Annotated in this window: 53 protein-coding genes, 1 tRNA gene and 1 pseudogene (1 of these 55 only partly in view); 25 read left to right on the top strand and 30 right to left on the bottom strand. The window is 65.7% G+C overall.

What is annotated here, in order from left to right:
- The 4 genes from RM96_RS05500 to RM96_RS05490 all read left to right on the top strand — a co-directional run.
- Positions 1-544, top strand: the 3' portion of a protein-coding gene (locus tag RM96_RS05500; protein WP_039008560.1) for a hypothetical protein. The gene continues 8 nt to the left of window position 1, outside the view; only the last 544 of its 552 coding nucleotides appear in the window; its start codon lies off the left edge, out of view; it ends in the stop codon at positions 542-544.
- Between the two features lie 210 nt (positions 545-754).
- Positions 755-3,460 carry an aconitate hydratase AcnA gene (gene acnA, locus RM96_RS05495; protein WP_039008558.1) on the top strand — a complete coding sequence of 902 codons (2,706 nt, stop codon included), beginning with the start codon at positions 755-757 and terminating at the stop codon, positions 3,458-3,460.
- A 247-nt stretch (positions 3,461-3,707) separates the two neighbouring features.
- On the top strand, positions 3,708-3,848 hold the full coding sequence (locus tag RM96_RS39270) for a hypothetical protein (protein WP_193752398.1): 141 nt from the start codon (positions 3,708-3,710) through the stop codon (positions 3,846-3,848).
- A 105-nt stretch (positions 3,849-3,953) separates the two neighbouring features.
- On the top strand, positions 3,954-5,156 hold the full coding sequence (locus RM96_RS05490; protein ID WP_039008556.1) for a DUF2863 family protein: 1,203 nt from the start codon (positions 3,954-3,956) through the stop codon (positions 5,154-5,156).
- A 63-nt stretch (positions 5,157-5,219) separates the two neighbouring features.
- Here RM96_RS05490 and RM96_RS05485 read toward each other — a convergent pair whose 3' ends face one another.
- Complete coding sequence (locus RM96_RS05485) at positions 5,220-5,894, bottom strand: methyltransferase domain-containing protein (protein ID WP_193752397.1); 675 nt, start codon at positions 5,892-5,894, stop codon at positions 5,220-5,222.
- Between the two features lie 208 nt (positions 5,895-6,102).
- On the opposite strand from RM96_RS05485, the gene RM96_RS05480 reads away from it, so the two are divergent.
- The gene (locus tag RM96_RS05480; protein WP_039008554.1) at positions 6,103-7,719 is read left to right on the top strand and encodes an ABC transporter substrate-binding protein; all 1,617 of its coding nucleotides are present in this window, start codon (positions 6,103-6,105) and stop codon (positions 7,717-7,719) included.
- Between the two features lie 40 nt (positions 7,720-7,759).
- On the opposite strand, the gene RM96_RS05475 is transcribed toward RM96_RS05480, so the two are convergent.
- The 3 genes from RM96_RS05475 to RM96_RS05465 all read right to left on the bottom strand — a co-directional run bounded on the left by RM96_RS05475 (position 7,760) and on the right by RM96_RS05465 (position 10,627).
- Positions 7,760-8,632, bottom strand: coding sequence for a spermidine synthase (locus RM96_RS05475; protein ID WP_052279344.1), 873 nt, complete (start codon positions 8,630-8,632; stop codon positions 7,760-7,762).
- Positions 8,633-8,661: 29 nt separating this feature from the next.
- Entirely contained in the window at positions 8,662-9,414 is a 753-nt protein-coding gene (locus RM96_RS05470) for a tetratricopeptide repeat protein (RefSeq protein WP_039008550.1), read from the bottom strand.
- Positions 9,415-9,490: 76 nt separating this feature from the next.
- The gene (locus RM96_RS05465; RefSeq protein WP_039008548.1) at positions 9,491-10,627 is read right to left on the bottom strand and encodes a PLP-dependent cysteine synthase family protein; all 1,137 of its coding nucleotides are present in this window, start codon (positions 10,625-10,627) and stop codon (positions 9,491-9,493) included.
- A 171-nt stretch (positions 10,628-10,798) separates the two neighbouring features.
- On the opposite strand from RM96_RS05465, the gene RM96_RS05460 reads away from it, so the two are divergent.
- The gene (locus RM96_RS05460; protein ID WP_039008547.1) at positions 10,799-11,167 is read left to right on the top strand and encodes an ArsR/SmtB family transcription factor; all 369 of its coding nucleotides are present in this window, start codon (positions 10,799-10,801) and stop codon (positions 11,165-11,167) included.
- Between the two features lie 11 nt (positions 11,168-11,178).
- Positions 11,179-12,261 carry an SRPBCC domain-containing protein gene (locus RM96_RS05455; RefSeq protein ID WP_039008545.1) on the top strand — a complete coding sequence of 361 codons (1,083 nt, stop codon included), beginning with the start codon at positions 11,179-11,181 and terminating at the stop codon, positions 12,259-12,261.
- Here the strand turns inward: RM96_RS05455 and RM96_RS05450 are convergent.
- Both RM96_RS05450 and RM96_RS05445 read right to left on the bottom strand, forming a co-directional pair.
- Positions 12,212-13,012 carry an alpha/beta fold hydrolase gene (locus RM96_RS05450; protein WP_238587106.1) on the bottom strand — a complete coding sequence of 267 codons (801 nt, stop codon included), beginning with the start codon at positions 13,010-13,012 and terminating at the stop codon, positions 12,212-12,214. The genes RM96_RS05455 and RM96_RS05450 overlap by 50 nt on opposite strands.
- Positions 13,009-14,074, bottom strand: a pseudogene (locus RM96_RS05445) (MFS transporter). Before RM96_RS05445 ends, RM96_RS05450 begins: the two are co-directional and overlap by 4 nt.
- A gap of 590 nt (positions 14,075-14,664) precedes the next feature.
- Here RM96_RS05445 and RM96_RS05440 point away from each other — a divergent pair.
- Entirely contained in the window at positions 14,665-15,345 is a 681-nt protein-coding gene (locus RM96_RS05440) for a methyl-accepting chemotaxis protein (RefSeq protein WP_039008543.1), read from the top strand.
- 13 nt (positions 15,346-15,358) lie between these two features.
- Positions 15,359-16,153 (top strand): type IV pili methyl-accepting chemotaxis transducer N-terminal domain-containing protein, encoded by a 795-nt coding sequence (locus RM96_RS05435; protein WP_039008541.1) that lies wholly within the window; start codon positions 15,359-15,361, stop codon positions 16,151-16,153.
- 18 nt (positions 16,154-16,171) lie between these two features.
- Here RM96_RS05435 and RM96_RS05430 read toward each other — a convergent pair whose 3' ends face one another.
- From RM96_RS05430 to RM96_RS05420, 3 genes are all read right to left on the bottom strand, one after another.
- Entirely contained in the window at positions 16,172-16,684 is a 513-nt protein-coding gene (locus tag RM96_RS05430; RefSeq protein ID WP_039008539.1) for a DNA-deoxyinosine glycosylase, read from the bottom strand.
- A gap of 73 nt (positions 16,685-16,757) precedes the next feature.
- Positions 16,758-18,677, bottom strand: coding sequence for a molecular chaperone HtpG (gene htpG / locus RM96_RS05425; RefSeq protein WP_039008537.1), 1,920 nt, complete (start codon positions 18,675-18,677; stop codon positions 16,758-16,760).
- A gap of 115 nt (positions 18,678-18,792) precedes the next feature.
- Positions 18,793-20,319: an aminotransferase-like domain-containing protein gene (locus RM96_RS05420; protein ID WP_039008532.1), complete on the bottom strand. Its 1,527-nt coding sequence runs from the start codon at positions 20,317-20,319 to the stop codon at positions 18,793-18,795.
- A gap of 84 nt (positions 20,320-20,403) precedes the next feature.
- On the opposite strand from RM96_RS05420, the gene RM96_RS05415 reads away from it, so the two are divergent.
- The 8 genes from RM96_RS05415 to RM96_RS05380 are packed head-to-tail and all read left to right on the top strand — an operon-like array spanning position 20,404 to position 26,218.
- Positions 20,404-21,078: a VOC family protein gene (locus RM96_RS05415; RefSeq protein ID WP_039008530.1), complete on the top strand. Its 675-nt coding sequence runs from the start codon at positions 20,404-20,406 to the stop codon at positions 21,076-21,078.
- Positions 21,079-21,113: 35 nt separating this feature from the next.
- On the top strand, positions 21,114-21,827 hold the full coding sequence (locus tag RM96_RS05410; protein WP_039008528.1) for an alanyl-tRNA editing protein: 714 nt from the start codon (positions 21,114-21,116) through the stop codon (positions 21,825-21,827).
- 5 nt (positions 21,828-21,832) lie between these two features.
- The gene (locus RM96_RS05405) at positions 21,833-22,471 is read left to right on the top strand and encodes a LysE family translocator (protein WP_039008527.1); all 639 of its coding nucleotides are present in this window, start codon (positions 21,833-21,835) and stop codon (positions 22,469-22,471) included.
- Between the two features lie 28 nt (positions 22,472-22,499).
- Positions 22,500-23,492, top strand: coding sequence for a DMT family transporter (locus tag RM96_RS05400; RefSeq protein WP_039008525.1), 993 nt, complete (start codon positions 22,500-22,502; stop codon positions 23,490-23,492).
- A gap of 11 nt (positions 23,493-23,503) precedes the next feature.
- Positions 23,504-23,959, top strand: a complete 456-nt coding sequence (locus RM96_RS05395) for a RidA family protein (RefSeq protein WP_039008523.1) — start codon at positions 23,504-23,506, stop codon at positions 23,957-23,959.
- Between the two features lie 15 nt (positions 23,960-23,974).
- On the top strand, positions 23,975-24,304 hold the full coding sequence (locus RM96_RS05390) for a DHCW motif cupin fold protein (protein WP_039008521.1): 330 nt from the start codon (positions 23,975-23,977) through the stop codon (positions 24,302-24,304).
- 48 nt (positions 24,305-24,352) lie between these two features.
- Positions 24,353-25,543, top strand: coding sequence for an aminotransferase-like domain-containing protein (locus RM96_RS05385; RefSeq protein ID WP_039008519.1), 1,191 nt, complete (start codon positions 24,353-24,355; stop codon positions 25,541-25,543).
- A gap of 27 nt (positions 25,544-25,570) precedes the next feature.
- Positions 25,571-26,218 carry a glutathione S-transferase family protein gene (locus tag RM96_RS05380; protein ID WP_039008517.1) on the top strand — a complete coding sequence of 216 codons (648 nt, stop codon included), beginning with the start codon at positions 25,571-25,573 and terminating at the stop codon, positions 26,216-26,218.
- Between the two features lie 12 nt (positions 26,219-26,230).
- Here RM96_RS05380 and RM96_RS05375 read toward each other — a convergent pair whose 3' ends face one another.
- Positions 26,231-26,887 carry a LysE family translocator gene (locus RM96_RS05375; protein WP_039008515.1) on the bottom strand — a complete coding sequence of 219 codons (657 nt, stop codon included), beginning with the start codon at positions 26,885-26,887 and terminating at the stop codon, positions 26,231-26,233.
- Between the two features lie 372 nt (positions 26,888-27,259).
- Here RM96_RS05375 and RM96_RS05370 point away from each other — a divergent pair, with 372 nt between their 5' ends.
- Positions 27,260-28,936: an L-lactate permease gene (locus tag RM96_RS05370; RefSeq protein WP_039008513.1), complete on the top strand. Its 1,677-nt coding sequence runs from the start codon at positions 27,260-27,262 to the stop codon at positions 28,934-28,936.
- Between the two features lie 185 nt (positions 28,937-29,121).
- On the opposite strand, the gene RM96_RS05365 is transcribed toward RM96_RS05370, so the two are convergent.
- Positions 29,122-29,625, bottom strand: a complete 504-nt coding sequence (locus tag RM96_RS05365; protein ID WP_039008511.1) for a nuclear transport factor 2 family protein — start codon at positions 29,623-29,625, stop codon at positions 29,122-29,124.
- A 298-nt stretch (positions 29,626-29,923) separates the two neighbouring features.
- On the opposite strand from RM96_RS05365, the gene RM96_RS05360 reads away from it, so the two are divergent.
- Complete coding sequence (locus tag RM96_RS05360; protein WP_039008510.1) at positions 29,924-31,753, top strand: ABC transporter ATP-binding protein; 1,830 nt, start codon at positions 29,924-29,926, stop codon at positions 31,751-31,753.
- Positions 31,754-31,757: 4 nt separating this feature from the next.
- On the opposite strand, the gene RM96_RS05355 is transcribed toward RM96_RS05360, so the two are convergent.
- The 5 genes from RM96_RS05355 to RM96_RS05335 all read right to left on the bottom strand — a co-directional run bounded on the left by RM96_RS05355 (position 31,758) and on the right by RM96_RS05335 (position 38,391).
- Entirely contained in the window at positions 31,758-32,288 is a 531-nt protein-coding gene (locus RM96_RS05355; RefSeq protein WP_082016430.1) for a chromate transporter, read from the bottom strand.
- A complete protein-coding gene (locus RM96_RS05350) occupies positions 32,285-32,857 on the bottom strand; it encodes a chromate transporter (RefSeq protein WP_039008507.1) in 573 nt (190 codons plus the stop codon). Before RM96_RS05350 ends, RM96_RS05355 begins: the two co-directional genes overlap by 4 nt.
- 147 nt (positions 32,858-33,004) lie before the next feature.
- Complete coding sequence (parC, locus tag RM96_RS05345) at positions 33,005-35,347, bottom strand: DNA topoisomerase IV subunit A (protein ID WP_039008505.1); 2,343 nt, start codon at positions 35,345-35,347, stop codon at positions 33,005-33,007.
- Between the two features lie 70 nt (positions 35,348-35,417).
- Positions 35,418-36,221, bottom strand: coding sequence for a lytic transglycosylase domain-containing protein (locus RM96_RS05340; protein WP_039008503.1), 804 nt, complete (start codon positions 36,219-36,221; stop codon positions 35,418-35,420).
- Between the two features lie 178 nt (positions 36,222-36,399).
- Positions 36,400-38,391, bottom strand: a complete 1,992-nt coding sequence (locus RM96_RS05335) for a DNA topoisomerase IV subunit B (RefSeq protein ID WP_039008501.1) — start codon at positions 38,389-38,391, stop codon at positions 36,400-36,402.
- Positions 38,392-38,712: 321 nt separating this feature from the next.
- Here RM96_RS05335 and RM96_RS05330 point away from each other — a divergent pair, with 321 nt between their 5' ends.
- Both RM96_RS05330 and RM96_RS39265 read left to right on the top strand, forming a co-directional pair.
- Positions 38,713-39,924: an MFS transporter gene (locus RM96_RS05330; protein WP_039008498.1), complete on the top strand. Its 1,212-nt coding sequence runs from the start codon at positions 38,713-38,715 to the stop codon at positions 39,922-39,924.
- Complete coding sequence (locus RM96_RS39265; RefSeq protein WP_193752401.1) at positions 39,921-40,064, top strand: hypothetical protein; 144 nt, start codon at positions 39,921-39,923, stop codon at positions 40,062-40,064. The genes RM96_RS05330 and RM96_RS39265 overlap by 4 nt, the downstream gene beginning before the upstream one ends.
- A gap of 21 nt (positions 40,065-40,085) precedes the next feature.
- On the opposite strand, the gene RM96_RS05325 is transcribed toward RM96_RS39265, so the two are convergent.
- Positions 40,086-42,014 carry an ATP-binding cassette domain-containing protein gene (locus RM96_RS05325; RefSeq protein WP_039008496.1) on the bottom strand — a complete coding sequence of 643 codons (1,929 nt, stop codon included), beginning with the start codon at positions 42,012-42,014 and terminating at the stop codon, positions 40,086-40,088.
- 493 nt (positions 42,015-42,507) lie between these two features.
- Between RM96_RS05325 and RM96_RS05320 the strand changes: the two genes are divergently transcribed.
- Positions 42,508-43,443: an amino acid ABC transporter substrate-binding protein gene (locus tag RM96_RS05320; RefSeq protein WP_039008494.1), complete on the top strand. Its 936-nt coding sequence runs from the start codon at positions 42,508-42,510 to the stop codon at positions 43,441-43,443.
- Positions 43,444-43,646: 203 nt separating this feature from the next.
- On the opposite strand, the gene RM96_RS05315 is transcribed toward RM96_RS05320, so the two are convergent.
- Positions 43,647-44,114, bottom strand: a complete 468-nt coding sequence (locus RM96_RS05315) for a hypothetical protein (RefSeq protein WP_063925971.1) — start codon at positions 44,112-44,114, stop codon at positions 43,647-43,649.
- A gap of 288 nt (positions 44,115-44,402) precedes the next feature.
- Here RM96_RS05315 and RM96_RS05310 point away from each other — a divergent pair, with 288 nt between their 5' ends.
- The gene (locus RM96_RS05310; RefSeq protein ID WP_039008491.1) at positions 44,403-44,735 is read left to right on the top strand and encodes a DMT family transporter; all 333 of its coding nucleotides are present in this window, start codon (positions 44,403-44,405) and stop codon (positions 44,733-44,735) included.
- 21 nt (positions 44,736-44,756) lie between these two features.
- On the opposite strand, the gene RM96_RS05305 is transcribed toward RM96_RS05310, so the two are convergent.
- From RM96_RS05305 to RM96_RS05270, 10 genes are all read right to left on the bottom strand, one after another.
- Positions 44,757-44,996 carry a hypothetical protein gene (locus RM96_RS05305; RefSeq protein WP_039008490.1) on the bottom strand — a complete coding sequence of 80 codons (240 nt, stop codon included), beginning with the start codon at positions 44,994-44,996 and terminating at the stop codon, positions 44,757-44,759.
- Between the two features lie 134 nt (positions 44,997-45,130).
- Positions 45,131-45,346: a hypothetical protein gene (locus tag RM96_RS05300; RefSeq protein WP_082016429.1), complete on the bottom strand. Its 216-nt coding sequence runs from the start codon at positions 45,344-45,346 to the stop codon at positions 45,131-45,133.
- A gap of 200 nt (positions 45,347-45,546) precedes the next feature.
- A complete protein-coding gene (locus tag RM96_RS05295) occupies positions 45,547-45,750 on the bottom strand; it encodes a hypothetical protein (protein WP_039008486.1) in 204 nt (67 codons plus the stop codon).
- A gap of 87 nt (positions 45,751-45,837) precedes the next feature.
- The gene (locus tag RM96_RS05290; protein WP_039008482.1) at positions 45,838-46,563 is read right to left on the bottom strand and encodes a polysaccharide deacetylase family protein; all 726 of its coding nucleotides are present in this window, start codon (positions 46,561-46,563) and stop codon (positions 45,838-45,840) included.
- Positions 46,545-47,738, bottom strand: coding sequence for a glycosyltransferase family 4 protein (locus RM96_RS05285; RefSeq protein ID WP_193752396.1), 1,194 nt, complete (start codon positions 47,736-47,738; stop codon positions 46,545-46,547). Before RM96_RS05285 ends, RM96_RS05290 begins: the two co-directional genes overlap by 19 nt.
- A gap of 834 nt (positions 47,739-48,572) precedes the next feature.
- Entirely contained in the window at positions 48,573-48,893 is a 321-nt protein-coding gene (locus RM96_RS05280; protein ID WP_238587103.1) for a hypothetical protein, read from the bottom strand.
- Positions 48,894-49,138: 245 nt separating this feature from the next.
- Positions 49,139-49,333 (bottom strand): DUF6538 domain-containing protein, encoded by a 195-nt coding sequence (locus RM96_RS40800; protein WP_443112238.1) that lies wholly within the window; start codon positions 49,331-49,333, stop codon positions 49,139-49,141.
- A gap of 104 nt (positions 49,334-49,437) precedes the next feature.
- Positions 49,438-49,512 (bottom strand) — tRNA-Arg (locus RM96_RS05275).
- 104 nt (positions 49,513-49,616) lie between these two features.
- Positions 49,617-49,805 (bottom strand): hypothetical protein, encoded by a 189-nt coding sequence (locus RM96_RS36785; protein ID WP_082016428.1) that lies wholly within the window; start codon positions 49,803-49,805, stop codon positions 49,617-49,619.
- 36 nt (positions 49,806-49,841) lie between these two features.
- Positions 49,842-50,321 (bottom strand): lecithin retinol acyltransferase family protein, encoded by a 480-nt coding sequence (locus RM96_RS05270; protein WP_039008480.1) that lies wholly within the window; start codon positions 50,319-50,321, stop codon positions 49,842-49,844.
- Between the two features lie 463 nt (positions 50,322-50,784).
- Here RM96_RS05270 and RM96_RS05265 point away from each other — a divergent pair, with 463 nt between their 5' ends.
- Together RM96_RS05265 and RM96_RS05260 are read left to right on the top strand one after the other, a co-directional pair.
- Positions 50,785-51,078, top strand: coding sequence for a hypothetical protein (locus RM96_RS05265; protein WP_039008478.1), 294 nt, complete (start codon positions 50,785-50,787; stop codon positions 51,076-51,078).
- 63 nt (positions 51,079-51,141) lie between these two features.
- Positions 51,142-51,930: a PP2C family protein-serine/threonine phosphatase gene (locus RM96_RS05260; RefSeq protein ID WP_039008476.1), complete on the top strand. Its 789-nt coding sequence runs from the start codon at positions 51,142-51,144 to the stop codon at positions 51,928-51,930.
- A gap of 9 nt (positions 51,931-51,939) precedes the next feature.
- Here RM96_RS05260 and RM96_RS05255 read toward each other — a convergent pair whose 3' ends face one another.
- Positions 51,940-53,256, bottom strand: coding sequence for a sigma-54 interaction domain-containing protein (locus RM96_RS05255; RefSeq protein ID WP_039008474.1), 1,317 nt, complete (start codon positions 53,254-53,256; stop codon positions 51,940-51,942).
- Positions 53,257-53,260: 4 nt separating this feature from the next.
- Positions 53,261-56,293 (bottom strand): peptidase domain-containing ABC transporter, encoded by a 3,033-nt coding sequence (locus RM96_RS05250; RefSeq protein ID WP_082016432.1) that lies wholly within the window; start codon positions 56,291-56,293, stop codon positions 53,261-53,263.
- Between the last annotated feature and the right edge of the window lie 14 nt (positions 56,294-56,307).

Here is a 56,307-nt window from a genome sequence, read left to right as displayed (position 1 = left end):
ACTTATTCTCGCTGCCTGCATCGGCGCATTCACCCTGACCACCGCCGGCACGGTCATGGCCCAGGAACCGGCCAAGAAGACCACCACCAAGAAGGCGCCCGCCAAGAAGAGCAAGGCAGCCCCGGCCGCAGCCGCCGCAGCGACCGTCCCGAATGGCGAAAAGTGGCAGTGCGAACTCGGCAACACCCTGTATATCGCCGGCAACATGCAGCGCGATGAGGTCCTGACCGTGCACTGGCAGGGCCGCGACTACAAGCTGCCGCGCCAGACCACGGTCACCGGTGCCGACCGCTACTACGACGCACGCTCTGGCCTGGACCTGGTCGTGATCCCGAGCAAGGCCATGCTGTTCAACCATAACCTCGGCCAGCGCCTGGCCGACGAGTGCCAGAACGCCGACATGCAGGCTGGCGGCTCCGCCCCGACCCAGGCCGGCGGCCTGCGCGCCCCGGCCACCACGCCGCTGCTGGCCGCACCGCAGCAGCAGCAGCAGCAGCAGCAGCAACCGGATGCCGCCCAGCAATCGGCAGCACCCAAGCAGTAAATACCATCTCCGGCCGGTCAGCTGACCGGCCGGAAAGCATTACGCGAGCAAGCTTCCAGCAGTGTGACTGCTGGCGGCCTGCTCGCGCGGCGGTTAGAGTATCAGTGCGCAGCCGAGATCGGACCGCGGTGATCGCCGTGGCTGCGTACCGGGGTCTGGAACAAGGTCCGAGTCAACGCCATCGCATCTTCCTTCGATCGGAGTACGGCAATGCCCCATCAATTCAATAAGACGCTAAAAGAATTCAAGATCGGCTCTTCCGGCAAGGGCCAGTATTTCTCCCTGCCCAAGCTGGGCGAGGAACTGGACATTGCGATCGGGCGCCTGCCGGTGTCGATCCGCGTGGTGCTGGAATCGGTGCTGCGCAACTGCGACGGCAAGAAGGTGACCGAAGAACACGTCAGGCAGCTGGCCAACTGGAAGCCGAACGCCGAACGCGTCGACGAGATCCCCTTCGTGGTCGCCCGCGTGGTCCTGCAGGACTTCACCGGCGTGCCGCTGCTGGCTGACCTTGCCGCCATGCGCAACGTCGCCGAGAAGATGGGCAAGAACCCCAAGAAGATCGAGCCGCTGGTGCCTGTGGACCTGGTGGTCGACCACTCGGTGCAGGTCGACCACTTCCGCGAAAAGAAGGCGCTGGACCTCAACATGCAACTGGAATTCCAGCGCAACAACGAGCGCTACCAGTTCATGAAGTGGGGCATGCAGGCATTCGATACCTTCGGCGTGGTGCAGCCCGGCTTCGGCATCGTGCACCAGGTCAATCTCGAATACCTGGCCCGTGGCGTGCACAAGAAGGACGGCGTCTACTACCCGGATACCCTGGTGGGCACCGATTCGCACACCACGATGATCAACGGCATCGGCGTGGTGGGCTGGGGCGTCGGCGGCATCGAAGCCGAGGCCGGCATGTTGGGCCAGCCGGTCTACTTCCTGACCCCGGACGTGGTTGGCGTGGAGCTGAAGGGCCGCCTGCGCGAAGGCGTGACCGCCACCGACCTGGTGCTGACCATCACCGAAATGCTGCGCAAGGAAAAGGTCGTCGGCAAGTTCGTCGAATTCTTCGGCGAAGGCACCGCCAGCCTGGCCCTCCCCGACCGCGCCACCATCGGCAACATGGCGCCGGAATATGGCGCCACCATGGGCTTCTTCCCGGTGGACGAGAAGACCATCGACTACTTCAAGGGCACCGGCCGTACCGAAGAGGAAATCGCCGCATTCGAGGGCTATTTCCGCGCCCAGAAGATGTTTGGCATTCCCAAGGCCGGCGAGATCGACTACAGCAAGGTGGTGACGCTGGATCTGGGCACGGTCGCCCCGTCCCTGGCCGGCCCGAAGCGTCCGCAGGACCGCATCGAGATCGGCAACGTCAAGAGCACTTTCGCCTCGCTGTTCAGCAAGCCGGTGGCCGAGAACGGCTTCAACAAGGAAGCCGCCGACCTGGACCGTGCCTACACCACCACCGACGGCATCGAGGTGAAGAATGGCGATGTGCTGATCGCCGCGATCACCTCCTGCACCAACACCTCCAACCCGAGCGTGCTGCTGGCCGCCGGCCTGCTGGCCAAGAAAGCAGTGGAAGCCGGCCTGACGGTGGCGCCGCACATCAAGACCTCGCTGGCGCCGGGCAGCCGCGTGGTGACCGAGTACCTGAAGGCCGCCGGCCTGCTGCCGTACCTGGAAAAGCTGGGCTTCGGCGTGACGGCCTATGGCTGTACCACCTGCATCGGCAATGCCGGCGACCTGACGCCGCAACTGAACGACGCCATCACCAGCAACGACCTGGTGGCTGCCGCCGTGCTGTCCGGCAATCGCAATTTCGAGGCCCGCATCCACCCGAACATCCGCGCCAACTTCCTGGCCTCGCCGCCGCTGGTGGTGGCCTATGCCATCGCCGGCAACGTGACCCGCGACCTGATGACCGAGCCGGTCGGCAAGGGCAAGAACGGCAAGGAGATCTGGCTGGGCGACATCTGGCCGACCTCGGAAGAAATCCACGCGCTGATGAAGTACGCGATGGACGCCAAGACCTTCAAGGGCAACTACGAGCAGGTCAAGAAGCCGAGCAAGCTGTGGGCGGCCATCAAGGGCACCAAGGGCCAGGTCTACGACTGGCCGAAGTCGACGTATATCGCGGAACCGCCCTTCTTCCAGGATTTCAGCATGCAGCCGGCCGCCACCAGCGGCAGCGTGCGCGACGCACGTGCGCTGGGCATCTTCGGCGATTCCGTGACGACCGACCACATCTCGCCGGCCGGCTCGATCAAGGACACCTCGCCGGCTGGCAAGTACCTGCTGTCGCACGGCGTGCTCAAGGCCGACTTCAACAGCTACGGTTCGCGCCGCGGCAACCATGAGGTCATGATGCGCGGCACCTTCGCCAACGTGCGCATCAAGAACCTGATGATCCCGCCCAAGGCGGACGGCTCGCGCGTGGAAGGCGGCGTCACGCTGCTCCAGCCCACCGGCGACGAAATGTCGATCTATGACGCCGCCATGAAGTACATCGCCGAGGGCACGCCCACGGTGGTGTTCGGCGGCGAAGAGTATGGCACCGGCTCGTCGCGCGACTGGGCGGCCAAGGGCACGCAGCTGCTGGGCGTGAAGGCCGTGATCGCCCGCAGCTTCGAGCGCATCCACCGCTCCAACCTGGTTGGCATGGGCGTGCTGCCGCTGCAGTTCAAGGGCAGCGACAGCGCCGAGACGCTCGGCATCACCGGCAACGAGACCTTCGACATCGAAGGCATCGAGGGCGAGCTCAAGCCGCAGCAGGACGTGGTGCTGGTGATCAAGCGCGCCAATGGCGACGTGCAGCGCGTGCCGGTGCTGCTGCGCATCGACACCCCGATCGAAGTCGATTACTACAACCACGGCGGCATCCTGCCGTTCGTGCTGCGCCAGTTGCTGGCCGCCTGAGTGCCATGACGCTGTCCCGCTGAGGGGCAGCTGCCAAGGCTGCGCCGCCTGCCATGCCCCGGACCTTCGCGGGGCTACGGCAGGCGGCGTTTTTCATGGGCGCGCGAATTGTGGCCCCCAGCCGACTTTTCACTCAAGTCTTCCGTGTAAGTTCCACGCAAGCCTGCACTGCCAAACTGGGCTTCAGAGAAAAAGCGGTCAACGCACGGGAGGCCTGCAGGCCCCCGGAACCCAGACAGGAGACACCATGGCAAAGATCATCATCGCATTCGTTGTCGTTGCAGGCGCGGCACTCTATCTGCTGACCAAGGGCGGCGGCGAGGTCTCCATCGCGGGCGAGCAGCACGGCATCGAGACCCACGCCCCTGCCGATCCGGCCCAGAAATAACGATTCCGGGACCAGACAAATCAGCCGCCCGGCACCGGGCGGCGATTCTTGTCAACGCAGCGAGTAGAATACCGTTTTACGAAAAAATACGGACGGTTTCTCTATATGGCAGGTTTTCGCCCCAAGGCTTCTCCACGTCTTTCGCCCGACGCCGAGCGACTGGTGGCCGATGCGCTCGCCCTCGACGCCTCGGGCAGCCGCATGGAGGACGGGTATTGGGAACGGCGCCTTTCCCAGCGCCTGGGCCGCCTGTTGAAGAACGGCAGCCAGACCGCGCTGGACGCGGCACTCGAACACCTGTTTAAACACAACGCCGACGCCTCCGACGTCCTGGCCGAGCAGGCCGAGACGCTGGCCGAATCCGCGACCGTCGACATCGACGGCGTGCGCTATGACGCATTGCTGGTCGCCGCGCCGATCCTGGCGCACACCCGCTACGCCATTCCCTCCGGTGCGCTCAAGCCCGATCTGGTGCAGAACCTGGCGGTACATCTGCAGGCGCACGTGCTGGCGACCAACACCAAGGTGGCGCTGTCGCCCTACCTGTACAGCATCGACCAGCTGCCGCGCACGCATAGCGACACATTTGCGCTGACGCACAAGCTGGCTTCGGCCGCGCTGGGCGGCACGGTGCCCAAGGTCGACCTGCGCGACCTGCCCGAGACCGCACCGATCCTGGCCGATCCACGCTACCTGCTGGCCGTCGTCGTGGCGCCGCACGAAGGCGCGCTGTTCCGCTGGCAGGAAGATGCCAAGGAGCACCACGCCGAGCGCTCGGTCTGCCTGGAGCAATGGCGCAGCCAGGTCCAGCCTTCGGTCGCCCTGCTGCTGCCAGGCTGCGAATTCGAACTGCTGTTGCCGGACGCCTTCTTCCTGTCGTGCCGCGAGTCGGACAAGAGCATCCGCCCGCTCACAGTGCGCGCCGCCGTTAACTACCTGTCCGGCACGCTGGACGTGCCGGCCGGCCAGCTGGCCGCGGTGGTGGCAGCTTTCGGCGAAGAAGTCGTCGAGGAATACCGCGTGGGCTTCACCATGCGCGGCGAGAAGGATGTGATCTATGGCATCGTCTGGCCCGTCTACGGCCGCGAGGCTGGCGAGATCGACGCCGAGGAAAAGGGCAACCCGCTCGAGCAGATCTGCGAGGAACTGCGCAACGCCGGCGTGGAAGACATCTTCCGCCACGCCGCGCTGTTCGATCCGGAGTACTGCGAGGACTGCGGCACGCCGCTGTACGCGGACCGCAACGGCGAGATCGTCCACGCCGAACTGCCGGAAGATGCACCGACGCAGCAGCCGCTGTTCCACTGAACAGCCCATTCCCAGTCTGAAGCGGCCCGCCCAGCGCGGGCCGTTTTCTTTATCAGGCCCCGACTACCCGGGGCTGCGTTCGCTGACGCAGCGCCACAAGCCATGGCCCGACGCCGCGTACTTGCGCTCGAACGGCGTCATCGCCTGCGTTGGGTGCCAGGCTTCGGTCTGCGCCGGACGGCCGACCAGCGTCAGCGCCTGGGCAAACTCGTCGATATAGACCTGCCAGTTGCTGCGGCACTCCAGATAATCGCCACACGCGGCCAGCGCCGGAAAGACGGCATGGCCCTGCCAGCGCCTGCCGAAGTGGCCGATCTTGGGCCAGGGATTGGGATAGAGCACGTAGTGCCGGCGCACAGGCACGGCTTCAGCCTGCAGCAGACGCCAGACATCCACCAGATCGGCGCGGGCCCAGCAGAAATTGGGGGGCATTTCCGACTCCCACCAGTCCTTGCCTGCCGTCAGGCGCTTCTCCGACTGATCGACGCCGATCACGAAATGGCCGGGGAAGGCGGTCGCCAGGCGCAACGTGCTTTCCCCAACGCCGCAGCCGGCATCGAGGATCAGCGGCGCGCCGCCAGCTTGCTGCCAGCGCTCCAGTGCCGTGGCAAGCGCACGGCGGCTGGGCTCGCCGATCGGCTTGCGGAACGGCTCGGCAAGGTGGCGCGCCACGCGCGCGGCCAGGTGATCGTGGACATCGGACTGGGCCGAGACGATGGTGCGGGAATTGGCAAACATGGCCGCAATTCTACCGGCCCTGCCCCACCGGGCGGATGCCGATGGACAAGGCGGGGCCTGCCCTGCAAGCATAGCCGGATGACTGCGGCATCGCATGCGGTGCATGGATGTCGCTTTAGCGGCACAATGCGGGGCAAACCCGCCTGAGAACCTGTCCGTCGCCGCACGCCGAGCGCCGGCAACGGACCCGTACGAGGAGCCCTTCCCGATGAAAGCCAGCCGACGTTTCCACGTTTCCCTGCCAAGGCGCAGCCTGCTGCGGGCCGGCACCGCCCTGGTGCTGGGCGGTGCCGCACTGACCTTGCTGCCCGCGGGCGCAGCGCAGGCCGAAGACCTGCGCATCGGCTTGTCGGCGGACGTGACCTCGATGGATCCGCAGTGGAACAACTCGGGCCCCAATAACGCCATCGCGCTGCATATCTTCGAGTCGCTGGTGTTCATGGACAAGAACGCCCGCTACATTCCCGGGCTGGCGCTGTCGTGGAAGCCCGTCAACGCGATCACCTGGGAAATCAAGCTGCGCCCGAACGTGAAATGGCATGACGGCTCGCCGTTCACCAGCGAAGACGTCAAGGCGTCGCTGGAGCGCCCCGAGAAGCTCGTCAACAGCCCGGGCTCGTTCACCAGCTACACCAAACCCATCGCGCGCATCGACACGCCCGACCCGCTCACGGTGCGCCTGACCATGAGCGTGCCCAACTACGCCAACCTCGCCAACGACCTGAACAGCGTGCCGATCATGCCGAAGAAGATCGCGGCGACGCTGACGCAGGCGGATTTCGATTCGGGCAAGGCCATGATCGGCACCGGCCCCTTCAAGTTCGTACGCTTTGCGCGCGGGCAGGAAATCGTGATGGAGCGCAATCCGAACTACTGGGGCCCGAAGCCCGAGTGGGACCGCGCCATCTTCCGCATCATCACCGACAACGGCGCGCGATCGGCGGCACTGCTGGCCGGCGACGTGGACGTGATCGAAAGCGTGCCGTCGGCCGACGTCGCCAAACTGAAGCAGAACCCGCAGTTCAGGATCGAGCAGCAGGTGTCGTGGCGCACCATCTTCTGGCAGATGGACCAGTCGCGCGACAACCCGCCGTACGTGACCGACAAGGCCGGCAAGCCGCTCGGCAAGAACCCGTTCAAGGATGTCCGCGTGCGCGCCGCCATCAGCAAGGCGCTGAACCGCGACGCCATCGTCAGCCGCATCATGGAAGGGCTGGCGGTGCCGGCATCGTCGATCGTGTCTCCGCAGATCTTCGGGCACCCTGGCACCAAGCCGGAGGCCTACGATCCCGAAGGCGCGAAGAAGCTGCTGGCCGCCGCCGGCTATCCCGACGGCTTCGGCCTGACCCTGCATGCCACCAACAACCGCTACCTGAACGACGCCGCCGTCGCGCAGGCGACGGCCAGCATGCTGACCCGTATCGGCATCCAGACCAAAGTGGAAACGCTGCCGGTAGCCGTTTACTTCACGCGTGCGCGCCAAGGGGACTTCTCGTTCGAAATGCTGGGCTGGGGCTCGGCCGCGGCGGACGTGGCCCTGCGCTCGATCACGGGCACGCCGAATCCGAAGACCGGCTATGGCACCTGGAACTGGGGCAAGTACAGCAACAAGGAGCTCGACGCCCTGATCGAGAAGTCACTGACCACCGTCAGCAGCGACAAAGCACGTGAAGAGAACGCCCGCGTCGCGGCCAGGTTCGCGCTGGCCGACCATGCGATCGTCCCGTCGCACAGCCAGTTGGCGATGTGGGCGATGAAGAAGGGACTGAAGTACGAAGCGCGCACCGACGAGTGGTCGCTGGCGCAGTTCTTCCACAAGCAGTAAGCAGGCGTCGCCCCTCTGCCGTCGGGCAGAGGGGCAACAATCAGATCACCAGGCGCTCTTCCTGCCGCGCATTCGCCGCGCGCAGCTTCTGAACCCAGTCCAGCGCCGGCAGTCCAGTGGTGGTTTCCAGCACCTTCGCGCGCGCTTCCAGCGTTTCCCACGCCACATCGATGGCCGGCCCGTTGAAGGCCATGGCGATGATGTTGCCGTCGTGCACCTCGGGGAACACCAGCACCCGGTTGTCGAACGCGTCGCAGATGCGCGCGATATTCTTCGGGAAGCTGTCGTGGTCGCCGAACAGGTTGATCGTCATCACGCCCGGCGCCTTCAACGTGCGTCGGCAGGCCCTGTAGAAGGCGGTGGTGTCGAGCACCGGGCCGCGCGCGGTGGCGTCGTACAGGTCCACCTGCAGCGCGTCCACCGATGCCGTGCTGGCGGCATCCATCACATAGTCCCAGGCATCCTGCTCGCGCACGCTCAGGCGCGCGTCGTCATTGCGCAGGCCGAACATGCTGCGGCCGGCCACGATCACCGCCGGATTCAGCTCGACAGCCGTCACGCGCGCGCGCGCAAAATTGCGGTGGCAGAACTTGGTCAGCGCGGCGGCGCCCAGCCCGAGCTGCGCCACATGGAAATCGTCCGCAGCCGGCGACAGGAACAGCAGCCACGCCATCATCTGCTGGGCGTATTCCAGCTCGATGGCATCCGGCTTGCGCAGCCGCATCGCACCCTGCACCCACTCGGTACCAAAATGCAGGTAGCGCACGCCGTCCAGCTCGGAGAATGTGACGGGCGCAAAGCGCGGCGTCATGCGCTTTTCCTCGCGGGCCGGCGCCTCGCCACGGTTGCGGGTACCACGTGCAGGACGGCGCGAGGCCACGGCTTCAATCGATTTGCGTTTAAGAAGAGTCATGTTGTCCAGAATTGCACACAAGGTGCGGATCATTGGCCGAGCGCAGCTTGCGCGCGTTGCAGCCACTCGCGATTGTATTCGCGGGCGTGGCGCGGCCAGTGTTTGGCATCGTGCACGATGTCGCCGTAGAGGGCGCGGGCACGTTGCCGGTCGGATTCGTCAGGCTGTGCCGCCAGCCAGTCGGCAAACAGGCAACGCGGTGCGGCGTCGCTGGCACAGGTCAGGGCCTGCTCGAATGCGGCACGCGTGCCTGCCGCGCCGGTCGCGGCCAGTGCGCGCGCGTACAGCAGGGCCGGATCGGGTTGCTGGCGAGCCATGGGACTGGCGGCGAAGAGCTTTTCGAGCGTTGCCTGGGCTGCCGCGGCATTGCCGACGGCGAACTGCGCACGGGCGAGGCCCTGCAGCAACGCCGGATCGGAAGCAAAGGGCCCGTTGGCGGCCGCCTCATAGTGCTGGAGCGCCTCGGCCGGCTGGCCGGCTTCCAGCAGCGCGGCGCCCAGGCGCATACGATGGTCGACCGTCGGCGCGCGGTCGAAGGCGGCACGCGCCTCCCTCACCGCCCGGTTGGGATCCACCAGTTGCGTGATGGCACGCGTGGCCGCGCGCGCACCGCGCGACTCGCGCAGCGCCGGCAGGTAGACCGCGAAGAAGTACACCACGCTGCCAAGGCCGGGGAACAGGAACAGGATCAGCAGCCAGTACATGTTCTGGTGGCTGCGCACCGCGTGCACGGCAAAGTACAGCGCGACAATGATGTGGATACTGATACCAAAAAGACGCATAGGCAGGTCGCTCAGGGTGGATACGAGCAGCCGCTCCAGAGCGGCCGCAGGCCGAGATTGTGACACGGCACGAAGCTCAGGCCGCCGCACCGACCCCGGCGCCGGCCGCTTCGAGCCCAGCCATCGCCTGCTGCGTGAACACCGGATCGCCGTTCACCGCACGGACGATGATCGCATCGGGGTCCTCGACGGGAATGCCCTGCGCCCGGTACCAGGCGTCGTCGTAATAGGTATTGCCATAGCGATCGCCGCTGTCGCATAGCAGGCCGACGATGGCACCCTGCTCGCCCGCTGCCTTCATCTGTTCGGCCAGATACAGCATGCCGACGAAATTGGTCCCGGTCGAGCCGCCCACGCGGTGCCCCAGGCGCCAGGCCAGGTAGCGCATGGCGGCAAAGGACAAGGCATCGGGCACCTTCAGCATGGCATCGATGCAAGTCGGGATGAACGAGCGCTCGACACGCGGGCGGCCGATGCCCTCGATTCTCGAGCCGACGTCGAGGCTCAGGCCGCGGTCCGGATGTCCCGCCAATGCGCTTTTGAAATAGTCGAAGAACACCGAGTTCTCGGGGTCGGCGCAAAGCACGCGCGTCTTGTGCCGGCGGTAAGCAACATAGCGGCCCAGCGTGGCAATCGTACCCCCGGTGCCACCACTCGACACCAGCCAGGCCGGCACCGGGTACTCTTCCTCGGCCATCTGCCGGAAGATCGACTCGGCGATATTGTTGTTGGCCCGCCAGTCCGTCGCGCGCTCGGCATAAGTGAACTGATCCATGAAGTGGCCGCCGGCTTCTTCGGCAATGCGATGCGATTCCGTGTAGATCTCCGACGGATTGCCGACCAGCTGGCAATGGCCGCCATAGAACTCGATAGCTTCGATCTTCGCCCTCGAGGTGCCGGCCGGAATCACGGCCACAAAGGGCAGACCCAGCAGGCGCGCGAAATACGCCTCCGAGATGGCCGTCGAACCGCTCGAGGCTTCCACCACCGTGCTCTTCTCGTTCAGCCAGCCATTGCAGAGCGCATAGAGAAACAGCGACCGCGCCAGCCGGTGCTTGAGACTGCCGGTCGGATGGCTCGATTCATCCTTGAAGTAGAAGCGGATATCCGGGTAACCGGGCAGGTCCAGCGGGATCAGGTGGGTATCGGCGGAGCGGTTGAAGTCGGCTTCGATCTTGCGAATCGCTTCGTGGGTCCAGTCGGAAAATGGCATTGAGGTTCTCCCATGGGGGACTGCCGGGGCTTCGGGACAGGCCGTCAGGATGCCAGAAGCGCGCGTCACATATCCAGATGCGAATCAATGCCGGTGCCGGCTTTTCCTCAACCGGCGTGTGTGGCTTTTTCTTTACTTGACTTTCATTTAACCGATTGGTTAAATGAACGCATGCCAGCCACACCCGACACACTCTCCAATGTCTTCGCCGCCCTGGCCGACCCCACCCGGCGGGCGATCCTGGCGCGGCTGTCGGAGGGCGAGGCCCCGGTGAGCGAGCTGGCTCGCCCGTTCGAGATGTCGGCCCCGGCCATCTCGAAGCACCTGCGCGTGCTGGCGGACGCCGGACTGATCGAACGCGAGGTCAACGCGCGCTGGCGCATCTGCCATCTGCGCGCCGACGCCCTGCGCGATGCACACGACTGGCTGGACGCCTACCGGCGCCATTGGGAAGGCAACCTCGACCGGCTCGTCGAATTCGTCGAACGAACCCACACGGCAGCTTCCGCCAGGGGCCCGGACGACGCAACCAAGGAGTGAGGGACACCATCATGGATCAAGCCGCCACCTTCGAACTGGAAATGACCCGCCTTATCCGCGCGCCACGCGAGCGGGTCTTCGACGCCTTCACCAGCCAGGCCGCGCTGGCCGCGTGGCATTGCCCGCGCGGCATGAGCGTGTTGGAGGCAAGTGCCGATGCGCGCGTCGGCGGCAGCTACCGCATCGTGATGGGCGGACGCGACGGCTCGCGGCACATTGTCGGCGGCGAGTACCAGGCCATCGACCGCGCCAATTTCCTCGCCTACACCTGGGCCTGGGAGTCGGGCTCCCTGCCGCCCGATCTAAAGACGCTGATCGAGGTCACGCTGACCGAGCAGGAGGACGGCACCCACCTGCACATGCGCCACAGCGGCTTCCCGAACGCGCAGGCGCGCGACTCGCACATGGGCGGCTGGCAATCCGTGTTCAACCGCCTCAGCGACTATCTGGACCCGAAGGGCAGCGCCGGCACCGTCACCGTCTTCGGCGACCCGCGCAGCAGCTACTGCCGCACCGTGCGCATGGCGCTGGAAGAGAAAGGCGTGGCCTACACGCTGGATCCCGTGCCCCCGCATTCGCCGGAAGTGCTCGAGCACAACCCGTTCGGCCGCATACCGGTATTCAGCGACGGCCCGATCACCTTCTACGAAACCCGCGCCATCCTGGGCTATATCGAAGAGGCCTTCGAGGGACCGAGCCTGCTGCCGCAATGGGGCGTGACCGCCCGCGCGCGCGGCGAACAATGGATCAGCCTGATCAACTGCCACGGCTACGATGCGATGGTCCGCCGCTACGTGCTGCAGTACGTGTTCCCCAAGGGCAAGGACGGCCAGCCTGACCGCGCCGTCATCGACGCCGCCGTGCCGGAGATCGACAAGCACCTCGCCGTATTTGAAGCGGCCTATGGCGACCGCGACTACCTGGCGGGCAGCACGCTCTCGATGGCCGACCTCTTCCTCGCGCCGATCGTGATGTACGTCGGCATGTTCCCCGAGGGGGCGGCGCTGCTGGAGAAGTATCCCAATGTGCGGCGCGGGCAATCCGTCATGCGCGAGCGGCCGAGCTATGCGGCCACGCAGCCGCAGTTGGGCTGAGAGCGCATTCAGGCCCGGCGCGGCCCGTCAGCCATGCCGCCATAGCCGCCGCCACCGCTTGCGGCGCTTCCATGGTGGTCATATGCCCGGCATCCTCGATCACTTCGAGCCGCGCCGCCGGGATCCGCTCACGCATGGCCACGTGATGCGCCAGCGGGTTCCAGCGATCCTGGCGCCCGCACAGCAACAGCGTCGGGCAGGCAATGGCCGGCAGCAGCTGTGTCGCGTCCGGACGCCCGAGCAACGCGCGCACCTGCGCGGCGAACTGTGCGGGATTGCTGCGGTCGATCATGTCAAGGATCTCATCGAACAGCGGCGAGCCAACCCGATCGGGATGCACCATGCCTGTGGCCCAGTTGCGTCCGATCGACCGCATGCCCGCGCTGCGCGCCTGCGCCAGCAGTGCGCAGCGCGCTTCGCGCTCGCTGTCGCCTTCCGGGCCTGGCGGCAGGGGCTGGAAGCCGGTGTCGAGCAATGCCAGCCGCTCCACGCGCTGCGGCGCCTGGCGCACGACTTCCAGCGCGACGCGGCCGCCCATCGAATGGCCGGCCAGCGCAAAGCGCGCTTCCGGCACACTGGCCAGCAGGTGCGACGCCATCGCCTCAATGCTGTCGAGCATGCCCCACGACGCAATGCGGCAGTCCGCCAGCGTCGTCAGCCGCCACCCTGGGCCGGCCCACGCCGCTTGGTCGCACAACAGTCCGGGCAGCAGCATCAGGACGGGACGCGGCTCATCCATATTGGCTCTCAGGCTGCCACGCCACCGGCCTCGGCGGCATGGCCGATCGGGCGCCACGTCAGCGCCACCGCCAGCGCGCCCAGCCCGGCGACCAGCAGTGCCGCGTAGGGCAGCACGTAGGAGCCGGGCACCATGTCCATCAGCAGGCCGATCAGCACTGGCGAAATGGCCGCCGCGACCTGGCCGCCGAAGTTGATGATGCCGGCGGCCGAGCCCACCGATTCGTCCGGAATATGCTTGAGCGGGATGGCGAAGACTGTGCCGTACACCACCGTATAGCCGACCAGCGCCAGCGTCCACAGCGTGAGCATCGCCGGCAGCGATTCCGCATAGGCCATCAGTGCGATGAAGGCCACCATGGCGGTAGCGCCTGCCGCCATGAACAGCCGCTCGCGGCCATGGCCTACCTTGTCGAGCAGCCACCCCACCACGAGCAGGCTGATGAAAGCCACCACGTAAGGCACCGCCGAGGCGATGCCGGCGTGCAGGATGTCGATGTGGCGCACCCTGATGAGGAAGGACGGCATCCACGACACCAGCGCCACATACACGATGTTGGCAAAGAAGAAGACCAGCATGGTCCTGCGCAGCACCGGCGAGCGCAGCAGCTCGCTGAATGCGGCCTTGCCCGGTTGCTTCTGGCGCGACGGCGGACGCTTGACGGCAAACCACAGCACCACGGCCACGAGGATCCCGAACAAGCCGAAGACATGGTAGGCAAAGCGCCAGCCGTGGCTGTGGATCAGCGCGGCGATGGCGCCCGAGCCGACCGCGCTGCCGAGGAACGAAGCCCCGATCACCAGCGACTTGGCTCGCGCCCGCTCAGGCTTCGGGAAGGCCTCGGCAATGGCCACCGAACTGGCCGGCGCGAAGCCGCCCTCGCCGATGCCGAACAGCACGCGAACCACGAACAGCATGACAAACCAGGATGACGCGCGCACCGAAGCGGTCGCCCAGCCAGCCAGCGGCAAGCTGCATGAGCGCGTAGCTCACGTAGAAGGCACTCAGCAGCAGGCCCGCCGAACGCGCGTCGAGGCTGAACTCATTCTGGATGGGGACGATCGACACGCTCATCGCCATGCGGTCGGCATTGCCGATTGCAGCAGCACGAGCCAGACGCTGCGCCTGGTAGCTGAGCAGGCGGTTGATCAGGGACGCAGGCGTACGACAAGCTGGCTCAGCTCCTGCCCTCGCCTTCCCAGCAGCTTCCAGAACTGATTGATGTTTTGGTTAGTTTGACATCTTGAGTCGCTAACTTCCTTCTTGCCAAGTCAAGAATCCGCCTGCCGATGGCCAGGCCCAGCCTCACCGGCTACCGCCCTTGCCGACCCTCCCTAACGCACGCATCGAGATGACGCATCTGGCACGAAATCAGTGCGCGGGCCGGTCCCGCCGCGCCATTTCGCTGCGCCGGCAACCTGACGCAACCCCAGTGAGCTATGGCATAGAGCTTGCGTAGAGGACACACAGGCCAACGGCGGCCTTGAAACAAACTGGCAAGTCGCGATGACACGCTCCGTAAAGGAGCATCCCGGGCAACGGCGCCCCGAAGCGAAATGACCACGACCCGGACAACCGGCTCGCAGGCATCTCGCTTCGGGGCGCTTTTTCTTTGCCGGTCAGCGCGGTGCACGTCTGCGTCCACACTACCTGCAAGGCATGGCATGAACGCTTTTTCTACTCCGTCACCCGAGGCCGAAGTGTCCGCCGAAACCATCGGTGCATTGATCAACCTTTCCGGAAGGCAGCGCATGCTGTCGCAACGGATCGTCCTCCAGCTGCTACTCGCTTCGCGGGGGGACACTGCCGCGCTCGATATCGCACGCAAGTGCCTGTCAATGTTCGAGTCGGCGCATTCGGATCTCGTGACGGGCAACGAGCGTTTCCCCGGCGCATTCTCCGGCGCCTTGCAGCAGCTGTACTTTGGCAGTGCGCGCGCTGACTCGCGTATCCGTGAATTCATCGCCCAGGCCAGAACAGCGACAGACGCGCCACTGGCCGACACCAGCCGGCAAGCCTCATCCCTCGATGTGCTTGTGGCGCAGGCCACGCCAATACTTGAACTGCTGCAGACCGTCACGCAGGCCTACCAGGAGGAAATGCACCGTTGCGAGGTCGCTGCGCGCAAACGCCAGACCGACCTCGCCGAGCGCCTCAGCGGCATTTCGATGCAGGCGAACATCGTGGCAATGAATGCGCGCATCTCGGCGGCACGGGCGGGAGAGTACGGCAGGGAGTTCGCGGTGATCACGCAGGTGCTTGCGGACATCATCAAGGAAATGGATCAGCTGATCCGCCACGTCGTCGGCTCGAGCGACGCGTCCAAAGGACCAACCAGAGTTTGATGCGGAGACGCCCTTGAAACGTTACCTCTGTTCCTTCTGCCTGATTGCCTGCAGCATCCTGGCGCTGGCTTTGGCCGGGACCGCTTGCGCCGAAACGCTGACGATCAACGCGGCGATCAACAAGGCGGGCCGCCAGCGGATGCTGTCTCAGCGCATGGCCAAGGCTTACTGCCAGGCCGGTCTCGGTGTTGAAGTCGAACATTCGAAGAAGATCCTCGAGCAGTCCGTGGCGCTCTTCGACAAGCAGCTCATGGAGCTGAAGGCGTTCGCGCCCACGCCAGAGATCAAGGACACCTACGCCAGGCTCGAGCAGACATGGATTCCCTATAAGCAGTTGCTGTCCGGCGGTAATTCGAATCTCGATAACGCGAAAACCATCGCAAGAATGAGCGATGACGTGCTGAAGCTTGCGCAACAGGGAACCCTCCTGCTCGAAAAGCATTCCGGGACCACCACGGGCAAGCTGATCAACGTTGCCGGCCGCCAGCGGATGCTCTCGCAGAGAATCGCCAAGATCAGCATGTTCCGCGCCTGGGGCATCACCTCCCCCGAGATGGCGCAGGATCTGGACACGGCTACCAGGGAGTTCGCAGCCGCGCAGGCACTTCTCACCTCGGCGCCGCAGAACTCAGAGGCCATCCGTCGCGAACTGCAGCTTGCCGGCTCTCAGTGGCTGTTCTTTGAAGAGGCAGTCAATCAGACCGGGGTCAGTCGCGCGGAACAGTTGAGAAACATCGCCACGACCAGCGAGCGTATTCTTCAGGTGATGGATGACGTCACCGGCATGTATGAAGGGATGCCCAAATGACGTGGGCGCGTGAATGAGTTATGCCAGCCGCGACTTTGCAGGCAGCCACCCTTGCAATGCCTGCCAGGCACGCAGCTTTTCCGGGTAGGGCAAGGTGTGAGCGGGACTACTGGAAGGAAGCTTGATGATTCGGTGATGGTCGTCATGCTGCCCAAGGACCTTCAAACCGATACGCGCAGCAGTGCCGCCATTGAAGGCGATTGCAGCGAGCCTGGGCAGTGATTCGATCAGCCCGATCAGGTCATTGCCGGCGTGATCCCGAATGTTGCTGTCCAGGCTGCCCTCACGCTTCGCTTCCGCGACCACGTCCCACAGGCCGACGTGATGCGCCAGAAGCGTTTGCAGCCGCGCGGGATAGTCCATGTGGACCAGGTCTTCACCCAGAACATCGCCGGTCAGGCGCCAGAACTGATTCTGCCGATGCGCGTAATACTGGCTTTGCTTCAGTGACGCCTCGCCCGGCAGGCTGCCGAGAATAAGGATGCGCGTGCCGGCGTCAACGACAGGCGGAAAGCACCGCTTCAGCGTCATCGGTCACGCGCTCCGCTGCAACACATTGAGATGGGAATCCCCCGCCGCCTGCGCGGCGAGGGCAACCGGGACGTCAGGCCAGCAGCTTGTTCACGCGCTGCACGTACGCCGCCGGATCGTCCAGCATGCCGCCTTCTGCCAGCAGCGCCTGGTCAAACAGCACCTGCACGCGATCGCCGAACGCATCCCCTTCCGGCAGGTCGCGTAGCTTCTTCACCAGCGCGTGGTCCGGATTCAGCTCCAGGATCGGCTGCGCGTCCGGCGCCTTCTGGCCTGCCTGCTTCAGCATGCGCTGCAGGTAGCCGCTCATGTCGCCTTCGTCCGAAACCAGGCACGAGGCGGAGTCGGTCAGGCGCAGCGTCACGCGCACGTCCTTGGCCTTGCCGTCGAGCACGGCCTTGGCGCGGGCGACCACGTCCTTCCAGTCGTTCTCGGCCTTTTCCTGTTCGGCCATCTCGGCTTCGTCGGCGAGCTTGCCGAGGTCCAGGTCGCCACGCGCGACGGACACCAGTTCCTTGCCGTCGAACTCGCGCACGAAGGACAGCATCCACTCGTCCACGCGGTCGGTCAGCAGCAGGACTTCAATGCCCTTCTTGCGGAACACTTCCAGGTGCGGGCTGTTCTTCGCGGCAGCCCAGGTGTCGGCGGTCACGTAGTAGATCTTGTCCTGGCCTTCCTTCATGCGGCTGACGTACTGCGCCAGCGCCACGCTCTGCTCGGCGGTGTCGTTGTGCGTCGAGGCAAAGCGCAGCAGCTTCGCGATGCGCTCCTGGTTGGCCTGGTCTTCACCCATGCCTTCCTTGAGCACCTGGCCGAACTGCTGCCAGAAGGTGGTGTATTTGGCGCGTTCGGCTTCATTTTCGTCACCCTCGGCGCTGTCCGCCAGCGTCTCGAGCATCGACAGCACACGCTTGGTGCAGCCTTCGCGGATCGCCTTGACGTCGCGGCTTTCCTGCAGCAGTTCACGTGACACGTTCAGCGGCAGGTCGGCCGAATCGACCACGCCCTTGACGAAGCGCAGGTAGGCGGGCAGCAGCTGGTCGGCATCGTCCATGATAAAGACGCGCTTCACATACAGCTTGAGGCCGGCCTTGTGGTTGCGGTCCCACAGGTCGAACGGTGCGCGCGCCGGGATGTACAGCAGCTGCGTGTACTCGCTGCGGCCTTCCACGCGGTTGTGGGTCCAGGACAGCGGCGCCTCGTTGTCGTGCGCGTGTGCGATGTGGTGGTAGAAGGCGGTGTACTGCTCGTCGGTGATGTCCGACTTGGCGCGCGTCCACAGGGCGCTGGCCTGGTTGACGCTTTCCCACTCGTCGGTGCGCTTGTAGGCGCTGGCCTCGGCATCCCAGATCTCCTTGGGCATGCGGATCGGCAGCGAGATATGGTCGGAGTACTTCTGGATGATGCCCTTCAGGCGCCAGGCCGAGAGGAAATCGTCCTCGCCCTCGCGCAGGTGCAGCGTGATGGTGGTACCGCGCTCGGCGCGCGAGATGGCGTCGATGCTGAACTCGCCGTCGCCGGCGCTTTCCCAGCGCACGGCCTCTTCGGCGCCCAGGCCGGCACGGCGGGTTTCCACCGTCACCTTGTCGGCCACGATAAAGGACGAGTAGAACCCCACGCCAAACTGGCCGATCAGCGCGGCGTCCTTCTGCTGGTCGCCGGAGAGCTGCTGGAAGAATTCCTTCGTGCCCGAACGGGCGATGGTACCGAGGTTGCGGATCGCCTCGTCACGGCTCATGCCGATACCGTTGTCGGTGATCTTCAGCGTGCGCGCCTTGGCATCGGCTTCGATGCGGATCGCCAGGTCGGCGTCGTTTTCCAGCAGAGACGGATTCGCGATCGCCTCGAAGCGCAGCTTGTCAGTGGCGTCCGAAGCATTCGAGACCAGCTCGCGCAGGAAGATTTCCTTGTTGCTGTAGAGCGAGTGGATCATCAGGTGCAGCAGTTGCTTCACTTCCGCCTGGAAGCTCATCGTTTCGTGCGGTGCGGTCATGGTTCTCCTCTTGGAACTGGCGAATCTGGAATAAGTAAGGGGGCACTTGGCCGTGCAGCTGAAAATAGGGCCGGCCGGGCCCCTTTTCAAGGCCCGGTGCTGTCGGGACGGCTCGTCACAGCCGGTCGAGCTGGCGGGCCAGGAAGGCCAGCATGTCGGGATCGCCGCTGCTGGCGACATTAAATCGCATCCAGCCGGACGGCATCTGTGACGGCGAGAACAGGCTGCCGGGGGCAAACAGATAGCCCTCCTCATGCCCCGCCGTGGCAATGGCGTTGGTGTCGCGGCCGCTGTCGGCCCACAGGTACATCCCGGCGTGCTGGCCGGGAAAGAGCCGCAGGCCGAGCCGATCGAGCGACTGCCGGGTCTCGTCGCGGGCACGGTCCAGCCGGGTGCGCACCCGCTCCACATGCTTGCGGTAATGGCCCTCGGTCAGCACCTTGTACAGCACGCGCTCGTTGATCTCCGGCGTGGCGAGCCCCGCCAGCAACTTGCTGTCGGTCAGCGTGGAGGCCAGTTCCGGATGCGCGGCGATAAAGCCGACGCGCAGGTTGGCGGCCAGCGTCTTGGAGAAACTGCCGAGGTAGATCACGCGGCGCAGCTGGTCCAGGCTGGCGAGCCGGGTCGCGGCATGGCCCGGCGGGCACAGGTCGCAGTAGATGTCGTCCTCGACGATCAGGAAGTCGTACTGCTCGGCGAGCCGCAGCAACTGGAAGGCCTTGGCCGCCGACAGCGAGGTGCCGGTCGGGTTGTGCAGCACCGAATTGATGACAAAAAGCTTAGGCCGGCGCGCCTGCACGATGCGCTCAAGCGCCTCCAGGTCCGGCCCCTCCGCCGTGTATGGGACGCCGATCACCTGGGCGCCCTGCGCGGCAAAGCGGCCGAACATCACGAACCAGGCCGGATCGCCGACCAGCACGGCGTCGCCGGGATGCAGGTAGAGCCGGGCGATCAGGTCCAGCGCCTGCGTGATGCCCGAGGTCAGCACGATCTGGTCGGGCGTGGCGCCGATTTCCAGTTCCTCCAGCCGCGTGCGCAACTGCTGCCGCAGCGGCAGGAAGCCCTGCGGCGTGCCGCTGGCCAGGAAGTGATTGCCCGGCTGGCGGCCCAGCCCGCGCAAGGCGCTGGCGATCAGCTCCCCGTCGAGCCATTCGTTGGGCAGGAAACCGAGGCCGGGCGCCTTGTGGGTCTCGGCGGTGTGGAACATGCTGCGCAGCAGCCAGGTCACGTCGATATTGCGCGCGGCCACCCCTGCCGGGGAGACCGGCGCCGCGGCGGTTTGCCCCGTCCGCTCTCGCACATAGAAGCCTGAGCCACGGCGCGATTCCAGGTAGCCCAGCGCCACCAGCCGCTCGTAGGCCTCGACCACGGTGAAGCGCGAGATGCCCTTCTCCTGCGCCAGCTGGCGGATCGACGGCATGCGCATGCCGGCGCGGAAGACCCGTTCGTCGATCCGCATCCGCGCCCATTCGGTCAACTGCTCCACCAGCGTCATCTGGGCCGACGGCACCGGGTCGGGCAGGCGCTCGGTGCTGGGCACGACCAGCCGGAGCGAGCGCCCGGATGCGCCTTGCGCGCCGCCTCCGCTATCCTTGCGCTCTGGGCCGGCGGATGAATCGTTAGTGGTCTGGCTGCCGTCCATGTGGTGCTCCTGCAACTGTACTGAATACGATCTGAGCAACTGTACCGGTACTGTACCGACAACCTTGACTACCATCAAGCCAAGATGAAGCTAACCCTCGATCACCTCATCGTTGCAGCCGCTGCTCTCGATGCCGGAACCGAATACGTCGCCAGCCAGCTCGGCGTGGCGCCGCAAGGCGGCGGCGCGCACCCGGGCATGGGCACCCACAACCGGGTGCTCGGCATGTTCGGCGGCGTCTACCTGGAAGTGATCGCGATCGACCCGGATGCCGCGCCCACGCGCGCACGCTGGTTCGGGCTGGACACCGACGCCGTGCAGGCCCGCCTGCGCGACGGCCCCTTCCTGCTGCACTGGGCTGCCCGCGTGGAGCGCCCCGCTGATCTTTCGCTGTGGCGCGAGCAGTATCCGCAGCACGTCGTGCCGGTCGTCCCGATGAATCGCGGCGACCTGCGCTGGCGCATCACGGTGCCCGAGGACGGCAGCCTGCCCGCCTGGCAGGGGGAAGCCGGCACGGCCGGCGAAGGCCTGCTGCCCAGCCTGATCCAGTGGGACGTGGCCCGCTACCCGGGCGTGAGCCTGCCGCGGCAGGACCTGGCCCTGCGCCGGCTCACCGGCCAGCATCCGCGCGCCGAACTGCTGCGCCAGGGGCTGGCGTGGCTGGGCGGCGAGCCCCTGCTAACGCTCGAACAGACCGACGGCCCGCCACTGCTGGCTGCCGAGATCGAAACCCCGCAGGGCATCCGCACCCTGCGCTAGCTGCACCAGAACAACAAGACCAAGGAGACCCACCGATGTCCGCCACCCGCAAGCGATTCGACGACGACCCCTATCTCGACCACTGCACGGCCACCGTGATCGCCGTGGACGCCAACGGCATCGAGCTGGACGAAACAGTTTGCTATGCGCGCAGCGGCGGACAGGCCGGCGACACCGCCACGCTGACACTCGCCGATGGCCGCACGGTAGCCGTGGCAGACACCGTCTACGCCGATGACCGCACCCGCATCCTGCATGTGCCCGCAGCCGACAGCGAGCTGCCGCGTGTGGGCGACCGCGTGACGGTGAAGATCGACTGGGAGCGCCGCCACCGCCTGATGCGCCTGCACACCTGCCTTCACCTGCTGGGCTCGCTGATTCCGGTGCCGGTGACCGGCTGCGGCATCTCGCCCGATTCGGCGCGCATCGATTTCGACCTGCCCGAATCGACGCTGGACAAGGCCGTGCTCACTGAACAGCTGAATGCGCTGATCCGCGCCAACACCGCCGTGCGCATCGAGCTGATCACGCCGCAGGAGCTGGCCGCGCAGCCTGAGCTGGTGCGCACCATCGGCGCCGCACCGCCGGCGGGCACCACCAGCATCCGCATCGTCGAGATCCCCGGCGTGGACCGCCAGCCCTGTGGCGGCACCCATGTGGCGAACACCAGCGAGATCGGCGCCGTGCTGGTGACCAAGGTCGAAAAGAAGAGCCGCACCAACCGCCGCGTGGTCGTCAATTTCGCCTGACGGCCATGGATGCCAATTTCCTGACCGGCCTGTCGGCCGCACAATTCTTCGCCCTGCTGACGCTGCTCGCAGTGGGCTCGTTCACGCCCGGCCCCAACACCACGATTGCCGCGGTGACCGGCGCCAACTTCGGCCTGCGCGCAACGCTGCCGCACTGCATAGGCGTGGCGTTCGGCTTTGCCAGCATCCTGGCGCTGTGCGCGATCGGCGTGGGCGCGCTGATCCTGAGCAATCCCGCGCTTGCCACCATCGTGCACATGGCAGGCGTTGCCTACCTGCTGTGGCTGGCGGCAAAGCTGGCGCGCAGCACAGTGCTGGCCGAGAAGCAGGTGCTGCGCCCGCTCAGCGTGTGGCAGTCGGCCGCGCTGCAGTACGCCAACATCAAGGCATGGATGATGGCGCTGGCCACCGCCGCCTCGTACATGGCCGGCGCGCCGTCGCCTGCGCAGCGCGTGCTGCTGGTCTGCACCGTGTTCGGCATCTTCGGTTTCGTCAGCAACAGCCTGTACGGCGTGCTAGGCGCCTCGCTGCGGCAATGGCTGATGCAGGGCAACCGGGTGCGCTGGTTCAACCGTGCCATGGGCCTGGCCCTGGCGCTGACCGCCGCGTGGATCGCCATCGGCGTACGACCAGGCACGCACTGACACCCCGCCAATCATCGCGAGCGCCCCCATGTCCTCAACTTCTGCCTCCCAGCATCACGTGCCCCCCTCCGGCGGCATGCTGCTGGGCTTTATCGGCGTGGCAATCTTCAGCCAGACGCTGCCGTTCACCCGCATGGCCGTCGCCGAGCTGGACGCCACCTTCGTGGCACTGGCGCGCGCTGTCGTCGCGGCGGTGCTGGCACTGGCCCTGCTCGGCTTCCGTGGCGCGCTGTCCGCCGGGCGACGCCCGCGCGGCCGGCAGTGGCCACTGCTGGCGGTGACTGCACTGGGCGTGGTGGTGGGCTTTCCTCTGTTCTCTTCGCAGGCCATGCGCGAGGTGCCGGCCAGCCACGGCGCCATCGTGATCGGCCTGCTGCCGCTTGCCACCGCGGTCTTTGCCGCGTGGTTCGGGCGTGAGCGGCCATCGGCGGCATTCTGGCTGTCTGCGCTGGCCGGCAGCGCGCTGGTGGTCGGCTTTGCCGTGTGGCAAGGCGCTGGCGGCCTGCAGCATGCCGACTGGTATCTGTTCGCTGCCGTCGTGCTTGGCGCACTCGGCTACGCCGAAGGCGGCAAGCTGTCGCGCGAGCTGGGCGGACTGGAAACCATCAGCTGGGCGCTGGTGATTTCGCTGCCGGTGCTGCTTCCGGTGGTGGGCTGGCTGGTCCTGCGCGACCTGCCGGCGATTGCCGCCGCCTCGCCGCGCGCATGGCTCGGGATGGCCTATGTTTCGGTCTTTTCGATGTTCATCGGCTTCCTGTTCTGGTACGCCGGGCTCGCAAAAGGCGGCGTGGCGCGCGTGGGGCAGATACAATTGCTGCAGCCGTTCCTCACGCTGGCGGGCGGCGCCCTGATGCTGGCCGAGCCGCTCGACGCACCCACCATCGCCTTTGCGGTGGCCGTAATTGCCGTGGTGGCCCTCGGCCGCCGCGCCGCCGTGCAAAATAGCGCACCCGCCGGTGCTGACCGTACCGGACCCGCCGCCACGGAAACAAATTCCATCCTCCCAGGACGTATCCACTGACAGGAGCTCACATGTCCGTCTATGACACCCTCGCACGCCTCGGCGTGGAACTGCCCGCCGCCAACGCGCCTGCCGCCGCCTACGTCATGGCCGCGCAGACCGGCAACACCGTATTCCTTTCCGGCCATATCGCCCGCAAGGACGGCAAGGTCTGGGCCGGCAAGCTGGGCAAGGACATCGACACCGAGACCGGCAAGGCCGCCGCGCGCGCCATTGCCGTCGACCTGCTGGCCACGCTGCACGGACATGTCGGCGACCTGAACCGCGTCACCCGCATCGTCAAGGTGATGAGCCTGGTCAATTCCACGCCGGAATTCACCGAGCAGCACCTGGTCACCAACGGCGCGTCGGAATTCCTGGTCGAAGTGTTCGGCGACAAGGGCAGGCACGCCCGCAGCGCGTTCGGCGTGGCCCAGGTCCCGATGGGTGCCTGTGTCGAGATCGAAATGATCGTGGAAGTGAAGTAAGCCAGACAGCAGCTGATGCGCATCGACAACCTGCCCTTCGGCACCACCGACTGGTCCGCCATCGAACCCACTCGCCACCCCGGCGAACGGGGCGAGGCGCTCTGGCGCACCCGCCAGTTCGGCGATATCCGGGTGCGCATGGTCGAGTATTCGGCCGGCTACCTGGCCGACCACTGGTGCAGCAAAGGGCATATCCTGTTCGTGCTGGACGGCGAATTGCATACCGAGCTGGAAGACGGCCGGCAGTTCGTGCTCCGGGCAGGCACCAGTTACCAGGTTGCCGACCATGCGGAAGCGCACCGCTCTTTCTCGCCGACGGGTGCGAGACTATTTATCGTTGACTGAGTCGACCACCGTAATCCGATTCATCCCCCAGACCAAAAGAGAAACATCATGAAATGGGCCATCTCCCGCCGGGCGCAGCAACTGACCAGCTCGGCCATCCGCGAAATCCTGAAGGTCACCGAGCGTCCGGAAGTCATTTCGTTCGCCGGCGGCCTGCCCTCGCCGGCTTCGTTCCCGGTAGCGGCCATGGAAGCGGCGGCGGCCCGTGTATTCGCCGATAACCCGCAGGCGGCGCTGCAATACGCCGCGACCGAGGGCTTCCTGCCGCTGCGCGAATTCGTGGCAAAGCGCCACAAGGTGGGCGTCGAGCGCGTGCTGATCACCACCGGCTCGCAGCAGGCGCTGGACCTGATCGCCAAGGTGCTGATCGATCCGGGCAGCAAGGTGCTGGTCGAAACCCCGAGCTACCTGGGCGCGCTGCAGGCCTTCTCGCTGTTCGAACCCGAATTCACCTCGGTGCCCACCGATGAAAAGGGCCTGGTGCCCGAAGCGCTGACCGCCGAACTGACCGCCGGCGCGCGCTTCCTGTACGCCCTGCCCAACTTCCAGAACCCGACCGGCCGCCGCCTGCCGCTTGAGCGCCGCCAGGCTCTGGTGGCCCGCGCGAAGGAACTGGGCGTGCTGCTGATCGAAGACGACCCCTACGGCGAACTGAGCTACACCGGCGACCAGCTGCCGAGCCTGCTGTCGATGAACCCGGACGGCGTGATCTACATGGGCTCGTTCTCCAAGATCCTGGCACCGGGCCTGCGCCTGGGCTATGTGATCGCCCCGCCCGAGCTGCACTTCAAGCTGTGCCAGGCCAAGCAGGCGTCGGACCTGCACACGCCCAGCTTCACCCAGCGCCTGGCCTACGAGACCGTGCGCGACGGCCTGCTGGACACGCACATCCCAACCATCCGCGCGCTCTACAGCAAGCAGTGCAACGTCATGCTGGACGCGCTCAAGCGCCATATGCCGGCAGGCGTGACCTGGAACCAGCCCGAAGGCGGCATGTTCATCTGGATGGAGCTGCCGCAGGGCCTGGACAGCATGGCGATCCTGGAAGAAGCGGTGAAGCGCAACGTGGCCTACGTGCCGGGCGCGCCGTTCTACGCCGGCAACCCGCAGCGCAACACGCTGCGCCTGGCCTTCGTCACGGTGCCGCCGGAGCGCATCGAACAGGGCGTGGCGATCCTGGGTGAGCTGTTCCGCGAGGCGATCGCATCGGCGGCCGCGCACGCGCGCGCGGCGGCCTGAGGCAGGGGACGGAACCGGAGAATCGTCATGCTGCGTATCTGGGGTCGGCTGTCATCGATCAATGTGCAGAAGGTGGTCTGGTGCGCGCGCGAGCTGCACCTGGACCATGAACGGATCGACATCGGCGTGAGCCAGGGCGATCTCGATACCGAGGCCTATGTCCGGCTCAACCCCAATCGCCAGATCCCGGTGATCGAGGATTTCCGCGGCACCGACGTGGGCGGCGAGCCCTTCGTGCTGTGGGAATCCAACGCCATCGTGCGCTACCTGTGCGCGCGCTATGGCGAAGGCACGCTGTGGCCGGAGGATGTGAAAACCCGCGCCTCGGCCGACCGCTGGATGGACTGGCAGACCACCTCGTTCAGCCCGGCCATGGTCACCGCGTTCCTGAACCTGGTGCGCGTGCCGGCGGCGCAGCGCGACGACGCCGCCATCGCGGCTTCGTGCGCGCGCACCGAGCCGCTGGCGGCCATGCTCGACAAGGCACTGGCCGGCCGCGAGTTCATCGGCGGCGACCGCTTCAGCATGGCCGACATCTCGCTGGCCTGCGCCGCGCATCGCTGGATGGGGATGCCCAAGGTAAAGCACGAGCCGCGTCCCGAGCTGGAACGCTGGCTCGCAGCCATGCGCGCCCGCCCCGCCGCTACCGGCATTCTCGAACTGCCGCTACGCTGAAGCGCTGACTTCCTACTTGGCGGCGCGGGAACCCGACGTCGCAGTAAACACACCTAACCCGATGAAGGCCACCGCCGTCAGGTAGCGGCCCATCGCCCGTGCGCGCCCGGCGCGCCGCAGCCTTGGCATCACCGCGGCGGCGGCCGTCACGTAGCAGACATCAGTGGTAGCAGCGATCAGCACGAAGGCCGCGCCCAGCGCCAGGCTCTGCACCAGTGCCGATCCGCCCGGGCTCATGAACTGCGGCAGGAAGGCCGCGAAGAAAATCGCGGTCTTGGGATTGAGCAGCGCCACCACGAAGCCGTCGCACATCACCTGGCGCAGGCTGCGCGCCGGCGGCGCGACGGGCTCGCCGTTTTCGGCCACCGCAGGTTTGGCCCGCAGCGTGCGCAGCCCCAGCCAGATCAGGTAGACCGCCCCGGCGTACTTGACCACCGTGAACGCCAGCGCCGACACCGAAAACAGCACCGCCAGGCCCAGCGATGCACCGATCGCATTGCCCAGGTTGCCCAGCGCCACCGCTCCGACCGAGGCGAGCCCGGCGCGCCTGCCCTGCGCCAGCGTACGCGTGACGATATAGACCACCGCAGGTCCGGGGGTAACCGCGAGCGCCACACTGGCCAGCATGAAGGCGGCCAGCAAGGGCCAGGCAGGAAGGATCTCAGGCATGGGAATGCTCCGATGGTCGGGGTAGGTGATGGGGGTCGCGCAGGATGACAACGCAGTGCCCCTCATTCTGCCAGCCGGTGCAGACGGCAACGCGAAATGCCGATTGGCTGGCATACATTTAAAAGAGGCGCCGTTTAGAGTACGCTCCGGGCAGGACGTGCGCCAGCCTGCCCACGGGCAAACCCTGTTCCCTGAATCCGGCTCATGGGTCCGATGACCGGATTTAAGGCGGCGCGGCGAGAACCCATCCTTACAATCCTTGTTTTCGCGCGCGCGTGCGGCTTAAGGCACAAGCGGCGCGGATCGCATGACGGCCGTCCAGGGTACGCAGAATGCCCGGGTTGCCGGAGCCAACCTGAGGAGGATTCAATCGTGTGGAGTCAAGTCTATGACCCGCTAAGCAATATGGCGCTGTCCACTATTGCCGCGGGGGTGCCCGTCGCCGTGCTGCTGGTCGCACTGGCGTTCTTTCATATGCAGGCCCATCTGGCAGCCGGCCTGGCGCTGGTGGTGGGTGTGGTGGTGGCTTCCGCGGTGTTTGGCATGCCCGCGGCCATGGCCGGCAAGGCGGCCGGGCTTGGCATCATTTCCGGCCTGTTCCCGATCGGCTGGATCGTTCTCAACATCATCTTCCTGCACCGGCTGACCACGCTGAACGGGTCATTCAAGGTCTTGCAGACGTCGATTTCCGGCGTGACCGAAGACCGCCGCCTGCAACTGCTGCTGGTGGCCTTCAGCTTCGGCGCCTTCTTTGAAGGCGCCGCCGGCTTCGGCACCCCGGTGGCCGTGACCGGCGCCATCCTCATCGGCCTGGGCTTCTCGCCGCTGGCTGCCTCGGGCCTGGCGCTGATCGCCAACACCGCCCCGGTGGCATTCGGTGCGCTGGGCGCCCCGATCATCGGCCTGTCGTCGGTGACCGGCATCGACCAGGTCACGCTGTCCGCCATGATCGGCCGCCAGCTCCCGTTCTTCTCGGTGCTGGTGCCGTTCTGGCTGATCTGGGCCTTCGCGGGCTTCCGCGGCATGCTCGCGATCTGGCCGGCCATCCTGGTGGCGGGCGTGACGTTCGCGGTGCCGCAGTTCCTGGTGTCGAACTTCCACGGCCCGTGGCTGGTGGACGTGATCTCGTCGCTGGTGTCGATGGGCTGCCTGACCCTGTTCCTGAAGATCTGGCATCCGAAGGAAATCTGGACCTCGACCAAGATTCTCGGCCGTCACGACGACTCGAAGGTCGACCACCCCGAAGCGCTGGAGGCCGATGCCCGCGCCACCGCCGCCTCGGCTGGCATCTCGGTGGTGAAGGCCTGGATGCCGTGGGTCATCCTGACCGTGTTCGTCTTCGTCTGGGGCGTCCCCGAATTCAAGAAGATGATGGACGCCCTGTGGCAGTTCAAATTCCCGGTTCCGGGCCTGGACAAGACGATCATCAAGCATCCGCCGGTCACGCCGAAGGAAATCGCCGAACCGGCCGTGTTCCTGTTCAACGTGCTGTCGATGGCCGGCACCGGCATCCTGGTGTCCGCCGTGGTTGGCGGCCTGCTGATGGGCTACTCGATTCCGCGCATGGTCAAGGAATACTGGGAAACCATCAAGCTGACCAAGTTCTCGCTGCTGACCATCAGTGCCATGTTCGGCATCGGCTACCTGACCCGCTATTCGGGCCTGGACGCAACGCTGGGCCTGGCGTTCGCCCAGACCGGCGTGCTCTACCCGCTGTTCGGCACCATGCTGGGCTGGCTGGGCGTGGCGCTGACCGGCTCGGACACCGCCTCGAACGTGCTGTTCGGCGGCCTGCAGAAGACCACGGCCGAGCAGCTTGGCCTGTCGCCTGTGCTGATGGCCGCGGCCAACAGCTCGGGCGGCGTGATGGGCAAGATGATCGATGCCCAGTCGATCGTGGTGGCTTCCACCGCGACCAAGTGGTACGGCCACGAGGGCGACATCCTGCGCTACGTGTTCTTCCACTCGATTGCACTGGCGATCCTGGTTGGCCTCTTCGTCACACTGCAGGCCTACGTGGAGCCGTTCACGCACATGGTCATCCACTGACCCTGCCGCGACGGCCGCACTGCGGCTACAGCCAAAGCGCCGCAGCCGGCCAAGGGCGGTGGCTTAGTGTTGAGCGACGATTGCAGAATGCCCCTCAACAAGCGGTTGAGGGGCATTTTTTCGTGGCCAGGATCTCTTCCTCTGGCCAGCCACAGGATTCCGCCTGCGGCCGGTGAGCAGCGCCGTCAGGGTAGCGACGCGCGGCGTCCGCCACCAGCCTTGCATGCTACGAGTCGTGCGGTTTGGGCGTCCGACTCATCGTACCGGTAAGACAACGAGACAATGCGGCCGCCGCTGAACTCGAACACGTGCCCACCCACCATGCGCGCGAGCCCCCTGCCACAAGACATCGCGTGCGTGATCTCGCCCTGTGTCGTCAGGTGTTTGCCATCGAAACGTTGATCCGACATCGGAGCATTGACCTTGCGAGCGATCAGATCATCGACATACCGCTCCTTGATCGCCGCCTTGCCGACGCAGGGTATGTCGAAAGTGCACTTCGTACCGGACACTACGACGGCGTCATCAGTGAATTGCGCGATCGCCGCGTCGGCCTGGCCAACGCTCACGGCGTAGACGAGGGTGTAGTACGCGGCTATCGACGAGGAGACATCATCGTTTCCTCCGAAGGCCGCGCCGGCACCGAGGGTGGCGCCAATCGCCATGAGCAGCTCCATTGGCTTGAACATGCTGCACCTCCTGCTTGTTGTTGCTTCTTACCCCCGGTGAGCGAACTTGAGCATAGGCAAGATCCACGACAAATCTCGGGCGGACGCAGACCGTTTCCTCATAAGGCTTATGAGGTCCGGTTATGTAGGACAGGGGGTTCCAGCTCCGGCGGCGGGTAGCAAGACGGCAAACGGTAGTGGCCGCCGGCGGGGCCGTTTGCTTGCGCAGGGCGCGTATCATGGTGCGTCTGATCCGCCGCACGCGCGTTCCGGTTCCCACAAGGAAGCCAGAACACGCCGGGCACAACAGGAATCCGCCATGTTGCGTCGCCTGGAAAGACTGATCGACCCCTTCCGGGGCATGCCCGACCACGAGCCGCCCGGCCAGGTCTGGCGCTTCTACGCGTGGTACCTGCGCGAAGTCTGGGGCGTGTTCGCCCTGCTCTTGCTGGTGGGCCTGGTTGGCGCGCTGATCGAGGTGGCGCTGTTCAGCTTCCTCGGCCGGCTGGTCGACATGGCACAGACCACGCCGGGCGCGAAGTTCTTCAGCCGGCATCGCAACGAGCTGCTGTGGATGGCCGTGGTGGCGCTGCTGCTTCGCCCGATCTTCTTCGGCTTGCACGATGTGCTGGTGCACCAGGTCATCAACCCCGGCCTGGCCAACCTGATCCGCTGGCAGAACCACCGCTACGTGCTCAAGCAGAGCCTGCCGTTCTTCCAGAATGACTTTGCCGGGCGCATCGCGCAGCGCATCATGCAGACCGGCTTCTCGCTGCGCGATTCCGCCGTGCAGGCCGTGGATGCAATCTGGCACGTGGTGATCTACGCGATCAGCTCGCTGGTGCTGTTCGCGCAGGCCGACTGGCGGCTGATGATCCCGCTGCTGCTATGGATCGCCTGCTACGTGGCCGCCCTGCTCCACTTCGTGCCCCGCGTGAAGCAACGCTCGGTGGTGGCCACGGAATCGCGTTCCCGGCTGATGGGGCGCATCGTCGACGGCTACACCAATATCACCACGCTCAAGCTGTTCGCCCACACCCGGCACGAGGAAGACTACGCGCGCGACGCCATGGCCGAGCAGACCGAGAAGTCGCGGCTGGCCGGACGCATGATCAGCGGCATGGACATCACCATCACCGCCATGAACGGCGCGCTGATTGCCGGCACCACGGGGCTGGCCCTGTGGCTGTGGAGCGAGGGGCACGTCACCACCGGCGCGATTGCGCTCACCACCGGGCTGGTGATCCGCATCAACAATATGTCGGGCTGGATCATGTGGGTGGTCAACGGCATCTTCGAAAACGTCGGGCAGGTGCAGGACGGCATGAAGACGATTGCTGTGCCGCGCGTGGTGACCGACCGCGCTGATGCGAAACCGTTGCGCGTCACGCATGGCGAGGTCCGCTTCGAGCAGGTGGGCTTCCACTACGGCAAGGGCTCCGGCGTTATCGAAGGCGTGGAGCTGACCGTGCAGCCGGGCGAGAAGATCGGGCTGGTCGGTCCCTCGGGCGCGGGCAAGTCGACGCTGGTCAACCTGCTGCTGCGCCTCTACGACGTCGAACGCGGCCGCATCCAGATCGACGGCCAGGATATCGCCGGCGTCACGCAGGAAAGCCTGCGCGCCCAGATCGGCATGGTGACGCAGGACACCTCGCTGCTGCACCGCTCGATCCGCGATAACCTGCGCTACGGCAAGCCCGCCAGCACCGAGGCCGAACTGGCCGAAGCCCTGCACCGCGCGCGCGCCGACGAGTTCACGCCGCACCTGATCGATGCCCATGGCAACACCGGGCTGGACGCGCAGGTCGGCGAGCGCGGCGTGAAGCTGTCAGGCGGCCAGCGCCAGCGCATCGCCATCGCGCGCGTGCTGCTCAAGAACGCGCCGATCCTGATCCTGGACGAAGCGACCTCCGCGCTGGACTCCGAAGTGGAAGCGGCCATCCAGGAAAGCCTGGAGACCCTGATGCAGGGCAAGACGGTGATCGCCATCGCGCACCGGCTGTCGACGATTGCCCGCATGGACCGGCTGGTGGTGCTGGGCAACGGCCACATCGTGGAGAGCGGCACCCATGCGCAATTGCTGGCGCATGGCGGGCTGTATGCGCGGCTGTGGGCGCACCAGACCGGCGGCTTCGTCGGCGTCGACTGAATGGCTAGATAAGCCCCAGCAGGCCGGCTGCGCCGCCCAAGGCCACCAGCACCAGCGGATGCAGCCGTGTCTTCAGCATCAGCAGCACCGTCAGCGCGGTCACCGCCATGGCGGACCAGTGATGATCGACGCTGCGGGCCAGCACCCAGCCCGAGGAAAACACCAGCCCGATCGTCAGCGCGGCGAGTCCGCGCCGGATCAGGCCGGGCCAGCTCGCGTGCGGCGAGCGTCCCGAGAAATACTCAAAACCGAGCGCGATCAGGCTGGACGGGCCGCACATGCCGAGCATGGCCGCCAGCGACCCGGCAAACCCCGCCACCTGCCAGCCGAACAGCGAGACAAACAGCACGTTGGGTCCCGGCGCAGCCTGCGAGATCGCATACATGGCCGAGAATTGCGCATCGGTCAGCCAGCCGTTGGCCTCGACCAGGTAGCGATGCATGTCCGGCAGCGTCGAGCTCGCGCCGCCGATGGCCAGCAGCGACAGTGCGCTGAAATGAGCCAGCAGGCTGGCGAGGAGTTCCCCCGTGCTCATGCCTGCGCTCCCCGGCCCGCCAGCCATTCCCACACCAGCGCCAGTGGCACCAGTACTGCCATCACCGTCACCAGCGGCCAGCGCAGCAGGCCGATCGCGACGAAGGCCGCGCCGCCGATCAGCAGTGCGCGTGCCGTCAAGGACAGGCTGCGCGCCAGCCGGAAACCGGTGGCCAGCATCAGCCCGGCGGAAACGGCCGTCATGCCCCTCAGCATGCTCTGCACGGCCGCGACATCCTGATAGTGCTGGTATAGCAGCAGCAGGCCCAGCACCAGTGCCATCGGCACCATGACCAGCCCCGAGAACGCCGCCAGCGCGCCACGAAAGCCGGCAAAGCGCAGCCCCAGCATCAGCGCCAGGTTGATGACATTGGGGCCGGGCAGCACCTGCCCCAGGCTGAGCAATTCGACGAAGTCACGGTCGTCGAGCCAGCGGTTGCGCTCGACCACCGCGCGCCGCACGAAGGGCAGCACGCCGCCGAAGCCGGACAGGCCCATGCGGGCGAATTCGATGAAGAGCTGGCGGGGGCCGGGTGGGGGCGCCAGTTCGGAGAGCGGGGGGAGGGACATGCGGGATGAAGCGAGCGCTTCTTGGTTTTTGTTGTTTTGGGCTGGCGCCTTTCCATTACGGCGGGAACCGCAGGCATGGCACCTGCCAATTGTTTGCTCCCTCTCCCGCAAGCGGGAGAGGGAGCAAACCGAGCCGGCTTCGAGAGGTTAGTTGCCGTTCGCCGGCGGGTCGATCCTGACCGGATCGATGCGCGGTTCCTTGAGCTTCGCCTCGATCGCACGGCCCTTGCGCGCCCGCTTGCCCACGTATGGCAGCAACGACTGCCCGGCCAGCTTCTGCGACGACGGCTTGCCGCCTCGGCCCGCGCCCGACAGCACCAGCCCCGGCGCGCCGACGGCAATCGCCTGCTGCAGCTTTTCCTTCGGCTCCAGCTCCATCAGGATCACGCCGCGGCCACCGGCCGACAGCACCTTGACTTCATCGAGCGCCACCAGCAGCAGGCGGCCGTTGCCGGACAGGCAGGCCACGTGCGTGGCCTCGTCGCCGATCGGCGCGGGCGTGAGCGGTGCGTCGCCCTCGTCCAGCGTCAGGAAGGACTTGCCGCCCTTCTGCCGGCCGATCATGTCGCCCACCTTGGTCAGGAAGCCATTGCCGCCCGCGGTGGCAATCAGCATGCGCTGCTCGGCACTGCCCGCGAAGGTATGCGCGATCTGGCTGCCAGGCTGCAGCTCGATCAGCGTGGTGAGCGGCACGCCATCGCCGCGGCCGCCCGGCAGCGCTGCGACCGGCACCGAATAGACACGTCCGTTGGTGCCGAATGCCAGCAGCACATCGATCGTGCGGCACTCGAAGGTGTCGTAGAGCGCGTCACCGGCCTTGAAGGTGAACTGCTGCGCGTCGTGGCCATGGCCCTGGCGCGTGCGCACCCAGCCCTTCTGCGACACCACCACGGTCACCGGCTCGTCGATCACGCGCACTTCGGCGGCGGCGCGGCGCTCTTCCTGGATCAGCGTGCGGCGCGGATCCTTGTCTTCCGGGCTGAATTGCTTCGCATCGGTCTCGATTTCCTTGATGATGCGACGGCGCATCACGGTCTCTGACTTCAGCAGCACATCCAGGTCGGCCTGCTCTTCGCGCAACTCCTTCAGTTCCTTCTCGATGCGGATGGCTTCGAGGCGCGCCAGCTGGCGCAGCCGGATTTCAAGGATGTCCTCGGCCTGGCGGTCGCTGAGGCCGAACGCCTCGATCAGCGCAGGCTTGGGCTCGTCGCTCTCGCGGATGATGCGGATCACCTCGTCGATATTGAGCAGCACCAGCATCCGGCCTTCGAGAATATGGATGCGGTCCTCGACCTTGCCAAGGCGATGGCGGGTGCGACGGGTGACGGTGTCGAAGCGGAACGCAATCCACTCGCGCAGGATCTCGGCCAGGCCCTTCTGGCGTGGACGCCCGTCGGTGCCGATCATCACCAGGTTGACCGATGCGCCCGATTCCAGGCTGGTATGCGCCAGCAGCGTGTGGGTGAACTCCTGCTGGCTGATGTTCTTGCTCTTGGGCTCGAACACCAGCCGCACCGGCGCATCCTTGCCCGATTCGTCGCGCACCGCGTCGAGCACCGCCAGCATGCTGGCCTTGAGCTGTGTCTGCTCGGGCGTAAGCGCCTTCTTGCCGGTGCGGATCTTCGGGTTAGTGATTTCCTCGATCTCTTCCAGCACCTTCTGCGCCGAAGTGCTCGGCGGCAGCTCGGTCACCACCAGTTGCCACTGGCCGCGCGCCATCTCTTCGATGGTCCAGCGCGCGCGCACCTTCAGGCTGCCGCGGCCGGATTCGTAGATCTGGGCGATATCCGCCGCCGGCGAAATGATCTGGCCGCCGCCGGGATAGTCCGGTCCCGGCATCAGCGCCAGCAGTTCGGCCAGTGTGATGTTCGGGTTGCGGATCATCGCCACCGTGGCCGCGGCCACTTCGCGCAGGTTGTGCGGCGGCACTTCGGTCGCCATGCCCACGGCAATGCCTGAGGCGCCGTTGAGCAGCACGAACGGCAGCCGCGCCGGCAGCAGCTTCGGCTCTTCCATCGAGCCGTCGTAGTTGGGGATGAAATCGACCGTGCCCTGGTCGATCTCGTCGAGCAGCAGGCGCGAGATCGGCGTGAGGCGCGCTTCGGTGTAGCGCATTGCCGCCGCGCCGTCGCCGTCGCGCGAGCCGAAGTTGCCCTGGCCGTCGATCAGCGGGTAGCGCAGCGAGAAGTCCTGCGCCAGGCGCACCAGCGCGTCGTACGCGGACTGGTCGCCGTGCGGGTGGAACTTGCCCAGCACGTCGCCGACCACGCGGGCCGACTTGACCGGCTTGGCGTCGGCGCGCAGGCCCATCTCGTGCATGGCGAACAGGATGCGCCGCTGCACCGGTTTCTGGCCGTCGGCCACCTCGGGCAGCGCGCGGCCCTTGACCACGCTGACCGCGTAGTCCAGGTAGGCACGCTCGGCGTAGCGCGCCAGCGTCAGCGAATCCGCCGGCTCTTCAGGTTGAAACTGGATGTCTGTTTGTTCCATGGATTGGCAAGAAGACGGCGCGCCGCGAAGAGAAGCCGGCGCGCCGGGTTACTTGATATTCGGAAAAGCTTCAGGGCATGTTGCGGCGACCACCGATCACCATCTTCACACGCGGTCCTCCGCCAGCCGCGCTGGTCCGCATCGCCACCACGCCATCGGGCTTGTAGAGGCGATAGAACTGCAGGACCGTGCTCACGTACTGCTGTGTCTCGGGAAACGGCGGAATCCGGTTGTTGTAGCGCTGCACCGCGCCCTCGCCCGCGTTGTAGGCGGCCAGCACCAGCTCGAGGTTGTCGGGGAACAGCTCCATCAGCCAGCGCAGGTAGCGTACGCCCGTCGCGATATTGGTGCGCGGGTCGGCCAGCTTCTGTTCGACCGTGCGCCGCGCGTCGGCGCTCACGCCGAATCGCGCGCCGGTATCGGGAATCACCTGCATCAGCCCGATGGCGCCCTTGGGCGACACCGCGCCGGGATTGAAGCCCGACTCCACCGCCATCACCGCCTTCACCAGCGCGGGATCGACATCCTGCTTGCCGGCGATCTGCCGGATCATCGGCTCGACGGTCTTGATATTGGGGTGATTGACGATGTAGCGGTACAGCTTGTGCTGTTCGAGATCGATGTCGCCGGCACCGGCCGCAGTGCCGCTGCTGCCGCGCCGCCCGGGCATCCGCTCGCTGTCCAGGCTGCCGCCGTCCTTCATGAACAGCTTGTAGCGCTCGTCCAGCTTCTGGTCGGCAAAGTGCGCCACGCCGTCGGCGTCGATATAGCCGTAGAGCGCGGCGTGAGCCGCCGGCGCACAGGCGAGACCGGCCAGCATCAGGACGGCCGCAGCCGCCTTTTGCCATGGTTTGCCGGTGGATCTCGTCTTCATCGTGCGTTCCGGGATGCGGCCGGCGCTTCAGCGCGGCGGCAATTGTGCTTAGAAAGCGGCCAGATGCGGGGCAAAAGTGCCGGAGAATACCGACCGGCCGCCATGCCGGCTGCCGGTGGAAGCGGGCATTATCCCCCAATCCCGGGCAGGTGACATGAGGCCGGAGCGGCCCGCCGGATCAGATATCCGCCTCGACCTCGTTGCCCTTTTCCTCGAGCCAGCTGCGGCGCTGGGCTGCCTCGCCCTTGCCCATCAGCATGTTCATCATCTCGACGGTCTGCGGCAGGTCGAACTCGCCCAGCGCCACGGGCAGCAAGCGGCGTGTGTCCGGATTCATGGTGGTTTCCCACAACTGCTCGGCGCTCATCTCGCCCAGGCCCTTGAAGCGGGAAATCTGCCAGGTGCCTTCCTTGACGCCGTCCTTCATCAGCTTGTCCTGGATCGCCACCAGCTCGCCGTCGTCCAGCGCGTACAGCTTCTGCGCGGGCTTCTTTCCGCGCGCGGGCGCATCGACGCGGAACAGCGGCGGGCGCGCCACGCAGACGTTGCCGGCATCGATCAGCCTCGGAAAGTGGCGGAAGAACAGCGTCAGCAGCAGCACCTGGATGTGCGCGCCGTCCACGTCCGCGTCGGACAGGATGCAGATCTTGCCGTAGCGCAGGTTGGACAGGTCGGGCTCGTCGTTCGGACCGTGCGGGTCCACGCCGATCGCCACCGCGATATCGTGGACTTCGTTATTGGCAAACAGGCGGTCGCGCTCGGTTTCCCAGGTGTTCAGCACCTTGCCGCGCAGCGGCAGGATGGCCTGGAACTCCTTGTCGCGCCCCATCTTGGCCGAGCCGCCGGCGGAGTCGCCCTCGACCAGGAAGATCTCGTTGCGCGTCACGTCGGTGGACTCGCAGTCGGTCAGCTTGCCGGGCAGCACCGCCACGCCGGAGCCCTTCTTCTTCTCGACCTTCTGCGCCGCGCGTGTGCGCGCCTGGGCCTGGCGGATCACCAGCTCGGCCAGCTTCTTGCCGTACTCCACATGGTGGTTCAGCCACAGCTCCAGCGCCGGACGGCTGAAGGTGGAGACCAGGCGCACCGCGTCGCGGCTGTTCAGGCGTTCCTTGATCTGGCCCTGGAACTGCGGGTCGAGCACCTTGGCCGACAGCACGAACGAAGCGCGCGCGAACACGTCTTCGCTCATCAGCTTGACGCCCTTGGGCTGCAGCGCGTGCATCTCGATAAAGCTCTTGACCGCCTGGAACAGGCCTTCGCGCAGGCCGGATTCATGCGTGCCGCCTGCGGGCGTGGGAATCAGGTTGACGTAGGACTCGCGCACCGGCGCGCCGTCTTCGGTCCAGGCCACCACCCACGAGGCGCCTTCGCCGTCGGCAAAGCCTTCCTCGCCGGGGTTGGCGTCGGGGTCGGCAAAATGCTCGCCCTCGAACATCGGGATCACCAGCTCGGCGCCGCTGCCTTGCGCCAGCGCCTCGACCAGGTAGCCCTTCAGGCCCTGGTCGTACTGCCAGGTCTGGCTTTCGCCGGTCTTCTCGATCACCAGCGTGACCTTCACGCCCGGCAGCAACACAGCCTTGCTGCGCAAGAGACGCTGCAGCTCGGCCTGCGGAATCGCCGCCGAATCGAAATACTTCGCGTCCGGCCACACCTGCACGCGCGTGCCGCTCTTCTTCTCGCCGCGCTCCAGCTTGCGCGAGGTGAGCGGCTCGGTGACGTCGCCGCCGGAAAAGGTCAGCGTGGAGGCCATGCCTTCGCGCCAGACCCTGACGTCGAGCCGCGTCGACAGTGCGTTGGTCACCGACACGCCGACGCCATGCAGCCCGCCCGAGAAGGCATAGGCGCCGCCCTTGCCCTTGTCGAACTTACCGCCCGCGTGCAGCCGGGTGAAGACGATCTCGACCACGGGCACGCCCTCTTCCGGATGGATGCCGACCGGAATGCCGCGGCCGTCATCCTCCACGCTGACGCTGCCGTCGCGGTGCAGAGTGACCAGGATCTCGGAGCCGAAGCCGCCCAGGGCTTCGTCGGAGGCATTGTCGATCACCTCCTGCACGATATGCAGGGGGTTGTCGGTACGGGTGTACATGCCGGGCCGCTGCTTGACCGGCTCCAGGCCCTTCAGGACCCGGATGGAAGATTCGCTGTACTGACTGGTTTTGCTCGCCATGGAGTCGCTACGAAAGTGGAGGTCTCGGCCATCCGCGGGCGGAAAATGTGCACGCGCCGGGGTGCCGGGCACTGCATTGTAATGGAAGCGCGTGACTGTCCCCGTGGGGAAAGGAAGCGTTGCAAAAACGCAGCTTTGCCGGCCGTCCGGGTCTTTTTGCCGCCCGTCCCGGGGCGCGGCGGCGTCATACGCGTTCGCGCCAGCCGGGGTAAACTCGCGCGACCGGCTCCGGCAATCCGCCGTCCGGGACGGAAAGAACAACAAAGACAAAACCGGCGGCGACGCCCTACCCGGGCCACGCGGCCTCGCACCGAGCCCGACATGAAGAACCGACAACTCTCCCTGACCACCGTCCTTGTGTGCGGCGGCCTGCTCGTCACCCTTTCCATGGGTATCCGGCACGGTTTCGGCCTGTTCAACCTGCCGATCACCCAGACCCATGGCTGGAACCGCGAGACCTTCGCCTTCGCGCTGGCGCTGCAGAACCTGATGTGGGGCGCCAGCCAGCCGTTTGCCGGCGCGCTGGCCGACAAATACGGCGCGCTGCGGATCATGCTGATCGGCGTGGCGCTCTACGTGGGCGGCCTGGTCGTGATGGCACTGGCCACCAGCGGCACCGCCTTCGCCACCGGCGCCGGCGTGATGATCGGCATCGCCCAGTCCGGCACCACCTACAGCATTGTCTACGGCGTGATCGGCCGCGTGGCCAGCCCCGAGAAGCGGGTGTGGGCCATGGGCATCGCCGCGGCGGCGGGCTCGTTCGGGCAATTCCTGATGATTCCGGTGGAACAGGGCCTGATCTCCGGACTGGGCTGGCAGAACGCGCTGTACGTGATGGCGCTGATGGCATGCGTGATGCTGCCGCTGGCGCTGACGCTGCGTGAGCCGGAACAGGTGGCGCACGCGGGCGGCCACCACCAGACCATCGGCCAGGCCATCCACGAAGCCTTCGGCAACCGCAACTTCCAGCTGCTCACGCTGGGCTACTTCGTCTGCGGCTTCCAGGTCGTCTTCATCGGCGTGCACCTGGCGCCGTACCTGAAGGACAAGGGCCTGACCGACCCGAAGGTGGCCGTGGTGGCGCTGGCGCTGATCGGCCTGTTCAACGTGTTCGGCACCTACACCGCAGGCGCCATCGGCCAGCGCATGCCCAAGCGCTATCTGCTGTCGTTCATCTACGTGGCACGCTCGGTGGTGATCGCCGGCTACCTGCTGCTGCCGCTGACGGTAGCCAGCACCTGGGTGTTCGCGGCGCTGATGGGATTCCTGTGGCTGTCCACCGTGCCGCTGACCAACGGCATCATCGCCCAGGTATTTGGCGTGAAGTATCTGTCGATGCTGTCCGGCGTGGTGTTCTTCTCGCACCAGATTGGCAGCTTCCTCGGCGCGTGGCTGGGCGGGTTCCTGTATGACCGCACGGGCGGCTACACCACGGTGTGGCTGCTCGCGATCGCACTGGGCGTGCTGGCGGCGCTGGTGAACCTGCCAATCCGTGAGCAGGCGCTCGCGCGGCCGCAGCCGGTGGCGGCGTGATGCTGGCAGCGCGGCACCGCGTTGCGCGCGCGGCCGGGCTGGCAGCCCTGGCCGCGGCGCTGGCTCTTGGCTTCGTGGGCTATCTGAGGCCGGGCTTCATTGTTGACCTGACCAATATGGTGCTGGCCTGGTGCGGATAGGCCGCGGGTGGGCCAGGCGCCTCAGGCCCCCTCGCCCTTCGTCTTCGCTTCCAGCACTTCCCACCGCTCCAGCGCCTCCAGCAATTCCATCTCGATCTCGTCGTGACGAGTGGCAAGCTGCGCTGCCTTGCCGGCATCGCTGACGTAGAGCGAGCCATCCTCCAGCTGCTCGGTAATCGCCTTCTGCTCGGTTTCGAGCGCGTTGATCCGCTCCGGCAGCCCGTCCAGCTCGCGCTGTTCCTTATACGATAGCTTGACCGTCCGGTTGGCGCCGCGCGCGTCGCGCGAATCCTTCCCCCTGGCTGCCTCGGCCGCCTTCTGCTCTGGCTTGCGCGCCGCCTGCAGCGCTGCGCTGCGGGCCGACTGCTCTACCCAGTCGGAATACCCGCCCACCGACTCGCGCCACAGCCCATCGCCTTCCGCCGCGATGGTCGAGGTCACCACGTTGTCCAGGAACGCCCGGTCGTGGGAGACCAGGAACACCGTGCCGCTGTAGTCCTGCAGCAGCTCTTCCAGCAGTTCCAGCGTGTCGATATCGAGGTCATTGGTCGGCTCGTCCAGCACCAGCACGTTGGCCGGCCGCGCGAACAGCCTTGCCAGCAGCAGGCGGTTGCGCTCGCCGCCGGACAGCGACTTGACCGGCGAACGGGCGCGCTCGGGCGCAAACAGGAAGTCGCCCAGGTAGCTCATCACGTGCTTGCGCTGCCCGTTGACTTCGACCCAGTCGCTGCCCGGACTGATGGTATCTGCCAGCGATTTTTCCATGTCGAGCGCGGTGCGCATCTGGTCGAAGTACGCCACCTGCAGGTTGCTGCCATTGCGCACGGTGCCGCTATCGGGCGGCAGTTCGCCCAGGATCAGGCGCAGCAGCGTGGTCTTGCCGGCGCCGTTGGGGCCGATCAGGCCGACCTTGTCGCCGCGCATGATGGTGGCGGTGAAGTTGCGCACCACCACCTTGTCGCCATAGGCCTTGTTCACGTCGGTCAGCTCGGCCACGATCTTGCCGGAGCGGTCGGCCTGCGAGACTTCCAGCTTGACGTTGCCCTGCACATCGCGCCGCGCGGCACGCTCGGAGCGCATCGCCACCAGCCTTTGGATGCGCGCCACGCTGCGCGTACGGCGGGCTTCCACGCCCTTGCGGATCCAGACTTCCTCCTGTGCCAGCAGCTTGTCAAACTTGGCCTGCTCGACCTGTTCGGCCGCCAGCAGATCCACCTTACGCGTCTGGTAGGCGGCAAAGTTGCCCGGGAACGACACCAGCCGGCCGCGGTCCAGTTCGACGATGCGCGTCGCCACGCGGTCGAGGAAAGCACGGTCGTGGGTGATCAGCAGCACGCTGCCGCGGAAGCCGAGCAGCAGGTCTTCCAGCCAGCGGATGGCTTCCACGTCCAGATGGTTGGTGGGTTCGTCGAGCAGCAGGATGTCGGGCTCGGCCACCAGCCCCTGCGCCAGCGCCACGCGCTTCTGCAGGCCGCCGGACAGCGCATCCACGCGCACGTGCGGATCCAGCGCCAGGCGGGCCAGCGTGGTTTCCACGCGGGTGCGCAGTTGCCAGGCGCCGGCGGCGTCGAGCTCGGACTGCAGCCGATGGAGTTCGGCCAGTGCGGCATCGTCGTGGCTGTCAGCCAGGCGTTCCGCGGCTGCTTCATAGCGCATCAGCAGGTCGTGCGCGGTGCCCATGCCTTGCGAGACGGCATCGAACACCGTGATGCCCGGCTCGAACTGCGGCTCTTGGGGCACATAGGCCGAGGTCACGCCGCTCTGGCGCGCGATCAGCCCGTCATCCGGCGCGGCCAGCCCTGCCACGATCTTGAGCAACGACGACTTGCCCGAGCCGTTACGCCCGATCAGGCCGACGCGTTCGCCGGCTTCGAGCGAAAAATCGGTGTGGTCGAGCAAGGCCACGTGCCCGAAGGCAAGCTGGGCATCGGAAATGGAAAACAGGGCCATGGGAGCGGGTCCAGCGGGAAATAGGAGAACAAGCGGGAATCTTGCGGCAGCGGCGGCGGAGCGTTGCCGGCGCGCGGGTAGGCGGCATTGTAGACGACTGGCGCCGGCGGGCGCCCTTCCGCGGCCGCGCCAAAAAAAGAAGGGCCCGCGCATTGCGGGCCCAAGAGTCTCTCCTCGGTGCCCTGCTCGCAAGGCACGGGACCAAGCATAGCAATCGCGGTCACCGCGCTCCAGTTCGGAAATATCCGTAAGGGAAAGTCCGGTCAACGCCAGTGCGCCGGCACCGTTGCTCGCCGAGTACGCCACCAGCGCGCCAGTTGTCGGCAGCCAGTCTGCCGTGGAACAATGGCCCTCGTCATCAGGGCCCAATTCATTGTGCAATGGGTTCTCAGGGGTGCAGCACAGCAACGACAAGCCAGAGCCGGCTCCGACCCGGCCAGAGACGGCAGCGAGCCGCAGCTTCTTTTCAGTCATTTCTGCACGGGGGGGTTTCATGATCAATCCGGGTCTGCCGCGCCTGGCTTCCTACCGGAAGCTGGCGCCTGTCTTCATTTCCGTTGCCTGCGCCAGCCTGCTGGCGGTTTCTCCCAACATGGCCGGCGCGGCCAATGCGCCTGTGCTCCAGCATATCCAGCAGAGCGGCGCGATCCGCATCGCCCATCGAGAGAGTTCGGTGCCGTTCTCATTCGTGGCCGATGGCAAGCCGGTCGGCTATGCCGTGGATCTCTGCCTGAAGGTGGCGGATGCCGTGCGCACCGCGCTGAAGATGCCGTCGCTCAGGGTCGAATGGGTGCCGGTCACGCCGGCCAACCGCATCCCGGCCATCGTCGAGGGCAAGGCCGACCTGGAATGCGGCTCGACCACCAACAACCGCGAGCGGCGCGAACAGGTGGCCTTCACCATCCCCCACTACATCGCCGGCAGCCGGATGATCGTCAAGACCGGCTCGCACATCGCGAAATGGTCGGACCTGCGCGGCAAGACCGTGGTGTCCACCACCGGCACCACGCCGCTGGCGATGCTGCGCAAGATGGACGAGTCCGGCGTGATGCAGCTGCGCGTGATCGAGGCCAAGGACCACGCCCAGGCCTTCGCCATGGTGGAAGCCGGCAAGGCCGACGCCTTCGTGATGGACGACGTGCTGCTCTACGGCCTGCGCGCCAACGCCAGCAACCCGGCCGACTTCACCGTCACCGGCGACCTGCTGACCATCGAGCCGTACGCCATCATGCTCTCGAAGCGGGACGAGGAATTCAAAAGGCTGGTCGACAAGACGCTTGTCGCGGCCATCTATGACCAGGACACCCAGAAGCTGTACAAGAAATGGTTCCAGTCGCCGATCCCGCCGCACGGCATCAAGCTCGACATCCCCATGAGCTACCTCCTGCGCGATTCCTTCAAGTTCCCGAGCGACAAGGTGGCGGACTGATGCAGCCAGCCCCCGGGGAGTCCCCGGGGCGGCGTTGGTGACGGCGTGGCACTCGTGCGAAGATGGCGGCCGTGCCGAGTAGGTCCCATCCCGCCGCCCCGCAATGGTGGCCGTGGCCATGCAGACCCCGGCCGAGCGCGAAGCCGCGCTGCAGCATGCTGGCGCTGTACGTGCTGCGCCTGCGACAAGTTGCCTGAGACGAGCTAGAGCAGCAGGAACCCGATATCCGCCGCGCTGATCTGGCCGACCGGTACGCCCTTGCGGCGCTGGAACAGGATGTGGTGCAGGACCTTGTCGCGATGCTCGGCAAAGACGGCCGGCTCGAAGCGCAGCGCCGCCATCGCATAGTGCTCCGCCAGCAGCTTGTAGACCCGATGGCGCACCAGCAGCATCTCGTTATCGGTCTGCAGGCGGCTCAGTTGCCCGGCATTGTCGTCCTCCAGCTGGCGCATGCCCACCACCACCCGGGCATGCATGCCACGGTAGCGGTCGATTTCCGCATGCGCCTTGCGCAATTCCTCGCGCAGGGCGCGGACCTCCTGCACCAGCTTCAGGTTGCTCTGCACGCCACGCTGGATGCGGCTGGCCTCCTCGAGTGCATAATCCGCCGCAGCGATGGTGTTCTGCCAGACGCCACTCTCATCCGCCTCCTCGCCAACGACCAAAGGCAAGGTCGGCCATGCCGTTGCCCCGTCACTCCCATTATTGCTATTCAAACCGCTCCCCTTGACACCCAAATCCTGCCACCGGTCCTGTTATTTCTTGCCGGTTGGTCAGATTGCTACCGCGACTGCCTGGCAATCCCGTCGGATTGCATGCGCGCTGCGCATAACATGCATTCAAACCCTCAAATGCATTCGGCACAACCACCGCAAGGGAGGGCGCGGCATTGGCGCAACAGAGGCATGTGCGCCTAAGATGCCGACTCCAACTGCACCAGACACCATTGCGCCTCACCTATGAACGGCTATCTCCTGCTCACTCTCGCCATCGTCGCCGAAGTCATCGCAACCAGCAGCCTGAAGGCCTCCCAGGGCTTCACCAGGCTGCTGCCGAGCCTGCTGGTGGCTGGCGGCTACGTCGTCGCCTTCTACCTGCTGATGCTTGTCATGAAGACCGTCCCGGTCGGCGTGGCCTATGCCATCTGGAGCGGCGCCGGCATCGTGCTGGTCACGCTGATCGCCATGGTGCTGTACCGGCAGATCCCGGATCTGGCGGCATGCCTGGGGATCGGGCTGATTATTGCGGGGGTGGGGGTGATCCAGCTGTTCTCAAAGACCAGCGGGCACTGAGTCCGGGGCGGGAGCACCGCGCTACAGGCCCGTCTTCGTGTTCTCGACACACGCCCTGGCATAGGCCACGGCCTCGCGCATTGCCTCGTCACGGCTGGCAAACCGATCCCTGATCTTGTGCCTCAGGCCGGGAACAAATTCGTTGGTATGGTCGATCTTCCGCTCGAACAGCACGGATGCCTCCCATTTTCCGTCCTTCGCCTCCCAGACTGAGCAGTGGCAGAAATACTCCCCTTCTTCAACGAAAACGTGACTGGACATGGCTGCCTCCGGCTGTTTCAGGGAAGCGTAGCAGGTGGCAAAGCACGCGGGCACATCAGTCCAACGCCAGGGATGGACCCACACCCTTCAAGGGCGCGAGGCATAGTCGGCCAATGTACACACGTTGGCGCGGCTTAGTAGCGCATCCCCCGATCCCTGTCTCCACCGTAGTCCCGATGTTCGCCCCGGTCGCGATCGCCACGATCGTGATCGTGATCCCGGTCGTGATCCCCCCGGCCATCTCCGCCGTAATACCCGCCACCGCCTCGGTGCTCGTCACCATAGGGCGCCACAACGCAACCGCTGAGCAATGCAACGGAAGCGGCGAGCAGCACAAGAATGGGCTTCATAAGTCTCTCCTGCTCCACCTTTCGGCTTGTTTCAGCATATGCGTCGGGTTGCCAGCCGGATGTAGGAGATGTGTTCTCCGGCAACAGGGATTTCTCCTACAACGAGGCGCGCACATGAGCGGCGGCGATGAGCGTGCCTGGCATGGCGCCGGCGCGCGGGAGGCGATTCCCCGAGTGTGGGCGGAAGAACTCCGGAGGCTTCAGCCGTGATCGTCAACCCAGGCTTTCGCCCATGCGATCCCGGCTGCCGCAGCGCGCTCAAACGAGGGGTAGTAGCCCAGGGGATCCGAGCCTTCCACAGGGTGCCCGTCCTTTTCGACTGCACCGGATGCCTCGAAGGATCCGTCGCCAAGCTGCTTGGCAAAGCCGCGGACGGTGTAGCCCTGGTAGCTTTCGATTGTCATGACGACCTCCGGTCTAGGCGGGAAATCGTAGCATGGAGTACCGGCCACCCAGACATTCGATGGAGAGGTACTTAAGGAAACCCGAGGTCAATAGCCCCGCCGCTTGTCCTCATGCCGCGTCAGGCATTTCTGCAGGAAGCGCAAAAGGTTGGTACCGCAGTGCACGTTGACGCGGGGCAGGCCAAAGGCGTTGTCATCGGCGCGCGCCAGCCCGCGCTGCGTCAGCGTGGCATTGTCGTAGCCGGCCTCGCGCACCATTTCCCGGTGCGCCGACTGCTGTTCGCCGTAGGGGTAGCAAAACGCCGTGACCGGCATAGCCACCAAGTCCTCCAGGGCTGCCTTGGAGGCTTCAATCTGCCGGCGGGCTTCAGCCGGCGGCAATGCCGGCAGGTGTACGTGGTCGACCGTATGGGCGCCGACTTCATTGCCGAGGCGCGCCCATTCCCGCACCTCTTCGCCGTTCATCAGCGGAGCAGGCAGTACGCCATGGCTGGCGTCCCAGACATTGCTGCCGCCGATCTGGCCGGACACAAAGTAATTGGTGGCACTGAAGCCGAACTCCGCAAGGACGGGCAGCGCATACCGGTGGACATTGCGGAAGCCGTCGTCAAACGTAATCCCGAACACTTTGCCGGTAGCCTTGCCCCGGATATAGGGCATGAGCTCGCGCATCGACAGGCCGCGATAGCCCAGCCGGCGCATCCAGGCGATCTGCTGGCGGAACTGCGCAGGGCTGACGGTCAGGCCACGTAACGGCGTGCCATGGGGCGGCACGATATCAATCTGGTGATAGGTCAGGATCGGGATCGACATGGCGTGGGAAGTTCGTGACTGGCCGGGCACTGGGTCAGCGCAGCTTGCCGGGGTTTAGACGGCACCCCCGCTTCGAGGGCTGCCTGGTACACGGCGAGTGTGCCGGCGACGAAGGTATCCAGGCCAAAGTGCGCCCGACTCTTTGACAGGGCAGCCCCTCCCATCTCGGCCAGCCGATCGGGCGCGGACAGGATTTGCTCCAGCCGGGCCCGTAGTGCCGCGATGTTGGCACACGGCACCACCCAGCCGTCCAGCCCGTCGGTCACGTTCTCCGGCAGGCCGCCGGCATCGGAAACCAGTACAGGCAGGCCCATTGCCATGGCTTCGCGGCAGGCAAACGACAAAGTCTCGCGCCGCGACAGCACAAAGGCGGCGTGCCCTGCCATCAGCGTGGAACGGACATCGTCCAGCAAGCCGGTGAAAACGACCTGGTCGGTGAGCCCCAGTGACGCGACCCTGCGGGTCATGCTCGGCAAGGGCGCTTCGCCAGCCAGGATTACGCGGGTTCGGCTCCGCAAGTGGGCGGGCAATTGTGCAACGGCTTCGACCAGGTCGGTCCAGCCCTTCTCGTACTTGGTCCCCGCAGTGCTGACGAAGACCGCGCATGCCTCCCCGGCCCCGAAGTATCGCGCCCGCAGCGCATCGGCCTCAGCCGGCGCCGGCGGTGCAAAGTGATCGATGTCGATGCCGTGGCTTACGGTAGTGACCGGCACACGGCGGTACGGGGACGCGTGCAGCTTCCGGGCGACATAGTCGCTGACCGCAATCACATGATGGGTACCAAGCCAAGCGCGCAGCCAGTTGCCGACACTGTTGCTGCGGTGATCGTTGTGCTTCGTATAGACAATGCGCGGCCGGTGCAGGGCAACCAGCCGCACGAGCATGACCAGCTTATGATCAGCTGAACCGTTGACATGGATGATGTCGAAACGCCCAAGGCTGATGAGCCGCCAGAGCGTCCACAACTCGCGCAGCCAGCACAGGCCCCGCGGCGCAAAGTCAACCGCCGCCACTTTGACGCCTGCGCGGCCGCTGGCGAGCCGGAACAGACGGCTAGTCCGTGGAGTAGCCACGGTCACTTCATGCCATTGCACCAGCCCGGCCAGCAGGTTGATCACATACGTATCGTGTCCTCCACCGTTGCCACGATGGAAGTTCGTGAACAGCACTCGCAATTTCTCCTCCACCGCCAGCATTTCTCGCGTTGCCGGACTAGCTTTCAATCATTACATAAAATTACAGCCCCACCCATTGGGGCTCGCCCGAGCATCCCGCTTGGCGGCCCGCCTTGGTCAACTTTGTCGGCTTTCTCGCGCGGAAATAGCGAAAACGACCAGTGGGGGACGCAATTACACCGCCCGAAGAAGGGCACGCTACTGCCGTATCGTACCCGGCGGACCCGTGCCACCGCTGTAAGATTCCGTAACGTGTTAAGAATAACTCGAGCCGAGCCGCGAGAGAAGGCCGAGGTTTGGAGTGCCATGTTGGACAGCGGGACTCTCTGGATTGTGCTTAGCGAGCACATTGGCCGATGACAGGCGCTTGCGGGTGGCTGCCAGCCCCCGCCCGTCGCGCGGGTTAGCTCTGTTGCGTTGCAAGCAGTTCTACCCCGCCAGATTTCCAGATGAAACTTGGCCAGTGACTGTCAGCGTTGGGGATCAGCATAGTGAGAAATTGGCCCCGCCCGGCCAGTTGCGCCATAGGCAGGCCACAGCCAATGCCGGCTCGTTGGGAGAGGGACCTGGTCCCGCCGACAGGCACCCATGGTTCCTTCCTGGCGGGAGGCCGTGGTACTAAATAGCAAGTGTGGCAAGACATTTGAGGTTAGCGCCCGCTGACTTTTAGGGCTTCAGCAAAGTCCCGTTGGTACAGCAATTGGCCTCCTGTTGGTACACCGGCCCCTGTGGTCGAATCTGAACAGGCGCGAGCCGAGGACTAACCCGGATGACTTCTGCGTCGGGCTCCCCTCGAGTGGGGCGTTCAAATTGCCCCAGCCCGAGAGCCAGCGGTCAGGCGACACACTTGAACTTGACCTCGGCCTCCTGAGGCGTCCAGCCGCGAACCCCAGCCGTACCGATGTCCCCCACAAGCTCCATAGCCTTGCCCTGCTTCTGGCAGTAGTCGTTGGCTTTCGTCACTGCCATGGCCTTGACTTCGTTCCAAGAGGTCATTCCTCCTCTAACGTGACTCGCAACCATGTAGGTGCCGTTGCCCCAAGGGGTCACGTCCGATACCGATGCGCAGCCAGCCAAAGACACCACCGCAAAGCCCAGCCATAAGCCCTTTTTCATCTTCTTCCCCCGTTTGAATTTACCCGTGGCCGAGATCATACATGGTCACATGAAGCCAAACCTCAGGGGAGAACCGCGCCTCCATGGGTGACCTGTTGGTGATCTCTGCCCCCCCCTGTTCTGCGGAAAGGCCCCCGGGTGGGTGGCAGGGGGTACCTTGCCGCTCCCGTTTCAAATTTCTCTGGCGGCGATCTCAGTCACACAAGGCCGAACAACAACACCGCAGTCGAGGCTTTACCGGCTTTTTTGAAGTGAGGGTGAGTGTGGCAGGGAGGGGGTACTTGTCAGAACTGGAGGGGCAGACGAGCAGCGAGCCTCAGATCGCGGGTCTTCAGACTGAACTGAATCGAAGTCTTGCCTACCACGGAGACAAGGTCCTTGGGGACGCCTCGATTGAACCAGTACGGCCCTGTCGGCGAACGTTTCTTCAGATGGCTCACTGTGACTACTACGGTGCTACTCAGGCGAAAGAAGGTCATTTTGGTACACCGATTGGTACACTGCTTGGTACACCACGGAGACCTTGATAAACCTTGAATGCCTTACCCAGTAAGGCTTTGCGGGTATTTCAGGCGGCGAAAACTGGTCCCGCCGACAGGAATCGAACCTGTATCTAGCGCTTAGGAGGCGCTCGTTCTATCCATTGAACTACGGCGAGGGACAGAGCTGTCAGGACCGGGAACCGCGGGCGCGGTGATCCTGAAGACGGGGCGGAGTATATCAAAAACCTCCCCTGCCCGGCTCGCCGCCGGGGAATTTGGATCAACAGCGGCGGCGTTCTCCGCCCTGGCGTCCTTCGGAAGCCGTGCGTGCCGGACGCGCCACATTGCGCGGGATACGGCGGCCGGCGCGGTGGCGGCCACGGGCGCTGGAGGCCGGCGCCACGCAACGGCGGTGGCAGGCTCGGCCGCACAGGCTGCAACGTTGTTCCCAGTCGATCAGTCCGGACATGGCAGGCTCCTTGGTATTTGTGGCAGGCCGCGGCACTCAGGCCGCGCGCAGGCTGAGTTGCAGGCCGACGCCGTGCGCTTGCAGGAAGACGCCGAGCAGCAGCGCGACGGTGTGCAGGGCAACGCCGGGATGACGCAGGCAGGTTTCCACTTGTTCGCTGCGGCTTTTGCCCGACAGGCACCACGAGCAGAAGTGCTCGCAGTTGTTGGTAAGCAGGTGGTATGCGTTTTCGCCGAGGCGGGAACGGGCACGGCGGACGGCTTCCGGGCCGACGAAGCGGGCGCAGGGTTCGTTGCGGATGGCGATGCGGTAGCCGCCCGCAAAGTCTTCCAGCGAGGTTTCCTCGACCGGGGCAGCGTGCAGCGAGCGGGCGAAGCCGGCATAGTGGATGACGCGGCCTTCGCCGGCGTAGATGCCATGGTGAACGTAGCCGTGGCGTTCGGTCACCAGGTGGGCGCCCAGCGGCAGATCGTCGGCAATCCGGCTGTCGCGCGCTTGTTGATCCTGGTGGTTCATGGCTGGCCTCTGATCTGTCTGGTTGCTGCAGGCATTCCTGCGTCGTTGCAGGCAAACCGCATCAACCATGCCAGCGACCACCGCTGACGGCGGGACAAGGGTCTCCGGGAAAAATGGCGATTCCGGCCGGACTCAACTGTCGTAGGCGGGCCAACACAGGAATGGTGGTTCTGTTGGCTGGCCACTGCCAGTTGGTCAGTTGCAGGGATTTCTCAGGCTGCGGGCAGTGCGGGCGTCCGACGCTGCCCTGGATGGTGGTCGATGCCCACCACCTTTCTGCCAGGTGTGTCGGCCGGACACCAACGCTGGCGGCGCTGCGCCATATGAATCCCCGGTGCCATTCCGCCCGCAAACGGCGCCAGCCCGCCAGATCCGGTCCGGCCCCAGATGCCCGCCTTGGGATGGCACGCGCCTTGCTCATCTCAGGCACGGCGCACCGCGCCTCGAGATACGGAGACCGATCATGGCCACCCTGGCAATCAAGGACCTCAACACCCACCGCGACCTGGACAGGCGCGCCATGGGCCACATCCGTGGCGGTGGCGCCCCCTGGGTATTCGGCTGGATTCAGCCGTTCGTGCGGCCCACCAATTCGCCGGGTGCCGCGGTGATCAACTTTTACGAGATCAACAACAGCTTCTATGCTGATCAGATGAACAACCAGTTCCAGAACATCGACGTCCGCAATAACGCGCCCAACTCGAATATCAACGTGCGGGTTGACCAGGGTGCAAGGAACGACGGCCGGCTGATCTGACCGTTGTGCCGCCGTGGCGCGAGCTGGCGCGCCACCTCAACCCTGCGCAGACTGGAGAATATCTTGACCTGCGTATCGCAATTCCGCTGGACCTCCGCCGCCTGCACCGACGTCGGGCTGGTCCGGGAGCGCAATGAAGACGCCTGCCTCGACCTGCCCGGCCAGGGCATCTGGGCGGTGGCCGACGGCATGGGCGGGCACGCTGTCGGCGATTTTGCCAGCCAGGCCGTGGTCCAGGCCCTGGCCGCCATGCCACCGCAGTCCTTGCTGGAAGCGCTGCTGCACGAAACGCGCGCGGCCATGCAGGATGTCAACCGCGCCCTGATCGACGAAGCCGCGCGCATGCGGGTAGGCTGCATCGGCAGCACGGTGGTCATGCTGATGGCCGGCGACCGGCGCTGCGGCTGCCTGTGGGCCGGCGACAGCCGGCTCTACCTGATGCGCGACGGACAGCTCAAACAGCTCACGCGCGACCACAATCAGGTTCAGCGCCTGCTCGCCCGCGGCCTGATCACGGCCGAGGAAGCGCGCCACCATCCGGCCCACAACACCATCACGCGCGCGGTCGGCGCGGCCGACACGCTGGCGATGGAGCAGGTGATGGTCAACGTGGACGACGCCGACGTATTCCTGCTGTGCAGCGACGGGCTCAGCAATGAAGTGGACGATGACGCCATCGCCGCCACGCTTGGCGGCGTCCGCACCGGCAGCGACGTCGCGGAGGCCGCGCGGTTGCTCGTGGAGCAGGCACTGGACGCAGGCGGGCACGACAACGTTTCGGTCGTCGTCATTCGCGCCGAGGACCTCTACGGTACGGACAAGACGCTGGTGAATCCGGAACTCGATTCGTAAGACCCGCGGCTACACCTTCCCGCCTTCGGCTTGCCGGTTGCCCCTGAAGTCCTTGGAATGGATGCCATGCTTCTTGAGCAGCATCTGCAGGTGCGAGCGGTTCATGTCGAAGCGCCGCGCCAGTTCGGCGACAGTGCCCCCCACCTCCTGCAGGCCGCGCTCGAGGAAGGCGCGCTCGGCCTCGTCGCTGGCCGCGCGCTTGGCTTCGCTGAGCGACGTGGCGATCACCGCTTCGGGCACTGCCTGCGCACCGGACGCTACCACCAATAGCCCGGTCGGCTTGGGCCGGATGTCCTGCGGCAGGTGGATGACATCAGCGGTATCGCCCGCCAGGCACGAGATCCGGTACATCAGGTTGCGCAGCTCGCGGATATTGCCCGGGTAGTCGTAGTGCATCAGGAAGTCGCGCAGCCGCGGCGTCAGTTTCACCGGCCGCCGCTTGAGCATGCCCGCGGCCTCGTCACTGAAGTAGGACACCAGCAGCGAGATCTCGTCGCGCCGCTCCCGCAGCGCTGGCAGGCTGACGTGGATGACGCTGAGGCGGTAGAACAGGTCTTCGCGGAAGGTGCCGGCCTGGCTCATGCGGCGCAGGTCCTTGTTGGTGGCGGCGACGATGCGCGCATCCACCGAAATGGCCTCGTCCGATCCCACCCGCTGGATCTCGTGCGCCTCCAGCACGCGCAGCAGCTTGACCTGCCCCGTCAATGGCAGCTCGCCGATCTCGTCGAGAAAGATGGTGCCGGTATGCGCGCTCTCGAACTTCCCGCGCCGGTCATTGCTGGCACCGGTGAAGGCGCCTTTCTTGTGGCCGAACAGTTCGGACTCGAGCAGGCTGTCGGGAATCGCGCCGCAGTTGACGGAGATGAACGGCTTGTCGGTGCGCGAGCCGTTGGCGTGGATGACCTTGGCCATCAGCTCCTTGCCGGTGCCGCTCTCGCCGTCGATCAGCACCGGCAGGTCGGTGGGCGCCGCCTTCTCGGCGATCTCCAGCGCTTCGAGCAGCTTCGGGTTGTCGCCAAAGGTGCCTTCGAATATAAAGCTGCGTTCCATCAGCGCCTGCCGCCGTTCGCGCGGCAGGCGTTCGACCTCCTCCTGCGGCGCGGGCTCGGCCGTGGCCGCCTGCACAAAGCGCTCCTTGTGCGACAGGCCCATCACCTCGTCGCGCAGCGTGGTGGCCTGCTTGAGCAGCTTCTCGATCTCGGGCCGGTCGAGCTTGGAGGACCAGCGTAGCGTCGAGCGCAGGATCTCGATCTTCTCGATCAGCCCGGCAAAGGAAACCGGCGACGTGACATTGGCGGGAGTGGCGCCCTGGTTATATAGCTTCATGGCTTCATGCCGCACTCAGTTGCTTCTGCACCAGCTGGAAGTACATGCCCTTGCGTTCGAGCAGTTCCTCATGGCGGCCCTGCTCGACAATCGCGCCCTCGTATAGCACCAGTATCTTGTCGGCCTGCATGATGGTGCTGAGCCGGTGCGCGATGATGACCGCGGTGCGCCCGCGCAGGATCTCCTGCATGTTCGCCAGGATATTGCTCTCGGACTGCGTATCGAGCGCCGAGGTCGCCTCGTCGAACACCAGCAGCCGCGGGTCGTGGTACAGCGCGCGGGCGATGCAGAGCCGCTGGATCTGGCCGCCAGACAGGCCGATGCCGCGCTCGCCCACCACCTGCTCGTAGCCAAGCGGCAGCTTGCTGATAAAGGCGTGCGCGTCGGCCATCTTGGCCACTTCCTCGATGCGGCGGCGCTCCGGGCTGTCGTCGCCGCAGGCGATGTTCTCGGCGATGGTGCCGGAGAACAGCAGGTTGGACTGCATCACATAGCCCACCTGTGCACGGTAGAACTCGGTGTCGATCACGTTCAGGTCATAGCCGTCCACGGTCATCGATCCGTCTGTCGGCTTGTAGAAGCCCACCAGCAGCTTCGCCAGCGTGGTCTTGCCCGAGCCGCTGCGCCCGACGATCGCCACCATCTCGCCCGGCTTGATGCTGAAGCTGATGTTTTCCAGCACGTAGGGCGTGTCTTCGCCGCCGTAGCGGAAGTAGAGGCCATTCATGGCGATCTCGCCCTGCAGGTCGGGCAGCATCACACGCGACAGCACGTCCTGCGGCTTCTGCTCCGGCTCCAGGTCCAGCACGTCGCCCAGCCGCTCCATTGCCACGCCAGCGTCGTTGAGCTGGCTCCATAGCGCCACCAGCCCCATCAGGGGCGCCAGCACGCTGCCCATGAAGGCATTGAAGGCAATCAGCTGGCCGATGGTCAGCTCGCGCTCCAGCACCAGCGTGGCGCCCACCCAGAGCACGGCAATGGTGGTGGCGGCGTTGAGCAGCTGGCTGATCAGGCCCACCAGGATATGGAAGCCCTGCGCCTTGTATTGCCGGTCCAGCGCCTTGGCGTACTTGCGTTCCCAGCGCAGCCGCACCGGCCGCTCGATGCCCATGCCCTTCACGGTCTCGGCGCCGCCCAGTGTTTCCATCAGGTAGGCCTTGGCGTCGGTGGAAGTCGCGAATACCTCGCGCGCAAAGTTCTTGGCCCGCGGCGTCACGATCACGGTCAGCGCCGCGATCGGGATCACGAAGGCGATCAGCAGCAGCGTGAGCTTGATGTTGTAGAGAAACATGATGGTGAAGTAGATAAACACCATCAGCAGGTTCAGCGCCGTAGTCACCGTCGATTCGGTCAGGAAGGCGCGGATGGTCTGGTTCTCCTGGAAGCGCGCAAAGATATCGCCGGTCTTGCGCTTGGCAAAGAACGACAGCGGCAGCGACAGCGTGTGCTTGAAGAAGTGCGACATCATGGCGAAGTCCATGTTGCGCACCATGAAGTTGGCCAGGTAAGCGCGGATCGTGGACATCAGCTGCGAGAACACATTGGAGATGATCAGCCCCACGATCAGCAGGTGCAGCAGCCCCACGTTCTGGTGCACCACCACCCCGTCCAGGATGTTCTGGATGATCAGTGGCGGCACCACGCCCAGCATCTGGATCACGAACGTCGCCAGGAACAGGTGGGCCAGGATCTTCTTGTACGGCGCCAGGTAGCCGATAAAGCGCAGCCACGGCGAACGCGCCACCGACAGCTGCGTCATGCTGTCGCCGGCGGTGAACAGCAGGCAGGTGCCGCTCCAGCCGCGCTCGAATTCCTCCGCGCTCATCTTGCGGAAGCCGATGGCCGGGTCCGCCACCCAGACCCAGCGCGCCGACATCCCGTACACCACGATGTAGTGATAGCCCTCCCAGTGCACGATAAACGGCAGCTCGAAACCCATCAGCGAATCGCGCGTGCACTGCACGCCGCGCGTGGTGAAGCCCAGCGATTCGCCGGCGCGCGCCAGGCTGTCGAGCGTCGCGCCCTGCGTGGTCACGTTGGCCAGTTCGCGCAGCTTGCCCAGCGTCATCGGCACGCCGTAGTGCCGGCAGATCATCGCCAGGCAGGCGGCGCCGCAGTCCATCTCCTCGGCCTGCTCCACCAGCGCGAAGCGGCGGATCAGGCGTTCGCCGAACTCCGGCTTCGAGTGCAGGTCCAGCAGCACCGGGCGCTTGCGACGCTCGGCCAGCTTCTTCTGCCGGTGCAGCTCGCGGTCGATCACGCGGATGCGTTCCTCCAGCACCTCGCGCAGGCGCGGATTGCGCTCCAGGATAAGCTGGACCGTTTTCTCCGGGATCACCAGCAGGCGCGTGTCCGTCTCCGCAATCGCCGACGCGATCTGTTCCTGCCGCATCACGCAGGCGCGCTCGCCGAAGATGTCGCCCTGCCCCAGCGTGGCCAGCGGAAACTCGCTGCCTTCCTCGTTGCGCACGATGCGCACCGTTCCCTGGCGCACCACATACAGCCGCCGGTCCTCGCGCCCGTCCTGCCTGAGGATCTCCTTGCCGGCCGCTACGCGCTTGACGCCCACGCTGCGCACCGCGTCCTGCAGCTCGCTCTTGTCCAGCTTGCCGCGCAGGTCGAACAACCGCGCCACGAAACCGCCGGCGGAACTGATGGCGACGTAGCTGGTAATGAACGCCAGCGCGGCCGGGTTGCCCGCCACCACAGCTTCGCTGACGCTGCGCGGGATCATCAGCAATTCCGTCTTGCCCGACGCACGCACCGACGATTCATGCCGGTACTCGCGCAGCAGCGCGATGTCCGCGAAGACCTCGCCGGTCTTGCGCACGCCCATGCTGATTTCCTTGCCATGCTCCTCGTTGAAGACGCGCACCGAGCCCGACCTGACGATGAACAGCCCTGCGGCCGATTCGCCGGCATTGCATACCGTGTCGCCAAACGCGAACGTCTGCGACTGCGCTGCCGCGGCCAGCCGTTCGAGTTCCTCGCGTGTCAGCGGCGAGAGGATCTCGACCGTCGCCAGGAAGTCAGCCAGCGAGGCCGGCGGGG

This window comes from Cupriavidus sp. IDO (assembly GCF_000812465.1).
Classification (GTDB): Bacteria; Pseudomonadota; Gammaproteobacteria; order Burkholderiales; family Burkholderiaceae; genus Cupriavidus.
Note: the sequence above shows the minus strand (reverse complement) of the source record. Positions and strands in the feature narration are given on the sequence as shown.

Coding starts and splice junctions, on each gene's coding strand:
- acnA (WP_039008558.1), top strand. CDS start 755: ATGCCCCATCAATTCAATAAGACGCTAAAAGAATTCAAGATCGGCTCT.
- RM96_RS39270 (WP_193752398.1), top strand. CDS start 3,708: ATGGCAAAGATCATCATCGCATTCGTTGTCGTTGCAGGCGCGGCACTC.
- RM96_RS05490 (WP_039008556.1), top strand. CDS start 3,954: ATGGCAGGTTTTCGCCCCAAGGCTTCTCCACGTCTTTCGCCCGACGCC.
- RM96_RS05485 (WP_193752397.1), bottom strand. CDS start 5,894: ATGTTTGCCAATTCCCGCACCATCGTCTCGGCCCAGTCCGATGTCCAC.
- RM96_RS05480 (WP_039008554.1), top strand. CDS start 6,103: ATGAAAGCCAGCCGACGTTTCCACGTTTCCCTGCCAAGGCGCAGCCTG.
- RM96_RS05475 (WP_052279344.1), bottom strand. CDS start 8,632: ATGACTCTTCTTAAACGCAAATCGATTGAAGCCGTGGCCTCGCGCCGT.
- RM96_RS05470 (WP_039008550.1), bottom strand. CDS start 9,414: ATGCGTCTTTTTGGTATCAGTATCCACATCATTGTCGCGCTGTACTTT.
- RM96_RS05465 (WP_039008548.1), bottom strand. CDS start 10,627: ATGCCATTTTCCGACTGGACCCACGAAGCGATTCGCAAGATCGAAGCC.
- RM96_RS05460 (WP_039008547.1), top strand. CDS start 10,799: ATGCCAGCCACACCCGACACACTCTCCAATGTCTTCGCCGCCCTGGCC.
- RM96_RS05455 (WP_039008545.1), top strand. CDS start 11,179: ATGGATCAAGCCGCCACCTTCGAACTGGAAATGACCCGCCTTATCCGC.
- RM96_RS05440 (WP_039008543.1), top strand. CDS start 14,665: ATGAACGCTTTTTCTACTCCGTCACCCGAGGCCGAAGTGTCCGCCGAA.
- RM96_RS05430 (WP_039008539.1), bottom strand. CDS start 16,684: ATGACGCTGAAGCGGTGCTTTCCGCCTGTCGTTGACGCCGGCACGCGC.
- htpG (WP_039008537.1), bottom strand. CDS start 18,677: ATGACCGCACCGCACGAAACGATGAGCTTCCAGGCGGAAGTGAAGCAA.
- RM96_RS05420 (WP_039008532.1), bottom strand. CDS start 20,319: ATGGACGGCAGCCAGACCACTAACGATTCATCCGCCGGCCCAGAGCGC.
- RM96_RS05415 (WP_039008530.1), top strand. CDS start 20,404: ATGAAGCTAACCCTCGATCACCTCATCGTTGCAGCCGCTGCTCTCGAT.
- RM96_RS05410 (WP_039008528.1), top strand. CDS start 21,114: ATGTCCGCCACCCGCAAGCGATTCGACGACGACCCCTATCTCGACCAC.
- RM96_RS05405 (WP_039008527.1), top strand. CDS start 21,833: ATGGATGCCAATTTCCTGACCGGCCTGTCGGCCGCACAATTCTTCGCC.
- RM96_RS05400 (WP_039008525.1), top strand. CDS start 22,500: ATGTCCTCAACTTCTGCCTCCCAGCATCACGTGCCCCCCTCCGGCGGC.
- RM96_RS05395 (WP_039008523.1), top strand. CDS start 23,504: ATGTCCGTCTATGACACCCTCGCACGCCTCGGCGTGGAACTGCCCGCC.
- RM96_RS05390 (WP_039008521.1), top strand. CDS start 23,975: ATGCGCATCGACAACCTGCCCTTCGGCACCACCGACTGGTCCGCCATC.
- RM96_RS05385 (WP_039008519.1), top strand. CDS start 24,353: ATGAAATGGGCCATCTCCCGCCGGGCGCAGCAACTGACCAGCTCGGCC.
- RM96_RS05380 (WP_039008517.1), top strand. CDS start 25,571: ATGCTGCGTATCTGGGGTCGGCTGTCATCGATCAATGTGCAGAAGGTG.
- RM96_RS05375 (WP_039008515.1), bottom strand. CDS start 26,887: ATGCCTGAGATCCTTCCTGCCTGGCCCTTGCTGGCCGCCTTCATGCTG.
- RM96_RS05365 (WP_039008511.1), bottom strand. CDS start 29,625: ATGTTCAAGCCAATGGAGCTGCTCATGGCGATTGGCGCCACCCTCGGT.
- RM96_RS05360 (WP_039008510.1), top strand. CDS start 29,924: ATGTTGCGTCGCCTGGAAAGACTGATCGACCCCTTCCGGGGCATGCCC.
- RM96_RS05355 (WP_082016430.1), bottom strand. CDS start 32,288: ATGAGCACGGGGGAACTCCTCGCCAGCCTGCTGGCTCATTTCAGCGCA.
- RM96_RS05350 (WP_039008507.1), bottom strand. CDS start 32,857: ATGTCCCTCCCCCCGCTCTCCGAACTGGCGCCCCCACCCGGCCCCCGC.
- parC (WP_039008505.1), bottom strand. CDS start 35,347: ATGGAACAAACAGACATCCAGTTTCAACCTGAAGAGCCGGCGGATTCG.
- RM96_RS05340 (WP_039008503.1), bottom strand. CDS start 36,221: ATGAAGACGAGATCCACCGGCAAACCATGGCAAAAGGCGGCTGCGGCC.
- RM96_RS05335 (WP_039008501.1), bottom strand. CDS start 38,391: ATGGCGAGCAAAACCAGTCAGTACAGCGAATCTTCCATCCGGGTCCTG.
- RM96_RS05330 (WP_039008498.1), top strand. CDS start 38,713: ATGAAGAACCGACAACTCTCCCTGACCACCGTCCTTGTGTGCGGCGGC.
- RM96_RS05325 (WP_039008496.1), bottom strand. CDS start 42,014: ATGGCCCTGTTTTCCATTTCCGATGCCCAGCTTGCCTTCGGGCACGTG.
- RM96_RS05320 (WP_039008494.1), top strand. CDS start 42,508: ATGATCAATCCGGGTCTGCCGCGCCTGGCTTCCTACCGGAAGCTGGCG.
- RM96_RS05310 (WP_039008491.1), top strand. CDS start 44,403: ATGAACGGCTATCTCCTGCTCACTCTCGCCATCGTCGCCGAAGTCATC.
- RM96_RS05305 (WP_039008490.1), bottom strand. CDS start 44,996: ATGTCCAGTCACGTTTTCGTTGAAGAAGGGGAGTATTTCTGCCACTGC.
- RM96_RS05300 (WP_082016429.1), bottom strand. CDS start 45,346: ATGAAGCCCATTCTTGTGCTGCTCGCCGCTTCCGTTGCATTGCTCAGC.
- RM96_RS05295 (WP_039008486.1), bottom strand. CDS start 45,750: ATGACAATCGAAAGCTACCAGGGCTACACCGTCCGCGGCTTTGCCAAG.
- RM96_RS05290 (WP_039008482.1), bottom strand. CDS start 46,563: ATGTCGATCCCGATCCTGACCTATCACCAGATTGATATCGTGCCGCCC.
- RM96_RS05280 (WP_238587103.1), bottom strand. CDS start 48,893: ATGATCTCGGCCACGGGTAAATTCAAACGGGGGAAGAAGATGAAAAAG.
- RM96_RS40800 (WP_443112238.1), bottom strand. CDS start 49,333: ATGACCTTCTTTCGCCTGAGTAGCACCGTAGTAGTCACAGTGAGCCAT.
- RM96_RS36785 (WP_082016428.1), bottom strand. CDS start 49,805: ATGTCCGGACTGATCGACTGGGAACAACGTTGCAGCCTGTGCGGCCGA.
- RM96_RS05270 (WP_039008480.1), bottom strand. CDS start 50,321: ATGAACCACCAGGATCAACAAGCGCGCGACAGCCGGATTGCCGACGAT.
- RM96_RS05265 (WP_039008478.1), top strand. CDS start 50,785: ATGGCCACCCTGGCAATCAAGGACCTCAACACCCACCGCGACCTGGAC.
- RM96_RS05255 (WP_039008474.1), bottom strand. CDS start 53,256: ATGAAGCTATATAACCAGGGCGCCACTCCCGCCAATGTCACGTCGCCG.